At 59.5% G+C, this 41,095-nt stretch carries 34 protein-coding genes, 2 tRNA genes and 1 pseudogene; 23 read left to right on the top strand and 14 right to left on the bottom strand.

The annotated features are described in order from the left end of the window. Positions 1 to 833: 833 nt before the first annotated feature. The 23 genes and pseudogenes from E8F11_RS05610 to E8F11_RS05500 all read left to right on the top strand — a co-directional run bounded on the left by E8F11_RS05610 (position 834) and on the right by E8F11_RS05500 (position 28,267). Positions 834 to 1,610, top strand: coding sequence for a hypothetical protein (locus E8F11_RS05610; RefSeq protein WP_280287813.1), 777 nt, complete (start codon positions 834 to 836; stop codon positions 1,608 to 1,610). A gap of 110 nt (positions 1,611 to 1,720) precedes the next feature. Continuing rightward, entirely contained in the window at positions 1,721 to 2,896 is a 1,176-nt protein-coding gene (locus E8F11_RS05605) for an outer membrane beta-barrel protein (RefSeq protein WP_280287811.1), read from the top strand. 73 nt (positions 2,897 to 2,969) lie between these two features. Then, a complete protein-coding gene (locus E8F11_RS05600; protein WP_280287810.1) occupies positions 2,970 to 3,509 on the top strand; it encodes a polysaccharide biosynthesis/export family protein in 540 nt (179 codons plus the stop codon). Positions 3,510 to 3,608: 99 nt separating this feature from the next. Next, positions 3,609 to 5,849 carry a polysaccharide biosynthesis tyrosine autokinase gene (locus E8F11_RS05595; RefSeq protein WP_280287809.1) on the top strand — a complete coding sequence of 747 codons (2,241 nt, stop codon included), beginning with the start codon at positions 3,609 to 3,611 and terminating at the stop codon, positions 5,847 to 5,849. A 495-nt stretch (positions 5,850 to 6,344) separates the two neighbouring features. Continuing rightward, positions 6,345 to 7,070 (top strand): CpsB/CapC family capsule biosynthesis tyrosine phosphatase, encoded by a 726-nt coding sequence (locus E8F11_RS05590; protein ID WP_280287808.1) that lies wholly within the window; start codon positions 6,345 to 6,347, stop codon positions 7,068 to 7,070. Continuing rightward, positions 7,067 to 7,837: a hypothetical protein gene (locus E8F11_RS05585; RefSeq protein ID WP_280287807.1), complete on the top strand. Its 771-nt coding sequence runs from the start codon at positions 7,067 to 7,069 to the stop codon at positions 7,835 to 7,837. Before E8F11_RS05590 ends, E8F11_RS05585 begins: the two co-directional genes overlap by 4 nt. Before the next feature lie 149 nt (positions 7,838 to 7,986). Next, positions 7,987 to 9,378 carry an undecaprenyl-phosphate glucose phosphotransferase gene (locus E8F11_RS05580; RefSeq protein ID WP_280287805.1) on the top strand — a complete coding sequence of 464 codons (1,392 nt, stop codon included), beginning with the start codon at positions 7,987 to 7,989 and terminating at the stop codon, positions 9,376 to 9,378. A gap of 122 nt (positions 9,379 to 9,500) precedes the next feature. Then, positions 9,501 to 10,607, top strand: a pseudogene (gene wecB, locus E8F11_RS05575) (UDP-N-acetylglucosamine 2-epimerase (non-hydrolyzing)); the annotation flags it as partial. Positions 10,608 to 10,715: 108 nt separating this feature from the next. Continuing rightward, positions 10,716 to 11,984, top strand: a complete 1,269-nt coding sequence (gene wecC, locus E8F11_RS05570) for a UDP-N-acetyl-D-mannosamine dehydrogenase (RefSeq protein WP_280287816.1) — start codon at positions 10,716 to 10,718, stop codon at positions 11,982 to 11,984. A gap of 186 nt (positions 11,985 to 12,170) precedes the next feature. Beyond that, complete coding sequence (rfbA, locus tag E8F11_RS05565; protein WP_280287815.1) at positions 12,171 to 13,043, top strand: glucose-1-phosphate thymidylyltransferase RfbA; 873 nt, start codon at positions 12,171 to 12,173, stop codon at positions 13,041 to 13,043. Next, on the top strand, positions 13,040 to 14,149 hold the full coding sequence (locus E8F11_RS05560; RefSeq protein ID WP_280287803.1) for a DegT/DnrJ/EryC1/StrS family aminotransferase: 1,110 nt from the start codon (positions 13,040 to 13,042) through the stop codon (positions 14,147 to 14,149). The genes rfbA and E8F11_RS05560 overlap by 4 nt, the downstream gene beginning before the upstream one ends. Before the next feature lie 67 nt (positions 14,150 to 14,216). Continuing rightward, complete coding sequence (locus tag E8F11_RS05555; protein ID WP_280287802.1) at positions 14,217 to 15,191, top strand: hypothetical protein; 975 nt, start codon at positions 14,217 to 14,219, stop codon at positions 15,189 to 15,191. Beyond that, positions 15,184 to 15,711 carry a GNAT family protein gene (locus E8F11_RS05550; protein WP_280287801.1) on the top strand — a complete coding sequence of 176 codons (528 nt, stop codon included), beginning with the start codon at positions 15,184 to 15,186 and terminating at the stop codon, positions 15,709 to 15,711. The genes E8F11_RS05555 and E8F11_RS05550 overlap by 8 nt, the downstream gene beginning before the upstream one ends. A 57-nt stretch (positions 15,712 to 15,768) precedes the next feature. Next, positions 15,769 to 16,482, top strand: a complete 714-nt coding sequence (locus E8F11_RS05545; RefSeq protein WP_280287799.1) for a WbqC family protein — start codon at positions 15,769 to 15,771, stop codon at positions 16,480 to 16,482. A 90-nt stretch (positions 16,483 to 16,572) separates the two neighbouring features. Continuing rightward, positions 16,573 to 18,096 carry an oligosaccharide flippase family protein gene (locus E8F11_RS05540; protein WP_280287797.1) on the top strand — a complete coding sequence of 508 codons (1,524 nt, stop codon included), beginning with the start codon at positions 16,573 to 16,575 and terminating at the stop codon, positions 18,094 to 18,096. 297 nt (positions 18,097 to 18,393) lie between these two features. Further along, positions 18,394 to 19,482 carry a glycosyltransferase gene (locus E8F11_RS05535; protein WP_280287795.1) on the top strand — a complete coding sequence of 363 codons (1,089 nt, stop codon included), beginning with the start codon at positions 18,394 to 18,396 and terminating at the stop codon, positions 19,480 to 19,482. Between the two features lie 59 nt (positions 19,483 to 19,541). Continuing rightward, complete coding sequence (locus tag E8F11_RS05530; protein WP_280287792.1) at positions 19,542 to 20,648, top strand: glycosyltransferase family 4 protein; 1,107 nt, start codon at positions 19,542 to 19,544, stop codon at positions 20,646 to 20,648. Positions 20,649 to 20,839: 191 nt separating this feature from the next. Next, positions 20,840 to 22,021, top strand: coding sequence for an NAD/NADP octopine/nopaline dehydrogenase family protein (locus tag E8F11_RS05525; RefSeq protein ID WP_280287791.1), 1,182 nt, complete (start codon positions 20,840 to 20,842; stop codon positions 22,019 to 22,021). Between the two features lie 52 nt (positions 22,022 to 22,073). After that, positions 22,074 to 23,411, top strand: coding sequence for a hypothetical protein (locus E8F11_RS05520; RefSeq protein WP_280287790.1), 1,338 nt, complete (start codon positions 22,074 to 22,076; stop codon positions 23,409 to 23,411). A gap of 246 nt (positions 23,412 to 23,657) precedes the next feature. Continuing rightward, a complete protein-coding gene (locus E8F11_RS05515) occupies positions 23,658 to 25,694 on the top strand; it encodes a bi-domain-containing oxidoreductase (protein ID WP_280287789.1) in 2,037 nt (678 codons plus the stop codon). A gap of 31 nt (positions 25,695 to 25,725) precedes the next feature. Continuing rightward, positions 25,726 to 26,955 (top strand): hypothetical protein, encoded by a 1,230-nt coding sequence (locus E8F11_RS05510; RefSeq protein WP_280287788.1) that lies wholly within the window; start codon positions 25,726 to 25,728, stop codon positions 26,953 to 26,955. Beyond that, on the top strand, positions 26,894 to 27,655 hold the full coding sequence (locus E8F11_RS05505) for a WecB/TagA/CpsF family glycosyltransferase (protein WP_280287787.1): 762 nt from the start codon (positions 26,894 to 26,896) through the stop codon (positions 27,653 to 27,655). Before E8F11_RS05510 ends, E8F11_RS05505 begins: the two co-directional genes overlap by 62 nt. A gap of 201 nt (positions 27,656 to 27,856) precedes the next feature. Beyond that, positions 27,857 to 28,267, top strand: coding sequence for a VanZ family protein (locus E8F11_RS05500; RefSeq protein WP_280287786.1), 411 nt, complete (start codon positions 27,857 to 27,859; stop codon positions 28,265 to 28,267). A gap of 4 nt (positions 28,268 to 28,271) precedes the next feature. On the opposite strand, the gene E8F11_RS05495 is transcribed toward E8F11_RS05500, so the two are convergent. The 14 genes from E8F11_RS05495 to E8F11_RS05430 form a co-directional block, all read right to left on the bottom strand. Further along, positions 28,272 to 29,486, bottom strand: coding sequence for an O-antigen ligase family protein (locus E8F11_RS05495; protein ID WP_280287785.1), 1,215 nt, complete (start codon positions 29,484 to 29,486; stop codon positions 28,272 to 28,274). A 364-nt stretch (positions 29,487 to 29,850) separates the two neighbouring features. Further along, positions 29,851 to 30,081 carry a hypothetical protein gene (locus tag E8F11_RS05490; protein WP_280287784.1) on the bottom strand — a complete coding sequence of 77 codons (231 nt, stop codon included), beginning with the start codon at positions 30,079 to 30,081 and terminating at the stop codon, positions 29,851 to 29,853. Between the two features lie 163 nt (positions 30,082 to 30,244). Next, positions 30,245 to 30,320 (bottom strand) — tRNA-Thr (locus E8F11_RS05485). A 293-nt stretch (positions 30,321 to 30,613) separates the two neighbouring features. Next, positions 30,614 to 31,828, bottom strand: a complete 1,215-nt coding sequence (locus E8F11_RS05480; protein ID WP_280287783.1) for a methyltransferase — start codon at positions 31,826 to 31,828, stop codon at positions 30,614 to 30,616. An 88-nt stretch (positions 31,829 to 31,916) separates the two neighbouring features. Continuing rightward, positions 31,917 to 32,606, bottom strand: coding sequence for an ABC transporter permease (locus tag E8F11_RS05475; protein WP_280287782.1), 690 nt, complete (start codon positions 32,604 to 32,606; stop codon positions 31,917 to 31,919). Beyond that, entirely contained in the window at positions 32,603 to 33,298 is a 696-nt protein-coding gene (locus E8F11_RS05470) for an ABC transporter permease (RefSeq protein ID WP_280287781.1), read from the bottom strand. The genes E8F11_RS05475 and E8F11_RS05470 overlap by 4 nt, the downstream gene beginning before the upstream one ends. A 47-nt stretch (positions 33,299 to 33,345) precedes the next feature. Continuing rightward, on the bottom strand, positions 33,346 to 34,098 hold the full coding sequence (locus E8F11_RS05465) for an ABC transporter substrate-binding protein (RefSeq protein WP_280287780.1): 753 nt from the start codon (positions 34,096 to 34,098) through the stop codon (positions 33,346 to 33,348). An 18-nt stretch (positions 34,099 to 34,116) separates the two neighbouring features. Continuing rightward, complete coding sequence (locus tag E8F11_RS05460; protein ID WP_280287779.1) at positions 34,117 to 34,890, bottom strand: ABC transporter ATP-binding protein; 774 nt, start codon at positions 34,888 to 34,890, stop codon at positions 34,117 to 34,119. A 245-nt stretch (positions 34,891 to 35,135) separates the two neighbouring features. Then, entirely contained in the window at positions 35,136 to 37,139 is a 2,004-nt protein-coding gene (locus tag E8F11_RS05455; RefSeq protein WP_280287778.1) for an EAL domain-containing protein, read from the bottom strand. A gap of 6 nt (positions 37,140 to 37,145) precedes the next feature. Continuing rightward, entirely contained in the window at positions 37,146 to 37,697 is a 552-nt protein-coding gene (locus E8F11_RS05450) for a heme NO-binding domain-containing protein (RefSeq protein WP_280287777.1), read from the bottom strand. A 203-nt stretch (positions 37,698 to 37,900) separates the two neighbouring features. After that, positions 37,901 to 37,976: transfer RNA gene (locus tag E8F11_RS05445), tRNA-Phe, on the bottom strand. Between the two features lie 75 nt (positions 37,977 to 38,051). After that, positions 38,052 to 38,324 carry an oxidative damage protection protein gene (locus tag E8F11_RS05440; RefSeq protein ID WP_280287776.1) on the bottom strand — a complete coding sequence of 91 codons (273 nt, stop codon included), beginning with the start codon at positions 38,322 to 38,324 and terminating at the stop codon, positions 38,052 to 38,054. After that, entirely contained in the window at positions 38,321 to 39,388 is a 1,068-nt protein-coding gene (gene mutY / locus E8F11_RS05435) for an A/G-specific adenine glycosylase (RefSeq protein WP_280287775.1), read from the bottom strand. The genes E8F11_RS05440 and mutY overlap by 4 nt, the downstream gene beginning before the upstream one ends. Beyond that, on the bottom strand, positions 39,385 to 41,095 hold a 1,711-nt coding region (locus E8F11_RS05430), incomplete at its 5' end, for an AsmA family protein (RefSeq protein WP_280287774.1). The genes E8F11_RS05430 and mutY, both read right to left, overlap by 4 nt.

Below are 41,095 nucleotides of genomic sequence, written 5' to 3'. Positions count from 1 at the left end.
CGCGCGGCGCACCCTACCGGGCGGCTCCGTTGCTCGGCTTTAGGCCAGCAACGGATTCAAATCATGACTTCCGCACTCGCCTCCACCGTAGGGTGTGCTGTGCGCACCGCTTTTGAGGTCAAGCCGGGAGTGAGGTCCAACCGCTGGTGCGCGCGGCGCACCCTACCGGGCGGCTCCGTTGCTCGGCTTTAGGCCAGTAACGGATTCAAATCATGACGCCCGCACTCGTCTCCACCCTACCGGTCCGGCTCCGTCGCTCCAGGCAAACGTGTTGAGCCGGGCGGCATTTTGACGCCGAGTTTCGGGAAGGCGCCCTCGGTGGCCTCTGCTGTGAAGTCGCATGCCGTGGCTTTGACTGCGGGTCACACGCTTGCCGTCGCGGTGCCAAGCCCTTGATGTGACGCCTGATCCTGGCATTTCGCGCAATGCATTGGCATGCCCAGGGGGGCAGAGAGCGCTGTGATGAGCTGGCCATAGAGCAATAGCCTTAAAAGCAGAGTGGAATCCGACTAGCGGCTTTTGAGGTGATACAGGCAGCAGTCCGCCCGACCGCCCTCCAACTATCCTTCCAATCGTCACGGTGCGCCTGGCTTTGTTCGGCGCGCGTGCCGTCAGGCATTGCTTTTGAGAAATTTCCATCCAGCACCACCGTTGTCAGATGAAGGCCGAAAATCTGGGGCGGTAGCGTGTCCGTAGACTCAGGTTGATGAGCATGGCTCGCGGCAGGTCGCAAGGGACCGCGAGAAGCGTGGAGTGGTCGCACACGGCAGCCGCCCGAGACTCGAAGCAGAAGAGGGCCGGATCCCATGCAGTATCCAACGAGGACGTACGATATGCGTAAGGCCCTTTCCGGATTTGCCCTGGTTGCTGCGCTGGTCTCCGGCCAGAGTTTCGCCGACCCAGGCACCCTGGCCGCTTTGAAGTCCGCGGGCGTCGCCTTGACCGAAGCTCAGGCCCAAAGTGTGGCTGATGCAGAAGGTGATGCACTGGCCGACGCCATCGCCAGCCTCGTCACGGCCAATCCTGGCGCCGCTGCGACCATCGTCGGTGCCGCCGTGACCGCTTCTCCGGCCCAGGCTGCTGCCATCGTTTCCGCTGCCGTGACCGCCGCTCCGGACCAGGCCGCTGCCATTGTTGCGGCAGCCGTGTCCGTTGCTCCGAACCGAGCCACCGCTATCGTTGCCGCCGCCGTCTCTGCTGCCCCGGACCACGCTGCTGCCATTGTTTTCGCCGCCGTGTCCGCTCTTCCGGAGCAGGCCGCCGCCATAGTTGCCGCCGCCGTCGCTGCCGCCCCGGACCACGCTTCCGCCATCGTTGCGGCTGCCATAGCCGCAGCTCCGGACCAGGCCGTCGCCATCACCGCAGCTGCGACCAGTGCGGCCCCGGATCAAGCCGACGCGATCAGCGATGCAGCTCAGGATGCCGTCGCCGACAACGCGATCGTATCTACCTCGAACACCGTGGCGGGGCCCAGTCCTCGCAGCTCGGGCAGTTCGGGTAGCTCGGGCAGCTCTGGTGGCTCTGGTGGCGCGGGGAGCGAGGCCAACACCGCTGCCAATAGCAGCGCTCCAAGCGGCAGCGGTGGTGGCGGCTCCGCCAGCCCGAACTGAGACAGGGTGCTTCTGCTGAAACAGCGTCAGCTGCTACTTTATGCTTCGGCAACGTTTTGCTATTTCCGCCAGCAAAACCACAGGAAAGGATTACTGGGGTCTTTATGCGCATGAAGTTGAAAGCTAGCTCCCTGGCTGCCGCCGTATCAGCTGCCCTATGTGCCGATGCCTGGGCGGTCGACCCGCAATACATCAAGCTGTCCGAAAGCCTGACCTTCACTCCGGAGCTGAAGGTGGGTGAGCGGTACGACGATAACTTCCGGGCTGTCGAGGAGAATGAAGAGTCCTCCTGGATCACTGAAATCACTCCGACCTTCGTGCTGGGTGCCGAAGGCCGCAAGAGCGCTTACGCGCTGAAATACTCGGCCAACACTGACATTTTTCATTCGAGCCACAAGGACGACAACACGGACCACCACCTGACCGCCGATGGTGCGCTCAAGTTCGATGCGCGCAATCTGTTGAAGTTGACGGCTGGCTACCATCAGGTCGAGGACACCGCTGCTGATGACCAGAACCTCACGGATGGCCAGAGTGTGGAGAACGACAAGTACACCATCGCCAATGTCGGTGGGGTGTATACCTACGGCGCCCAGAGCGCCCGCGCTCAGATCGATCTCGGTGCTGACTACGAGGAGTTGCGCTACCAGAACAGCGACCATGTCAACGCCGAGAACGAGCGCGACACGACCGCACTGAGGACCACGTTCTACTACCGTGTCGCGCCCAAGACCCGTGCCCTGGTCGAGGCCCGCCACACCAACTTCGATTACGTCAGCAATGACCGCCTCAACAGCGACAACGTCGCCCTGCTCGGCGGTCTGACCTGGGACGCGACCGCCAAGACCAGCGGTACCGTCAAGATCGGTGGCGAGAAGAAGCGCTTCGACGACTCCAGTGTCGACGACGCCAGCGGTTCGATGTGGGAGGTGGGGGTCGAATGGAAGCCGCGCACCTACTCCACGTTCAACCTGACGACCCGTCGCGGGATCGACGAAGGTGACGATGGTGCCTCCTCCATCGAGACCCAGAGCACGACCTTGAGTTGGGGACACGAGTGGCTCGAGCGACTGCGCTCCGATGTCAGCTACTCGTACGCCGACGAGGAGTACCAGGACATCGATCGCGACGACAAGATCAAGACCGTCAACCTGGGCCTGACCTACGAAATGCGACGCTGGCTGGATGTGGGCGTCGGTTACACATACGCCGAAGACGATTCCAGTGCCATCGGCGAAAGCTACGAACGCAACATCTACTCGATCAGCGTCACCGCCAGCCTCTGACTTTGCGTCCGCAAGAAGCATAGGGGGGGCCTCGGCCCCCTTTTATGACTTCGGACTCTTCAGGAGCAAGCCTATGATCATTCGAATTCTTTCCAGACTGATCCTCGGCCTGCTGCTGATCAACGTCGGTGTCGCCCAAGCGGAAGGTAACTCCCAGTACAAGCTCGCGTCTGGCGATGTCATCCGCATCAATGTGTTTGGCGAAAAGGATCTCACCTTCGAAAAGCTCCGCCTGACCGATGCGGGTACCTTCTCCTACCCCTTCATTGGTGAGGTCCAGGCCAAAGGCAAAACCGCTGCCGAGATCGAGCAGATCATCATCGGCAAGCTCAAGGGCGACTACCTGGTCGATCCGCGTGTATCGGTCAGCGTCCTGCAATACCGTGAATTCTTCATCAGTGGCGAAGTGAAAATCCCTGGCGGCTACCCCTTCCAGCCAGGGCTGACCCTGCGGCGTGCCGTCGCTCTCGCCGGCGGCCTCACCGAACGTGCCTCGGACAAGCGCATCACCATCATCCGTGACAGCGATGCCAGCCGCACTCCCGAGCCGGCCACGCTCGACACGTTGGTCTTGCCTGGCGACACCATCACGATCGACCAGGGCTTCTTCTAAAACGCGAGCCATCGTCCCGGCAAACCAGGGAATGGGGCCGCATCACGCGGCTAGCCCCCTGGCGCCTGAGCGCCCTTAACTTTTCAGGGTGTCCGACACATGGATAGTCATACGCATATTATCGAGCGCAGTCTGCTCGGCCAGCGTCAGGAGGAGGTCGGCAACGAGATCGACCTGCTCAAGATGTGGCGCACCGTCTGGCACCGAAAGTGGAGCATTCTGACCCTGGTGGTGGTGGTCGCCATGGTCGCAATTCTTGCCGCGTTCTCCATCACACCTATCTACCGCGCGGCCGCCACCCTGCTAATCGAAGAAAAGGCTGCCAAGGTCGTTTCCATCGAGAAGGTCTACGGCCTCGAGGGAGCGGGTAGCGAATACCTGAACACCCAGTTCGAACTGCTCAAGTCGCGTGCCCTGGCCGAGCGTGTGGTGCGTCAGCTGAATCTGACCACCCACCCCGAATTCGATCCGCGGCAGCAGTCCGCACCGTTGGTCGACATTCGCGGCCTGCTGGCTCACCTGGATTTCAACAAGGTCGTGCCCGTGACCCTGCCCGGCGACCTGGAAGAAGAGGGCGACCCCACCGAAGCGCAGATCTTCGACCTGGTGACCAAGGCTTTCATGGAGCGCGTCAGCGTCGAGCCGCAGGGCAAGAGCCAGCTGGTCAAGGTACAGGTGGACATGGCGGATCCGCGCATGGCGGCCCTGGCCGCCAATGCCATGGCCAAGGGTTTTATCGAAAGCCAGCTGGAGGCGACCATGGAAATGTCCATGACCGCTACCACCTGGATGAACAATCGCCTGGGCGAATTGCGTACCAAGCTGAAGGACACGGAAGACCGCCTGCAGGCCTTCCGCGAAGCGGAGAATCTGGTAGACGTGAAGGGCGTGGCCACCATCAGCGCCGCCGAACTGACCCTTACCGGTGACCGCATGATCGATGCGCGCCGCCAGCGTGCCGAGGCCGAAAGCCAGTACCGCCAGGTGCAGGCCATGCGCAGCAGTGGTTGGGAGCGCATGGCGAGTGTCCCGGCTGTCCTGGGCCACCCATTGATTCAGCAGTTCAAGGCCGACGAGGCCAAGGCCAGGGCCAAGGTCGAAGAACTGTCGCGCCGCTACGGTGCACGCCACCCGTCCATGGAGGCCGCTCGCTCCGAACTGAGCGCCGCCTCCGCCAGCCTGCGCGGCCAGGTCGAACAGGTGGTGGCCGGGATCGAGCGCAACTACCAACTGGCCGTCGCCAACGAGGGCTCCCTCCAGACTTCGTTCAACATCAACAGAACGCAGATCCAGAACATTTCACGCAAGGAGTTCAAGTTGCGTGAGCTGCAGCGCGAGGTTGATGCCAACCGCACGCTCTACGACACTTTCCTGACCCGCCTGAAGGAAACGGCCGCCACGTCCGACCTGCAAAACGCCAATGCTCGTGTTGTGGATCAGGCTGCAGTGCCCACCTCCCCGGTCAAGCCGGAGAAAAAGCTGATTGTCGGCATCGCAACCGCGTTTGCCTTGTTCGTTGGTGTTGCGCTGACCCTGCTGCTGGACACCCTGAACAACACCGTCAAGAGCACGGAACAACTGGAGTTCCACCTGAACATTCCGGTGCTGGGTATCCTGCCGCTGATGAAGAGCAAGGAACGCGGCCTGCTCGCCCGCATGTTTTCCACGGACACGGAAAAGAGCTTCTCCGAGGCGATCCGGACCATTCGCACGGGTGTGGTGCTCTCCGGAGTCGACTATCCGCATAAGGTCATGGTTGTCACCTCGTCAATTCCCGGCGAGGGCAAGAGCACCGTTTCATCCAACCTCGCCTTCGCCCTGGGACAGGTGGAAAGGGTGCTGCTGATCGATGCCGACTTGCGTCGCCCGAGCCTGGCCAGGAGTTTCGAGTTCCCGGTGGGTACCCCGGGCCTGGCCAACCTGATTGCCGGCACCGCCTCGCTGGGCGATTGCATCAAGCGGGTGGATGGTATCGACATGATTGGCGCCGGCGCTGTGCCGCCCAACCCTCTGGAGCTGCTCTCTTCGCCGCGCTTCGCCAAGACCTTCGAAGTGCTCAAGGGCCAGTACGATCGCATCATCATCGACTCGCCACCGATCCAGGCGGTCAGCGATGCGGTGCTATTGGCCACTTTCGCCAATTCAGTGATCTACGTGGTCAAGTCCGCCTCCACCGCCATTCCGTCGGTAGAGAAGGGGATTGGCCAACTGCTGCAAAACAATGTCCAGGTGAACGGCATTGTCCTCAACCAGGTGGATATCAGGAAAGCCAAGCGATACGGCTACATCTACGGCGGTTACTACGACTACTACGGTTACAGCACGATCAAGCAGGTGTGAACACCGCGAACGGGTGGCACCTGCGAAAGCTCGGGTCGAGCGAGTTGTGGACTTCACATGTCCGCCGAGACCTGAGTGCTTCAGGGGCAAGCTTGCTTGCGATGGGATGATCTCGGAGCCTTTTCGCGAGCAAGAACCACACGCCCCCTCTGCTCCAAACAGATCGGCAGTTCAATGCATGACCTGATCGGCGCATAGCCAGCAAGGCTCTGATTCGCGTTGAGCGCATAGCCGACCGACGTGCCCAAACCCAGGAATTTCCAGCAGGAGCTTGAGCTCCCAGGTATTGCTTTGCCCGCAAAAAGCCCACCAGGGCGGCCCTCTGCAGGTTTGACAGCTCGTAGGATGGGTGGAGCGGAGCGATACCCATGCGGACAGGACTGATGGGTATCGCTTCGCTCGCGGAGCGCCGCCCGACCCATCCTACGGGGGGCCATGCGGCAGTTGGTAGCCGGCTCCAAGATGCGAATTCGAAGAAAGGTTTCGACAGCCGCCATGATTGATCTGCACAACCATTTGCTCCCTGGCATAGACGACGGGTCTCCCGACCTCGAGGCTTCGCTTGCACTGGCGCGCGTGGCCGTGCAGGACGGTATCACTCACCTGGTCTGCACGCCGCATATCCACCCGGGCCGTTACGACAACACGCCTGTCAGCATCCAGGGTGCGCGGGCTTCTTTCGCGGCGGCGCTGAAGGAGCAGGGCATTCCTCTGCGAGTGGCTGCCGCCGCGGAAGTGCGCTTCGGCATGGAACTGATGGCCGGCGTGAGTCAGGGAACCATTCCTTTCCTGGGCCAATGGCAGGGCCAGAAGGTCCTGCTGCTCGAGTTCCCCCATGGCGAAATACCTTTCTGCGCCGAGCGTCTGATCAGTTGGCTGCTGGAACGCAAGATCCTGCCGATGATCGCCCACCCCGAGCGCAACAAGGACATCATGCGCACGCCGTCCAGGCTCAAGCCCTTGCTTGAGTTGGGCTGCCTGCTGCAAGTCACGGCTGCCTCCGTGGCCGGTCGCTTCGGTCCAGCGGCCGAGGCCATCGCTCGCGCCCTGCTGGAGCAGGGCGTGGTCACCATACTTGCCAGCGATGCCCACAACCTTCAGCACCGCCCGCCCTTGCTCAGTGAGGGCGTGCAGCATGCCGCGCGCATCGTTGGCGACGACAAGGCCGAGTCTCTGGTCCTGCATACGCCTTGGGAAATCGCGCAGAGCCATTTCGCATGAACGCCAGCCAATCGCTCGACCGGCCAGGCAGCCGGAAGCGTCAGCGCTCGCATGCGGATTCAAGAAGTGAGAGCGAGATCATGCACCACTTGCCGCCCCTGGTGCTGGTGTTGTCCTTCGTGCTGCTGGTCGCGGGCGCTCACATGCTGCTGGCCGGCATTGCCAGCTTCCAGGCCGAAGCCTTCATCAGTTCGTGGGACAAGCGCGGTCAAGAGCCCAGCGCTGTCGCTTGGGAAGTTGCCCACAACGCGGCACAGCGCGCCATCAGACTCTACCCGGTCGCCGATGGCGACCGGTTGGACCGCCTCGGGCGAATCCACAGCTGGAAGCAATTCCGTCAGCCCTATGCTGACCCTGCTGCGCAGCGCTCTCGCCGTGCAGCCCTCGACGCCTACCGCGCCGCAACAGTCGCGCGGCCGACCTGGCCTTACACCTGGGCTCGCCTGGCTCACAGCAAGCTGTACCTGCAGGAATTCGATGACGAGTTCGAGCAGGCCATGGTCCAGGCATTCCAACTCGGCCCATGGCGAATCGGGGTGAACCGCGAGCTGGCCGAGATTGGTTTCAGCGCCTGGCCGCAATTGAATGAGGTCCAGCGTCAGATAACCCTCGAGTCCGCCAGGCGCAGCGTGGCCTTCGGCAATGCAGAGGCTCGGCATCTGCTCGAAATCGCCCAGCGAACCGGCAGGGTCCGGGTGCTGTGCGAAAGCCTGAGTCATGAACTCAGGAACACGCGACAGCTCGCGCAGTGCGTGAGAACTCAGTAGTAGCGGTACCACAGGAGACAGGCGCAAGGAGGCCATGATCCACGCTTTGCCATTTGCAGGTATTCGTCGTGTCACAGTCCGAAGCAACCGCTCCAGCCAGCAATGGAGCCTCGACCAGGGGCGCTCCCGAAGTTCAAACGGGACGTCGCTTGACCTTTTTGGCCGGTCGCCTGAACTTCCTCGGCCGCGGCCTGACCTTCTGGGGCCAATGGCTGGTGGCCGTCAGTTCGATGATCACGCTGCTCTGCGTGTTGGCGCTGATAGAGACCGGCGAGATCGGGCTGCACTATCGCATGCTGGCGCTGATCGTCCTGTTCGGTTCAGTGCCCGTCTACTCCTTGATGCGGGTCTACCACAAGAAGCATGGGTACCTGGTTGGCCTTTGCCGTTTGCTCGCCGGCTGGCTGATTCTGCTGGGCGGCCTCACGGTGGCTGTGGTCGTGACCAAGACCGGTGAACACTTCTCCCATGAAGTGGCCCTCGCCTGGGGGATGTTCGGCTTTGCCCTGCAGGCAGGCACCTACTTGCCGCTGCATACCTTCGCCAGGCGGTACGACCGGAAGCACCAGGCCGAGCGCACCGCGCTGATCATAGGCACCGGCGAGCAGGCCTGGAACCTGGCGGACAAGCTCGTGGAAAACAAGTACGGCCCTGTGGTCGGTCTGGTCGCCGCGGGTGAGGAGCAACTGCCGGACAGCAGCCGCTACCCGGTAATCGGCGACCTCTCGAACCTGCGTGATCTGATCGTCACCCATCACATCAGTCGCCTGTACATTGCGCTGCCGCTGACCGCAGCCAAAAAGATCGAAGAGCTGTATTTCGAGCTGCTCGACGCCAATACCGACGTGGTCTGGCTGCCTGACCTGCACAGCATCATGCCGCTCAACCACTCGGTCGGCGACATCGAAGGCATGCCGGCCATTCACCTGAACAAATGCCCGCTCTCGGCCTATCCCAGCGCGGCCCTGAGCAAGGCGCTGATGGACCGCGCCGTGGCGCTGCTGGCACTTATCGCCATCAGCCCCGTGCTGCTGGCCACGGTCATTGCCGTGAAGTGTTCATCGCCCGGACCGGTCCTGTTCAAACAGGATCGCCATGGCTGGAACGGCACCATCATCAAGGTCTGGAAGTTCCGCTCCATGCGCCTGCACGACGACCCCCGGGTCACCCAGGCGCGGCGCGACGACCCGCGGATCACTCGCGTGGGGCGCTTTATCCGCCGTACCTCCATCGATGAGCTGCCGCAGCTGTTCAACGTGCTGCTGGGGCAAATGTCCCTGGTCGGCCCGCGTCCCCATGCTGTGGCGCACAACGACTACTACACGGGCAAGATCGCCGCCTATATGGCCCGCCACCGGATCAAGCCCGGCATGACCGGCCTGGCGCAGATCAATGGCTGCCGGGGCGAAACCCAAACCATCGACAAGATGCAGAAGCGCGTGGAACTGGACCTCGCCTATATCAACAACTGGTCGCTGTGGCTGGACATCAAGATCCTGTTCCAGACGCCTTTCGCGCTGTTCTCCAGGGACATCTATTAAGCGCGCCTCGCCCTGCTGCAACCAGACAACTGCCGTTACAGGCGCGGGCTTGCCCGCGACCCGATGTGGGCGGGCCAAAGGCTCGCCGAAGTCCCGATAAAGCAAACTTGAAGGACCACAGCATGAAAACCCTCTGCGTCTTCGGCACTCGCCCCGAGGCCATCAAGATGGCCCCCCTCGTTCTCGCCCTGGCCGCAGACGAGCGCTTCGAGATCAAGGTTTGCGTCACCGGTCAGCACCGCGAAATGCTTGACCAGGTACTCGACCTGTTTGGTATCAGGCCCGACTTCGACCTGAACATCATGAAGCCCGGGCAGGACCTCACCGACGTCACCAGCAACATCCTGCAAGGGATGAAAGGCGTCTTCGGCGAGTTCAAGCCAGACGTGGTACTCGTACACGGAGACACCACTACAACCTTCGTGGCCAGTCTCGCGGCCTATTACCAGCAAATCCCGGTGGCGCACGTGGAAGCCGGGCTGCGCACCGGCAACCTCCTTTCACCCTGGCCCGAAGAGGGCAACCGCAAGCTCACTGCCGTACTTGCCGATAGGCACTTCGCGCCAACGGAGGCCTCGCAGGCCAACCTGATCGCGGAAGGAATCGGCAGGGAAAAGATCTTCGTTACCGGCAATACCGTGATCGACGCTTTGCTCGATGTGGTGGCGCGCCTCGACAAGGACCAGGAGCGGCGTGAAAGAGCTGCCGCGGTGAGCGCATTTCTTGACTCCCACCGTAAGCTGATCCTCGTCACGGGCCACCGGCGGGAAAGTTTCGGCGAAGGTTTCGAGCGCATCTGCCAGGCACTGATGGAGATCGCGCAACTGCATCCGGATGTGGATATCGTCTACCCGGTGCACCTCAATCCCAATGTGCTTGAGCCGGTCCATCGTCTGCTCTCCGGTATCGACAATATCCACCTCATCGCACCGCTGGACTATCTGCCCTTCGTCTACCTGATGAGCCGTGCGCATATCATCCTCACCGACTCCGGCGGTATCCAGGAAGAGGCCCCCTCGCTTGGCAAGCCGGTCCTGGTGATGCGGGATACCACGGAGCGGCCGGAGGCAGTACACGCCGGTACGGTCAAACTGGTGGGTACTGAAACCGCCAGTATCGTTCGTGAACTGAACTGCCTGCTGCTTGATCACGAAGCCTACAAAGCCATGAGCCATGCCCACAATCCATATGGGGATGGGAAGGCCTGTCAGCGCATCCGTGAAGCCCTGTACGACGTCCCCTGCGTTCGCAATGGCCGCTCCGGCGGGAGCGAGCCTGCACATGAAAAGCAGGCGCAAGCCGTCAATCATTCATCTAGTCATGTCAACGTACATGACATGTCATTCCAGACCATCTCCGTCATCGGCCTGGGTTACATCGGGCTGCCCACCGCGGCGGTGTTCGCCTCACGCAAGAGGCACGTGATCGGCGTCGACGTCAACCGGAGAGCCGTCGACACCATCAACCGAGGCGAAATCACCATCATCGAGCCCGACCTGGAGATGGTGGTGCATGCGGTAGTCACCGAAGGTTTCCTGCGTGCCACCACAATCCCCGAGCCTGCCGATGCTTTCCTGATTGCCGTGCCGACGCCCTTCAAGGGCGACCATGAGCCCGACCTCAGCTATATCGAAGCCGCCAGCAAGTCCATTGCCCCGGTACTGAAGAAAGGTGATCTGGTTGTCCTCGAGTCCACTTCCCCGGTTGGCGCTACCGAGCAGATGGCGGCCTGGCTGGCCGAAGCCCGCCCTGATCTGACCTTCCCGCAGACCCATGGCGAAGACTCCGATATCCGCGTGGCCTACTGTCCAGAACGCGTACTGCCGGGCCACGTGCTGCGTGAGCTGGTTCAGAACGACCGTGTCATCGGTGGGATGACTGCCAAATGTTCAGCTGCCGCAGCCAGCCTGTATGAGCTCTTCGTCGAGGGCGAGTGCGTCATTACCAACTTCCGTACAGCTGAAATGTGCAAGCTGACCGAGAACAGCTTCCGTGACCTCAATATCGCCTTCGCCAACGAGTTGTCGATGATCTGCGACAGGCTCGATATCAATGTATGGGAACTGATCCGCCTGGCTAACCGCCATCCGCGCGTCAACATCCTGCAGCCGGGCCCTGGCGTGGGCGGGCACTGCATTGCCGTCGATCCCTGGTTCATCGTCAGCAAGACACCCGAAGAGGCACGGCTGATCCGCACCGCCCGCGAAGTGAACGACAGCAAGCCGCAGTGGGTGGTCGATAAGGTCAGGCTGGCCGTTGCCGAATTTCTGCAAGCCAACCCGGAAAAATCGGCGAGCGACGTGACCATCGCCTGCTTGGGCCTTGCCTTCAAGCCGAATATCGACGACCTGCGCGAGAGCCCGGCTGTTGCGATCACTCAGCAGATCGTCGCGACCCATCCCGGCAGGGTGCTGGCAGTAGAGCCGAACATATGGGCGCTGCCGGCCAAGCTGGCCGGCAAGCTGCGCCTGACCGGCATCGGGGCGGCACTGGAAAAAGCGGATGTGGTCGTGTTGCTGGTCGATCACAAGGAGTTCAAGGCAATCCCCGCGACCATCCTCGAGAGATGCAAGACCGTCGATACACGCGGAGTCTGGACGGCATGAAAGTCCACGTCCTTGCGCACTGGGTCGGCCGTAGGGTGCGCCACGCGCACCGGATTCGAAATTGGCTACGGCGCCGCACCAAGCCACCGGTGCGCACGGCGCACCCTACCAACCCGTGCTAACCGGACGATCTGAAACGCCCCCAAACCGAGCGCCTCGGCGCCTTCGCATAAGGACTGGAACATGATGAAAGGCATTATCCTGGCCGGCGGTTCCGGGACCCGGCTGTACCCGATCACCCGGGGCGTGTCCAAGCAGCTGCTGCCGATCTATGACAAGCCGATGGTCTATTACCCGCTGTCGGCACTGATGCTGGCGGGGATTCGCGACATCCTGCTGATCAGCACTCCAGACGACATGGCGGGGTTTCAGCGGTTGCTCGGTGACGGCAGCGAGTTCGGTATCAATCTGAGCTATGCCGTGCAGCCCAGCCCCGATGGCCTGGCGCAAGCCTTCCTCATTGGCGAAGAATTCATCGGCACCGACTCGGTGTGCCTGGTGCTCGGCGACAACATTTTCTATGGCCAGGGCTTCCGGCTCATGTTGTGCGAGGCTGCCCGGCGTGAGAAGGGCGCCACCGTGTTCGGCTACCAGGTGAAGGACCCGGAGCGCTTTGGTGTGGTCGAGTTCGATGACCTGAAGCGTGCAGTCTCAATCGAGGAAAAGCCGCTCAAGCCCAAGTCCCAGTTCGCCGTCACCGGTCTGTACTTCTACGACAACAGCGTGGTGGAGATCGCCAGGCAGGTGAGGCCGTCCGCCCGGGGCGAGCTGGAAATCACCAGCATCAACCAGGTGTATCTGGAGCGCGGCGACCTCTATGTCGAACTGCTCGGCCGCGGCTTCGCCTGGCTGGACACCGGTACCCATGAAAGCCTGCAGGAAGCCGGTGTGTTCGTCGAAACCGTCGAGAAACGCCAAGGCTTCAAGATCGCTTGCCTGGAAGAAATCGCCTTCAGCAATGGCTGGCTGAATGCCAATGACCTGTACCGGGTCGGCCAGTCCCTGAGCAAGAACAGTTATGGCCAGTATCTGCTGTCCCTGGTGAGGGAGGTTGTATGAACGACAAACCGATCTACGTCACCCAACCGTATCTGCCGCCGCTGGATGAGTTCCTCCCCTATCTGCAGCACATCTGGGAAAACAAGATCCTCACCAATGGCGGGCCGATGCACAAGGAACTGGAAGCTGCTCTTTCCAACTACCTCGGTGTCGAGCACATCGCGCTCTTCAACAATGGCACCATTGCCCTGCTGACGGCGTTGCAGGCACTGCGCGTGGCGGGCGAGGTCATCACCACGCCTTACTCTTTCGTCGCGACCGCCCACTCGCTGCTGTGGAATGGCATCAAGCCGGTGTTCGTGGACATCGATCCACATACGCTCAATCTCGACCCGGCCAAGATCGAAGCCGCCATTACTCCGCAGACCACCGCCATCATGCCGGTGCATTGCTATGGCAATCCCTGTGATGTCGAAGCCATCCAGAAAATCGCCGACAACTACAACCTGCGGGTGATCTACGACGCAGCTCATACCTTTGGTGTGGAGGATGAAGGCGGCAGCATTCTCCGCCACGGCGACCTCAGCGTGCTGAGCTTCCATGCCACCAAGGTGTTCAACACCTTCGAAGGCGGCGCCATCATCTGCCCGGATGCCAAGACCAAGCAGCGCATCAACAATCTGAAGAACTTCGGCTTTGTCGATGAAGTCACAGTGGTCGCCTCGGGCATCAACGGAAAGATGAGCGAGATCAACGCGGCCTTCGGTTTGCTGCAACTCCAGCATATCGACCGCGCAATCGCCCGCCGCAAGGAGGTCGACCAGGCCTATCGCGAACAGCTGAAAGATGTCAAAGGCATCCGCGTCGTCGAGAGGGCCGGGCAAAAGGTCGCCAATTACTCCTACTTCCCGATCCTGGTCGAGGGGGATTACCCGCTGAGTCGCGACGAGCTTTACCAGAAGCTCAAAGAGAACAACGTATTTGGCCGTCGCTACTTTTATCCGCTGATAAGCGAGTTCCCGATGTACCGGGGGCTGGTCTCGGCGCAGCGCAACAACCTGCCGGTAGCGCACGCGATATCTGAAAAGGTGATCTGTCTGCCGATGTATCCGGCGCTGCAGGAAGCATCGATCGCTACCGTCGGGGCGCTCATAAGAAACACCTGATAGAGCGCGTGATGGCGTTCGGTTGCTTTGGGATCTGCAGGCTGATCATTAACCAGGGTGAGACATCATGAATGAAGCTGTTGGCGGTTATTTTGAGCTTGAATTGCCGTCAGGATTCCCAGGTCTTTATCCAGAGGCACTCCGCTTTCAATCCGCACGCGCTAGCTTCTACGCATTGCTCTGCACCGGTCGCCCACGCAAGGTCTGGATGCCGAGTTACATATGCGATTCCATGCTTGGGCCCTTGAGCAAGGCCGGTATCGAGGTTTCTTTTTATTCCATAAATGAAGATTTCTCGATCAAGGATGAAATCAACCTTCATCCTGATGAGTGGATCCTGTATGTAAATTATTTCGGTGTCTGTGCGAGCCAGCAGCGTGAGGTCCTAAGAAAATTCAACGCCGAGCAGGTCGTATTCGATCATTCGCAGGCTTTTTTTGCGCCGCCACTGGATTGTTTGGCCACTATTTATTCGCCGCGTAAATTTTTCGGTGTACCGGATGGTGGACTGCTGATTACGAAACTTCCTGTTCGTGAACCGGATGAGATAGATGATGGGTCTATCCAGCGTTCGCTTCATCTCCTGAAACGGCTGGGTGGACCACCGGAATCCGGCTATGCCGATTACCAGGCAGCAGAAAGGACACTCGAAGACTGCCAATACAGAAAAATGTCAGTGCTGACGGAGAGGCTTCTATCGAGCATCGATTATGAGTCTGCAAGATTGAAGCGAAACGAAAATTTCCGGTTTCTTCATAAGGAGTTTGGAGTTCACAACAGGTTGAAGCTGGACGTCGAGGCTATTGATGCACCGCTATGCTACCCATTCTTTAAAAACCTGATGAACCTCAGGGAGAGTCTGATTAGAGAAAGGGTGTTTACCCCGACCTACTGGGCAAGATGCCTTCCTCGTTTGAATGCGGATTCTCTTGAATACGAACTAGTCAATAATTTGTTTCCTATACCATGTGACCAGCGCTACAGCAAAGAAAACTACGGGTCAGCGATAAATATAATTGGTAGGAGTATTGATGATGAGTGAATTTTATCTGAGGGAGCTGTCGCGGGATGACATAAAAGTCATAAACAAGTGGAGAAATGACAGAGGGATCATTAGTTCGCTTGGAGCGCCCTTCAGGTATATTTCTGAGGAGGTTGATTCTGCCTGGATGGAGTCTTATCTGGCCAGCAGAAGTAATTGCGTAAGGCTTGCGATTTGCGAGAGGGCAAGTAACAAGATTGTTGGTGCCGTCTATCTTCTGTCTATAGATTGGGTGGTGAGAGACTGTGAGTTTGCCATCTGGATTGGGGAACGGGATTTCCAGGGCAGGGGAGTAGGGTCCTTCGCTACCTATAAAGCCCTTGAGCATGCCTTCCTGGACTTGAACTTGAATCGAGTCTATCTGGCTGTGATCGAGAATAACGATAGAGCCATTGCTGTTTATAAAAAGAGTGGGTTTACAGTTGAAGGGGTGCAGAGGCAGGCGGTATTCAAGGAAGGTGTTTATTTGGACGTGGTTCAAATGTCGATTTTGGCGAGCGAGTTCAAGGTCTTGGAGTAGCGCCATAAAGCGCCTATGGGGTCTCTTCGAGATGTGCCTTGGTCAAGAGGTGCGGTGATGTCTAAGACAATTGCAATGATGCAGCCCTATCTGTTCCCGTACCTTGGGTATTTTCAGTTGATAGCGGCCTCGGACCTGTTTGTGCTGGGGGATGATTTGCAGTATGTCAAGGAAGGCTGGATAAACCGTAACCGGATTCTTGTCGGCGGCGAGCCAAAATTCATAACATTTCCCCTCAAGAAAGATTGCCATACGCTGAACATAAATCAGCGCCATATGTGCGATAACATTCAGGATGAATTGTCCAGGATTATCAGGACAATCTCACTAAGCTATTCGCGTGCGCCATTCGCCAAGGCTGTACTCCCCTGGTTGGAGCAGGTGTTGCGCTACCCGCAAAGCAATTTGGCCAGATATGCTGAAAATGCCATCCGTGAAACCTGTGCTTACTTGCATATCACTACACCGGTAATCCGTGCCTCTGACTTGACGCTGCCACCGCCGATCGATCATCAGGATCGAGTCATCCAGACCATGAAGTTGTTAGGAGGAAAGACCTACGTAAATCCGATTGGTGGGCGAAGTTTGTATTGCTTTGATTATTTCATGAGCCATGGCATGCAGTTGCGCTTTCATCGTATCGACACGATTGAATATAAACAATTGAAACAGCCCTTTGTGGCCAATCTGTCGATCATCGATGTGCTGATGCTCAATAGTGTCGAGCAAATTCGCCAGATGTTGAGCAGATTTTCATTGCTGGAAAATTGAAGATACCTGCAGTTTGGGTGTGGAGTCTGAGTTTGAAAGTTTAGTTTGACGGGCTTTCGAATAATGGCGGTGAATCCATGATATTCCACGGTGAAACATAAATTGTCTCTAAATCACAATATCCTGGCGAATTACGCGAGCCAGATTTATGTCACCGCCGTGGGCATCCTGATCCTGCCCCTGTATATCAAATATATGGGGGCAGAAGCCTACGGCTTGGTGGGCTTCTTCACCATGCTTCAAGCCTGGTTTGCCTTGCTGGATCTCGGCCTGACCCCAACCATTGGCCGCGAAACCGCTCGCTACCATGGCGGGGCCATGTCCGCGCAGGCCTATCGGCAGCTGTTCCGCGCCCTCAGCCTGATATTTGCGGGCATTGCCGTGATCGGTGGCGGAGGTTTGTGGTTGCTATCCGAGGCGATTGCAACCCGCTGGCTCAATGCCACGGAGTTGCCTGTGGATGAAGTAGTGCTGGCGGTGCAGATCATGGCCATCAGCGTTGCCTTGCGCTGGATGGGCGGTTTATACCGTGGCGTGATCACTGGCACCGAACGCCTGGTCTGGCTCAGTGGCTTCAACGCTTTGGTTGCCACGCTGCGCTTTATCGGTGTTTTTGCCAGCATGTGGCTGTTCGGCTTCACGCCGTTTGTGTTCTTCATTCATCAGCTGGCCGTTGCGCTGGTGGAAATACTGGGCCTGTTTTTGATGAGCCAGCGTCTGCTGCCGGCGCGTAGCGGCGTGGATCGGTCGGTCGGCTGGTCGTTGCGTCCCGTAAAGCCCCTGCTGAAATTCGCGCTGACCATCGCTTTTACCTCATCGCTCTGGGTGCTGGTCACGCAAATCGACAAGTTGGTGCTCTCCGGTGTTCTGCCACTCGCGGAATACGGCTACTTCACTCTCGCTGTCCTGGTCGCCAGCGGCATCATGGTTGTCAGCGGCCCGATAAGCAATGCCATCATGCCGCGTATGGCCAGGCTACATGCCGAGGGCAAGCACGACGAGATGATCAAGGTCTATCGTGATGCAACCCAACTGGTCAGCATTCTCTGTGGCTCCGCGGCTATTACCCTGGTTACCTGCGCCGAACCACTTTTGTTCGCCTGGACAGGAGATGCGCAACTTGCGGCCAAAGCCGCACCTATCATGCGCCTGTACGCCATTGGTAATGGACTTCTGGCTATCTCTGCCTTTCCGTACTACCTGCAATACGCCATGGGGAATCTGCGCTACCACTTGATCGGTAGTGCAGGTATGGGCGCTGTACTGATCCCTAGCATCACATTAGCCGCCGTGAACTACGGAGGCATTGGAGCTGGCTACGCCTGGCTTGCAAATAACGCTATTTCCCTACTGATCTGGGTTGCGTACGTTCATCACAAATTCGAGCCCGGCCTGCACATCTCCTGGATCGTCAACGATGTTGCCCGGATCATTCTATTAGCAATGGCTCTGCCATTGGCTTTACTCAGTTTGAGCATCCCGCCGGAAACCAGGATCCAAAGTCTGATACTGGTCATGGGGATTGCCGCCACCGCAACAGCGGTCTCCCTGCTGCTCTCGAGCACCGGAAAACGTTGGATAACTCGACATATCGCGGCTATCTCGGGATCTTGACCACGTCCGGGGAAGTCCTGAATCAGCCGCCCCCCCCTGGAAGGGGGCAGTACCAACCTTCGCGCTTGGCGTATGACCTCTGCGCCTGGCTCACCGCGAAACTCCGACTTCATCTTGCTAATCGGAGTACGTCCTAAGGACGTGGATTCCCAAATTCGAATGAACTTTCGCCCTGGCGCTTGGCCGGGTATAGCGCGAAGCGTATGTCCTGCGTCGTTTCGGTACTGCACCAGAGGGCAATTTGCCAAATGACTTGGCGCCCTTGGGCAACCAATTGATTACGCCAAGGAGGCTGTCATGAAAGAATTCAATTTGAATGATTTCAGAAATATAAAGATCCCATCAGAAGCCGAGATAATGTCAACGTGGCAAGGACGTGTTGAAAACCCTGTCGTCAGCATTATTTGCTTGGCATACAACCAGGAGAGATACATTGAAGATGCAATTCGTGGCTTTTTGATTCAAAGAACGGACTTTCCATTTGAGATTGTTTTGAACGATGACGCATCGACCGATTCAACTGCAGAAATAATCAGGAAATATGCGAAACAATTTCCGAAAATTGTAAAGCCAATGATTCAGAAGGAGAACCAATATTCAATATCGCCATACGGTTTGCTTTCCAAGGTGGTGCGGGAATCCAAAGGAGACTTCATAGCGATTTGTGAAGGTGACGATTTCTGGATAGCCAGCGATAAGTTGCAGCGCCAAGCGAATGCGATGCGAAACAATCCTAAAGTGCGGATCTGTTTCCATAGATACTTTCAAGGCAGTACGGATGGTGGCGAAGAGAGATTCTTCGAAACGCAGAAGAGCAGATTTCTATACCCGAATCAACAATCGATCTTATCTACGAAGATTATCATTCTTGGCGATGGTGATTACATGCACACCGCCTCCATAATGATGACCAAAAACGCCATGCTTAACTTTCCTGACTGGCTCGGTGACTGTCCTTTGGGTGATTATTTCATCCAGGTTATTGGCTCGGCTGACGGTGGCGCATTGTATGTCCCTGAGCTTATGAGCTTCTATCGAATGAATGCAGTGGGGTCATGGAGCACTCGAAAGATAACGCCAGAAACCCAGCACAGTTTTATCTGCAAAATGCACCATTCTCTAGGAAGGTTGAATAATGAGCTGGAAGGAGATTACGAAACTGAAATCTCTATAATGCTTGACAAGCTAAAGCATTGCTATCTGAGTGAGATAAGTAACGTTCTGTTTTTGAAGAGTTCGTCTGATAGCCCAATTAAGAAATTCATGCCGAGATTGGCGGATTTTTTTACCCGGTACATTCCGATCCTCTCGAGGATCAAGATGAAGTATACGAAGCTCAAAAGATATCTGATCATCAAGCATTCGATTCTAATACTACGGCAATAATCCTTACGTCGCGTCAGTCTCTGCAAGGTTTCTACAAAGTATGCGCGTGGAGAATCCAATTGAAAAAGAAGTTCCTTTTCCTTGGGCAGCTCCCACCACCAACGCATGGCGCATCAGTGATGAATGTGAAAGCGCATAATGCGATTCTGGAGGCCTACCCCGCCACTCTGTCTATAAATCTATCCAATGCCAACGATCTGAAGGATGTAGGGGAGGTGTCGTTTAACAAACTGGTTAAAATCTTTTTTCTCCTCTGCAGAATTATTCGTGTTCTCTTGGTTAATCGACCAACTGCTTGCTATTTTGCACTATGCCCCAGTGGTGTCGCATTTTATCGAGACGCTATCATTGTCGCGATCTTGAAAGTCTTTCGAGTAAAGAGAATTTTCCATCTGCATGGTCGCGGTATTGATGTTGACAAGTCAAAGATAAAGAGGGCCATCTATAAATTTGCTTTTTCTGGGGCGGATGTAATTCATTTGTCTTCCTTGTTTTGGGGTGAAGTGGCTGGGCTTGTAGAACGAAAGCGATTCTGGGTTGTGCCTAATTGTGCGGATGACCTCGTTGATTGCATGGGAGCGAGAATCGATAAGCGGCCTATTAATTTTTTTTACTTCTCCAATTTCATCAGAGGGAAGGGGGCGCTCTACCTCTTGCAGGCGGCCAAGGTATTGTATGAGCAAAAAATAAACTGCCGAATTTCTTTGGCTGGAAATTGGCCTGATCTGGCATTGAAAGAGGAAGTGGAGCAGTGGAAGACTGATAATCCCGAACTGATTGAAAATGGTTTTGTCAGTTTTTCCGGTGCGCTATACGACCAAAGTAAGATCGACTTTATTGCGCAGGGCGATGTTCTGGTTTTTCCGTCATATATTGACACGTTCCCATTGGTGGTTGTTGAGGCGCTTTCTGCAGGGAAGGCTGTAATTGCATCGTCGACTGGAGCAGTTCCTGAAATACTTTCGGGAGGCGAATGCGGGCTTCTATTTCCTGAGCATGATGTTGCTGGACTCGTTAAATGCATATCAACCTTGGCAACTGATAAGGACCTGGTTGGAAAGCTAGGAGATGTAGGGCGTCGCCGCTATGTGGATATGTACCAGGAAAGTGCTTTTAGACGATCGCTGTTGACGACAATAGGAACAATTTCACCGGGGCTTTCCTAGCAACGCCCTGAAGTGGTGCCCAAGGGCATTAAAATCTCTGGTCACTTTATACCTCCGACACATTCGGAGAAGATCTTTTACTGCTCCGAATAGCTTAATAAATAGCTGAGTTGCGAAGGGCTAGCTCAAGCGGCAGTTCTGACATCTACAGTCTCCCCCGTCAGCAAGCTATATAATTCGAGCCATTTTCCATGGACAACCAACGTAAAGTCATAACGATCGTGGGTGGTGGTAATAGTGCGCATGTATTAATACCTTTATTGTCAAGGACAAACCACTTCATACAGTTGTTGACATCCCGCCCAAATCGCTGGAGCCGTAATCCAGAATTAATTATTCAGAGTCCAGTCAACGGAGTGAGTTCCGTGGTTGGGCGTATTCATGGTTTGTCCGGCGATCCAGCCGAGGTTATTCCAATGTCTGACATAATCATACTCAGTATGCCTGTGTCAGAATATTATTCGGCCCTGAAAGATGTCGCGAAATACATTCTGCCTGATAGAAAGTACGTTATCGGTACATTGTATGGGCAGGGCGGATTCGACTGGATGGTCAGGTCAGCCTTCAACCAGCACGACCTGAGTCTCATTACCTACTTCGCCATCGGGGCATTACCTTGGGTCTGCAGGGCCCGTGATTATGGAAGAACGGGGGCACTTTTATCCGCGAACAAACGGAACCTGGTCGCCATGTCCAGGCCATCGGAGTTTCGCGAACTCAATGAGAACCTGTTCAGACATCTCGGTGAGTTCTGGTTCGGTTTTGGCGCGTTTGCGCTCGCCGATAATTTCATTTCAGTAACGCTAACGGTGGATAACCAGATAATCCACCCAAGTCGGCTATTCGGGTTGTACCAGTCCTGTGATGGGGTATGGGATTTGGCGGAGGATGTGCCTTATTTTTATAAGGACTTTGATGATTTTTCAGCGGAGCTCGTTTCAAGAATTGATGAAGAATACAGCTCGATAAGGAGTTCCCTGAGGAAGCGGTATTCCGAAATGAAGTTTGGCTTCATGATGAGTTATTTGGAGCTTGAGGAGTTTTCGAATGACTATCGTCCGGCGGCAGTAATAGATACTTTTATCCATTCTCAGTCACTATCCTCTATCAAAACCCCGACCAGATTCCACGGCGGTAAATTCCATATCGACACCAGTCACCGATTCTTTCGAGATGATGTGATCTACGGGGTCTTGATCGCAAAGTGGATTGCAGAGCAGATGGATCTGCAAACACCAACAATTGATAAGCTGATTTCCTGGTACAAAAAAAGACTGGCTATTGCTGATGACAAGAAAGAAGTGGACGTTTACCTGACCTCAGGATGCCCCGAAAGCTATGGTCTTTATCATATGGACCAGGTCATCAGCTAGGCCCAACCTAATCCAGATAATCTTCCCCGGGTGACTCGCCATGAATATGAACATGAACCTGAACATGAACATTTACATGACCCTGAACATGAAGAAGAAGCTTGAAGAGTTTTACCAGCACTCCAAGCATCTGATTCCCCCAAGGCTTCTTTACTCCCCTAAATATTTCGAAGCCAAGCGAGCTCTTGAGTGTAGGGACAGTACCCAGCAGGATGCGGTAAGGCGTGAGCAACTCAGAAAGATTCTTCTCGTCGCAAAACAACATGTGCCGTATTACAAGAGTCTCGCGCCGGCAGTAAATACAATCACGCACGAAGATCCATTCGAGCTCCTCAGTGAGTTTCCTTATGTGGAGAAGGAACTGATCATGGACTCTCCACAGATGTTCATCAATGAGCGCGCGAAGCTTTGGTTTGCCAAGTACGCGACGACCGGAGGCTCTACAGGGAGGGGAATTGGAATGTGGAGATCCAAATCCTCCTCCGATATCGAAAGACTTTTCTTCAATACGCGCTGGGGAGAGGTTGGTTACAAGGGTGATAGATCGGCTGTGCTTCGTGTTGGCGCCGAGGGCATTAGAAGGCTACATGAGCACCCCGTTTTCAAAGTTGGCAAGACAACCATGCTTTCCCCTTACCACATAAGCAGGGAAAACATTTCTTCAATTGCCAGGTCACTCGCGGGCTCTGACTTCGAATTTATCCACGCATATGCGGCTGTCTTTCTTGAGCTGACCTACTTGCTCAAGCAAAACAATCCGACCCCGCCACGGAACGTCAAAGCAATTTTTCTTGGATCGGAGCCTGTGACAATCGAGCAGCTGAATATAATGCACGACTACTGGAAGTGCCCAATTGTCTGTCATTACGGTCTTACGGAGCGGACTATCCTTGGTTTTTACCGGTATCAACCGGGGGATCAGTCAATTTCCTACAAACTCGAAAGGCTTTACTCGATTTTCGAGAATTCGGCAGGTAGCGCCGAAGTCGTAGGTACCGGCCTATGGAACGAGGTCATGCCATTGATCCGATACAGGACGAAGGATCACGGTCTGATAGTCGACGACACGATCTCGAGCCTTCAAGGACGGGAACAGGATTTTCTTATCGATAGGCACGGCGCAAAGATATCCGGCATGTCGATAGTCATCAACGAACCAACATGGTCGAGGGTTCGACAGTACCAGATCAGGCAACGTACTCCCGGGAAAATCGAACTTTGCATCGTTCCGCGGCATGGAATTCTGGACGAAAGCTTCAAGAAATATGTGCTGGATCAGCAGATTGGTCGGTGGGGGGATTTCTTCGACATCATCCTGACCGTTTGCGACTCCATACCGCTAAGTCCCTCGGGTAAAAGCAAGATGATTGACGTCAGGATATCGGACTGATCGCCCAGGCGTCTTTTGCTCGCTCCGAGTTCGACGAGTACCTGATTGGCTGGAGAGTCAGGGGCCAGTTCAGACATTTCTTGATAAATCGCAGGCTAGTAACTTATGAAACAAGTCACCCAAACCCTGCGCACCGGAATCGTTGAAACCAACGATGTTCCGGTCCCGACACTAAACGATAAATTCATCCTGGTACAAAACAGCACTTCGGTGATCAGTGCCGGTACTGAAAAAACCAAGATCGACATGGGCAAGAAAAGCCTGCTGCAGAAGGCCAAGGCGCGGCCGGATCTGGTCAAACAGGTGATCGGCAAGATCAGGACCGAGGGGTTGAAGAAAACCCTGCAAACCGTCAATTCGCGCCTCGATTCCCCTTCTCCACTGGGTTACAGCTGCGCCGGCACTGTCGTTGCGGTGGGTGGCCTGGTCGAAGGTATCCAGCCGGGTGACCGGGTAGCCTGTGGTGGCGCCGACTATGCCAACCATGCCGAGTTCGTGGCCGTGCCGAAGAACCTGGTGGTGAAGATTCCGGCCAATGTGTCGGATGAGGAAGCCGCCTTTACCACCGTGGGGGCGATTGCCCTGCAAGGTGTGCGGCTGGCTGGGCCGCTGCTGGGGGAAACCTTCCTGGTGGTGGGGCTGGGTCTGCTCGGGCAGATTGCCGTGCAGTTGCTGAAGGCAAACGGCTGCAATGTGATCGGTACTGATCTCGATCCTTCCCTGGTTGGCCGAGCCGAAGGCTATGGCGCCGTGGGTGTGCCACCTGCTGGGGATGTGGCGCGCATCTGCAATGCCTTGACGGCTGGGCACGGCGTCGATGGCGTGCTGGTCTGTGCGGGTACGTCGAGCAATACCGTCATTCAACTGTGCGGCGCGGTGACCCGTGAGAAAGGCCGAGTGGTGGTAGTCGGCGCGGTGCGGATGGATATCCCGCGCGAGGACTACTTCAAGAAGGAAGTCAGCGTTGTCATCTCCCGCTCTTACGGCCCCGGCCGCTATGACCCCTTCTACGAGGAGAGCGGCAACGATTACCCCTATGGCTATGTGCGCTTCACCGAGCAGCGCAACATGGAAACCTTCCTGTCCCTGGTTTCCCAGGGGAAGCTGGATATCAAGGGCCTTATCACTCACCGCTTTTCGGTGGATGAGGCGGCCAGCGCCTACCGGTTGATCGAAGGCAACAAGACCGAGCCGTACCTGGGCATATTGCTGCGGTACAACTCTGCGCCGTTCAGGGCGAGCGCATCGTCCCGCATCAGCGTCAAGCCGGCTGTCGTCACCGGTAAGAAGGTCAAGCTGTCCTTCTTTGGCGCCGGCAACTACGCCACTGCCAGTCTGTTGCCGCCCATGCAGGCCAGTAATCAGGTGGCTCTCAATGGGCTGGTAACCGCCAGCGGCCGCTCTGCCCAGGGCGTGGCCAGGCAATTCGGCTTTGCCTTCTGCGCCGGCAGTTATGCCGAACTGCTGCAGGGCGACACCGACGCCATCGTGGTCACCACCCGCCACGATACCCATGGTGCGGCCGTGCGCGATGCGCTGAATGCTGGCAAGCATGTGTATGTGGAAAAGCCTCTGGCCCTGTCAGTGGCCGAGCTGGGGGACATCCACCTGGCCTACGGCCGCTGCGGCAAAGCCCAGGTGATGGTCGGCTTCAATCGCCGCTTTGCTCCGGCAACCCGCCTGGTGATCGAGCACTTCGCCTCGGTGAAAAGCCCGCTGGTGGTGAACATCCGTGTTAACGCCGGCGTCATTCCAGCCAATCACTGGATCCAGGATCCGCGGGTGGGCGGCGGTCGGATGATTGGTGAGGGTTGTCACTTCATCGACCTGGCTGCGGCACTGGTCGGCAGTCACGTAAAAACCGTGTACGCCGTGGGCAGCAGCAAAGCGGAAAAGTCGGCATTGCTGAACGACAACCTGTGCCTGTCGCTTACTTTCGAGAATGGCAGCGTGGCCAACATCACCTACACCGCCGAAGGCTCCAAGGCGATGGCCAAGGAGTACATCGAGGTTTTTGGTGGTGGGCGCTCGGCGCAGATCCATGACTTCAAGGAAGTGGCGCTGTTCAACGGCGACAGCGACGCCAGGCGCAACAAGCTGGGCGTTCAGGACAAGGGCCAGACAAACATGATCAGCGCCTGGCTCAAGGGCCTGCAAGCGGGCCAGCCCTGTGTGGATTATGACTGCCTGATGGCGACCAGCCTGGCTACCGTGATGGCGGTCGAGTCGCTTGCCCTGGGTATGCCCCTGACAGTTGATACCGCTGTACTGGCGGCCGATTAACCTAAGGACGTGGCCAGGGAGCACCGCTCGCATGGGCAACCTGATCAATCTCAACTCGCAACTTCTCGACTCTATTCGTGCCGAGCAGTTTGCCGGTTACGACCCCTTCGACTCGCTGAACAGTAAGCTGCTTCAGGCCACACCGCTGTACCGCAGCGAGTGGGTGCGTCTGGCCTGGCTGCAGTTGGGCAAACGCTCACCGATCAATTTCCGCCCTCTGTTGCGCGTGCCGAAGAGACGCAATCCAAAAGGGATTGGTCTGTTCATCTCCGGTCTATTGCAGGATTACCGGCGTACCGGCGAAGCCGGCTACCTGCAGGAGGCCCGCGAACTGGCCGACTGGCTGCTGACCCAGCGCAGCGATCCGCGCGAGTGGACCCACAGCTGCTGGGGTTACCACTTCGACTGGCAGGCGCGAGCGTTCTACGTACCGGCGGGCAAGCCGAACATCATTACCACCTGTTATGTGGCGCGTGCCCTTCACGAATTGGGGCAGCTCAGCGCCGACCAGGCCTTGATCGACATCGCCCTGGATTGCGCACGTTTTATCTCCATCCACCTGTTTACCGACGCTGATGGGCGCAGCTTCTATGCGTACATCCCCGGTGAGCGGGCCTTCGTGCACAACGCCAGCCTGTGGGGCGCGGCCTGGTGCGCGTTTGCCGGCAAGCAGATGGGCGATGACGCGCTCGTATCGCAGGCGCTGCGGGTCGCTCGCCAGTCAGTGCGGGAACAGGCGGCCGATGGCTCCTGGGTCTACGGCGCGCGCCACCATCACCAGTTCATCGACGGCTTTCACACCGGTTTCAACCTGGAGGCGCTGTGCATGCTGCGCGATGCCACAGGCATCGACGAGTTCGATGCCTGTATTCGCCAAGGCTACGCCTACTACGTGAATACCTTGTTTGAAGAAGACGGTACGGCCCGGTACTACGACAACTCGGTGTATCCGATCGACATGCACAGCTTTGCCCAGGCGGCATTCACTTTGCTCAAGGTGGGCGGTGGCGCTGCCGATCTGCAGCTCTGCGACAAGGTGGTACAGCGTGCCATCGAGTTGCTGTATCAGCCAGCCAACGGCCAGTTCATCTACCAGAAGACCCGCTGGCTGACCAATCGCATCAATTACACCCGCTGGACCCAGGCCTGGGCCTATTACTCGCTTGCTTTCTACAACCGTTACCGCGCGGAGTTGAATCATGCAGAGAATCGAAGTGTTGGGCTGTCCGATGGACGTCGCCAGTATGGGCGAAACCGTTGACGTTATTCGTAGTGCAGTAGCCACCGGCCACTTTACCCAGCATGTGGTGGTGAATGTCGCCAAGCTGGTGCATATGCGCAGTGATGCTCAGCTGAACGAGTCCGTGCATTCCTGCGACATTATCAATATCGACGGCATGGGCGTGGTGCTCGGCGCGCGCTTTCTCGGCTATCCCGTGCCGGAGCGGGTGGCCGGTGTCGATCTGTTCTACGAGTTGCTGGCGATGAGTGCAGCCAACGGCTTTTCAGTCTATTTGCTGGGCGCGAAAGAAGATGTCGTTGCCGCTACGGCCGCGAAGGTTCAGGCGCTGTACCCCGGCCTCAGGATCGCGGGTTACCACTCCGGCTACTTCTGGGATGACGAAGCCGCCATGGTCGAGAAAATCCGCGCTTCCGGCGCCCAATTGTTGTTCGTCGCCATCACTTCGCCCAAGAAAGAGAACTTCATCAACCACTGGCGTGATCAGTTGGGCGTAGCCTTCGTGATGGGTGTGGGCGGCACTTTTGACGTGGTCGCCGGGAGAGTCAGACGCGCCCCGAAGTGGGTACAGAACCATGGGCTGGAATGGCTCTACCGGGTGATCCAGGAGCCGGGGCGGATGTGGAAGCGCTATCTGACCACCAACAGCCAGTTCGCCTGGCTGTTGCTCAAGGAAAAGATCGCTCAGCTTTTGGGGAAGCACAGGCGCATTGATTTGTGACTGAAAAAATCCTGGGAAGCGGCGGCGCCGGTTTTGAGGTTGTGGTGCTGGACAGCCACTGCAGCAGGTCGCCGGAGTCGCGTCGCTTGCCATGCTGTCGGCTCTCCCGTCGCCTTGATCATGGTTACGGGCATTGTTTGTGCCCGCGCCGTCTGGTTCATTTCAGGCGACAGCTGTCTGAAAACATCGAGAGCTTCTAGCATGCGTTACCTGCGTGTTCTGCCCTTTCTTGCCGTGCTGGCGATCATTCTGTTCGCCGGCTTGAAGCCAGAGCCCTTGCCCGAGGCCGTTGACCAGCAGGACAAGTTGCACCACCTGCTCGGTTTTGCGGCCTTGATGGTGACCTCGCGGCTGGCGTTTCCCCGCTCGCCTTTCATCTGGCTCCTGGCCTTCAGCCTGGGGACTGGGCTGTTGATCGAGCTCGGTCAGGGCTTGCAGCCCAGTCGCACGCCATCGGTTAGTGACATGCTTGCCAACACCCTGGGCGTATTGCTGGGATGGATCTGCGCGCTGCGGTTGCAAAGTGGGGTGCGTGGTCGCTTCGCCGGTGCGGCCAGGCCGGAAGGGCAGGCGAATAAGCGCCCGGTTGGGCCGGAAGGCTCGCAGCGTTGATGGGCTAAGCCAGAGGGGCGGGGCAGGCTTGTTGCGATTGTTCGGCGTGCTTGCGCGGGGCGACTTGGTTTCCGGCGAGCACGGCAATCGCACAGACAACGACCAGGGTTGCGGCATTGGCTGGGATCTGCAGGTTGAAGTCAGTGGTGGAGTGGATCAGCAGGGCGATGATGCCCATTGCCGCACCGAAACCTACCCCCCTGCGGTAAACCGATTCGCGCCGCCAAAGCGCCTTGAACGCATGCCACAGGGCCAGCAGGACGAAGGCGGCCAGCGGGAGGCTGCCCAGCAGGCCGAGCTCGACGGCGAACTGGATATAGTCGTTGTGCGCATGGTCGAAGTGAATGCGGATGTCTTCGCCCGGGTACTTGGGGAACACCGCTTCGAAGCTGCCGGCGCCTTGGCCAAGTAGCGGTCGCTCCTGTAGAAGCTGCAGGGCGTAGCTGAACACATCATCGCGAACTTCGTTGGCCTGCTGGACCACTTCACCATTCACCACCACATCGTCCAGGCGGGTATCGAGCACTCGGTCCTTGAGCCGCTCCAGGCCGAAATACTGGCTGACCACCAGGACGTCTATGAGGATGATGCTGGCCAGGACCAGGCCGTTGCGCAGGCGGTGCTCCTTTTCCAGCAGTATGAACAGGCCGCCCACCAGCAACAGGCTGGCGAAGAAGGCGGTATTGCCCATGCGCGAGTGGGTCATGACCAGCGCGATGACCATGACAACCAGTGCCAGGCGCAGGCGTGCCTTGGGGCCCAGAAGCAGCTCCATCAGATTGACCCAGCTGAAGGGGCGACCATCGCGCAGGGCCAGTAGCAGACCGATGCCGCAGGCCAGGGTCATTTCCAGGTAACCGGCCAGATGGTTACGGTTTACAAAGGTGCCGGTGGCGTCGCCGAGATGGCTGCTTTTGGGAACGGCCAACAGCCACTCCACGTTGGAAAGGGTCATGAAGGCGCCGAAGAAGGCCTGCAAGGTGCCACTCACCACCAGCGTGCCGAGCACCAGACTCAGTCGCTTTCGGGTGTGGAACAGGCTGACCACCAGGAAGAACAGCAGGCAGTAGGCCAGGCCGAGCATCAGGTACTGGAAGGTCGATCCCTCATCCACAGTCAGCCCGGCCAGCCATTGCACCGCCACCCAGGCCTGCGTGAACAGAAGCAGCGCGAGTGGGAGCAGGGCGGTCTTGATGGCATTGTTCCGAGCGCCCCGCACGACACCTCTGCGTAACTGTCCGATCGCCCAGATGCAGCCCAGGCCACCCATCAAAAGGATGAGAAGCCCAACCGCCCAATCACGATTGCTGCCCAAGGGAAGTGGCAACCACACCAATACGACAAGGATCGCAGCGATCAGAAAGCCCTCAAGGCGGCTGGTGGGCTGAGACATAGGCAGACTGCTCCGTTGGCTGGCAGGCAGGCGCGGCACCTAGCGAATGGCGTAAGTGTAGGAGCGGATGTTGCGACGAATCGTGCGCACCGCCGCGGGATGGAAGCCTGCGCTAACGTCTCAATCGTCGCGTGTGGCACACCCTATCGTGACCGGCAGGGTGGATTTCCTGGTTCAAATGGAAGGCGGTTCAGAGGTTGATCCCATTATCCCAGGGATTGGTACTGGCACGGCGATCGCCTTTTCGCCGGTCCTCCTCGAAACGGATCATCTGACGCCGGTCGGCGGACTGGCGCCGGTCGACCCGCCCACGGGTATCGATCTGGAACTTGGCTGGAGCCGCCTTGGGGCGGGGGCTTTCGTCCGGTTTGGTGGGCTGCAGGCCCAGCTCCTGGAGCTCGGGAGAATCTTCAGAATTCATCTTGTGTCGCTCCAGTCGCCGGGCACTGCGCCTCGATTTGAAGGTTAGATCGGTACGGTAGTGCAGTGTGCGGCAATGGAATGAACGGGCGATTGTGCTTACCGAAAGACAGGGGAGCCCAAAAACAAAAGGCCTCGCATCGCTGCGAGGCCTTTTCTTTATATGGTGCCGGCACCAGGAATCGAACCCGGGACCTACTGATTACAAGTCAGTTGCTCTACCAGCTGAGCTATACCGGCGAAGAAGGGTCGCCATTATAGCGATTGGGCGTGGCGAGTAAACCATTACGCAACAGGAACGCATTGGTTTTCGAATCAGAGGCAGGGTGCTTATGCACAATGGCGATTCACCTGATACGGCCGTTCCGAGATTTTGTGCGGCAATTCTCGGATTTTTTCAACCTGCTGTTTTCATTGGCTTTTTGTAGGTTGTCCAAAAAACGTCCAGCTGTCGCTGGCCGCACAGGGGAAGGGCTGGCGGCAGGTTGCCCAGATTTCATCAACAAAGTTATCCACAGATTCTGTGGGTAAGCTCAGCGTTCGGCCAGCAGCAGGATATTGCGCGGGGTCAGCTGGGTTGGGCAGAAGCTGCCGAGGCTGACCTGGTAACCCTGTTCTTCGAGAAACAGGGCGCGGTCCAGCAGCAGCCAGATTTCCAGTGGGCGGCGGAACAGGCTGCGGGGCAGCTCCAGGTTGCGCACCGCGGCCAGGCGCTGCCAGCCCAGCGCTTCCAGGGCGTCCCAGTCGCGCTCTGTTGGGCGGGGCAGCTCCTTCAGTTCGCAGAGGTCGCGGCAGTACTGCGCGAAGGGTTTGTCCAGCCAACTGGTGGGCAGGGACGGGACCGGCAGGTACTGGTCGCAGCCGCGCAGTTCCCGTTGCAGCAGATCGAAAGCCAACCGTCGAGCCATGGACTGGTCGCGCTGGCGGCGGACGCGGGCGCCGGCGGTGACGGTTTCGCTGAGCGACAGGCGCAGGTCGGCCTGGCTCAGGTGCAGCGAAGAAGCTCGGGCCGTCGCGGACAGTGGCCGGTAGTCCGGGGTGCGGATGCGGTTGTAGCAGCAGGGAGCCACGGCCAGTTGGCGGCAACCGGCGGCGCTGGCCAATTGCAGCAGGCGCACATGGAGATCGCCGCAGGCATGCAGGGCGACCGGCGTATGGGCGGCCGAGAGGTGGTGGGCGGCGCTGTCGGCCAGCGCGTCCTGCTCCCGGTGCTCGGCGGCAAGGCCGAGGCGACGGCTGAGTTGTTGCCCGTCGCTGACCAATTCGGGGTCCAGTTCGATGCAGGTCAGTGCAGTACCGTCATGGGCCAGGCGGCGGCCCAGATGCCCCTTGCCGGCGCACCAGTCCAGCCAGTGGCCGGGTGCCTGGCGGAATCCGAGGCGGCTGGCGAAGGCCTCGATCTGCTGCCATTTGCGCCCGGGCACGTCGACTGTGAAGGCGGTCGGGACGGTTCCGAGGTGGGCGGCCGGCAGTTCGCCCACCCAGCTGAGGGTCGCGGATTGGGCGGCGAGCTGTGGGTACGGCGCCGGAGCCTGGAGCTGCTCGGGGTGGTTGTGAATGGCGTCCGCCTCGGCCAGGGTGCGCTGACGCAGCCAGCCGGCCAGCTCGGGATACCGTTTTTCCCAAGGCAAATGCAGTTCGGTGAAGGGTACCGGACGCCAGAGATCCTGGTGCGCACGCAGGAAGTTGTCCAGGGCGGTGAAGCGTTCCCGCAGGAGCGGGCCTTGGAGGTGCGCGGGAGTGGTCATGCTGGCGTAGCGGAAAGGAATCGGGGGCGGCGATTATAACGCCGCCGCCACCGCTCCTCATCCCGTGGACGAGGAGCGGTAACCGGCCTCAGCGGCCTTGCAGGGCATCCACTCGCAGCTTGCGTTCGAGCACGCGGAAGGCTCGCACGAGCACGTAGGCGATCAACAGGTAGAAGAGGCCGGCGGCGAAGAAGATCTCCACCGGCAGGTAGGTGCGGGCGATGATGGTGCGCGCCATGCCGGTGAGTTCCAGCAGGGTGACGGTACTGGCCAGGGCGCTGGCCTTGACCATCAGGATCACTTCGTTGCTGTAGGCCGGCAGGCCGATGCGCGCCGCGCGCGGCAGGATGATGAAGAACAGCGCCTGGAACCGCGACATGCCCAGCGCCCGCGCCGCTTCGATCTCGCCCGGCGGCACCGCCTGGATGGCGCCGCGCAGGATCTCGGCGATATAGGCCGCAGTGTGCAGGGTCATGGTGATCACGGCGCACCAGAAGGGGTCGCGCAGATAGGGCCAGAAAGGCCCCTTGCGCACCGCTTCGAACTGCGCCAGCCCGTAGTAGACCAGGAACAGCTGCACCAGCAGTGGCGTGCCACGGAAGAAGAAGATGTAGCCGTAGGGCAGGGCGCGCACGTACCAGTGGCGGGAGGCGCGGGCGATGCCCAGGGGGAGCGCGACGATCAGGCCGGCGAGCACCGCGATGGCTACCAGTTCCAGGGTAAGGATCGCGCCCTGGGCCAGCTGCGGCAGGTATTTGAGTATGACGTCCCAGTTCATGCTGCGCTCCGCTTGAAGCCACGGCCGGCGCGCTTCTCCAGCCAATGCATGCCGATCATCGCGAGGATGGTCAGGCCCAGGTAGATGAAGGCGGCGACCATGAAGAAGGTGAAGGGCTGCTTACTGGCAGTCACGGCGATCTGCGAGCGGCGCATGATTTCCTCGAGGCCGATCACGGATACCAGGGCGGTGTCCTTCATCAGGATCATGAACAGGTTGCCCAGGCCCGGCAGGGCGATGCGCCACATCTGCGGCAGGATCAGCCGCCAGAGGATGCGTCCCTTGGACAGGCCCAGGGCCATGCCGGCTTCGGTGTGCCCCTTGGGAATGGCCAGGATGGCACCGCGGAACACCTCGGTGGCGTAGGAGCCGAAGCACAGACCGAGGGCGATGGTGCCGGCGGCGAAGGCATTCAGTTCCAGATCGGGGTAGCCGAGCCATTCGCCCAATGCACGCATCAGGTTGACCGTGCCGAAGTAGATCAGCAGGACCCAGAGCAACTCGGGGATCCCGCGCACAAGTGTGGAGTAAGTGCCACCCAGCCACTGTAGCGGCTTGATGGATGATGTCCTGGCCAATGCGCCGAGCAGGCCGAGCACCAGGCCCACCGAGAGCGCGGAAAGCGCCAGCTTGATGGTCATGAGGGTGCCCGCGGCCAGGGCCGGGCCGAATCCGTATAGGTCTAGGGTCATGGGGGTTCAAGTGCCGGTGCCGCGGTCAGGCGGCACCGGCAGGCAGGTCAATAGATGCTGAAGGGGAAGTATTTGTCGTTGATCTTCTTGTAGGTGCCGTCGGCAACGATCTCCTTCAGCGCTGCGTTCAGCTTCTCGCGCAGCGGGTCGCCCTTGCGCACGGCAATGGCGATCTTGTCGTTGTCGAACACCGGGTCGCCCTTGAACTCGAAGTCCTTGCCGGCGTCGCTCTTCAGCCATTCCCAGTTGACGAACTTGTCGGCCAGCACGCCGTCGACACGGCCGGAGGACAGGTCGAGGTAGGCGTTTTCCTGGGTGTCGTACAGCTTGATGTCGACCACGTCGGCCATGTTGTCTTCCAGCCAGGTGCCGGCGATGGTGGCGCGCTGGGCACCGATGACCTTGCCTTTCAGGCTGGCCTTGTCGGTCTTGAAGTCAGAGCCTTTCGGGGCAATGAACTGCAGCTTGTTGGTGTAGTAGGGATCGGTGAAGTCGACGGCCTGCTTGCGCTCTTCGGTAACCGACATGGAGGCGGCGAGGAAGTCGAACTTCTTGGCGTTGAGGGCGGGAATGATGCCGTCCCAGTCGGAAGTGACCACTTCGCACTCGGCCTTCATCTTGGCGCAGAGGGCCTGGGCGATCTCGACGTCGAAGCCGCCGGCCTGGCCGCTGGCATCGATCAGGTTGAAGGGCGGGTAGGCGCCTTCGGTGCCGATCTTCAGCTTGTCGGCGGCGACGGCGCTGGTGCCGAAAGCGAGAGTGGCGGCCGCAGCCAGCAGAATCTTCTTGTAGTTCTTCATGCGATCTTGCTCCGTGTTTTAGCGATTGCTGGACATGAATTGTTTACAGCGCGCCGATAGCGGGTTGTCAAATACCTGCTGTGGCGGTCCCTGCTCTTCTACCAACCCCTGGTGAAGGAAAACCACTTCGCTGGAAACGTTGCGCGCGAAGTTCATTTCATGGGTGACCAGCAGCATGGTGCGGCCTTCCTCGGCCAGCGCGCGGATCACGTTAAGCACTTCTTGTACCATCTCGGGGTCGAGGGCCGAGGTGGGCTCGTCGAACAGGATTACCTTCGGCTGCATGGCCAGGGTACGGGCGATGGCCGCACGCTGCTGCTGGCCGCCGGAAAGCTGGGTCGGGTAGACGTGGCGCTTGTCGGCGATGCCGACCTTGGCCAGCAGGGCCTCGGCAATCTCGGTTGCCTCGGCCTTGCTCTGGCCGAGCACGCGGCGCGGCGCTTCGGTGATGTTGTCGAGCACCGTCATGTGCGGCCAGAGATTGAAGTTCTGGAAGACGAAGCCGATCTCGCTGCGCATGCGGTTGATCTGCTTGTTGTCGGCGGCGACCAGCTCACCGCTGCGGCTCTGCTTGAGCTTGAGTTCTTCGCCGGCTACCAGGATCTGGCCCTCGTGCGGGTTCTCCAGCAGGTTGATGCAGCGCAGGAAGGTCGACTTGCCGGAACCGGACGAGCCGAGGATGGAGATCACATCACCGTCGTTGGCGGTGAGCGATATGCCCTTGAGCACTTCGAGATCGCCGTAGCGTTTGTGCAGGTTGCGGATTTCAAGCGCTGGCGTGGCTTGGGCCATGGGGGGTCCTCTTATTGTTCGGGGGCACTCGGGCGGTGGGGCGGCCTTCCTGGCGACGGCCAACCTAGCATAGCGCTTTGCCAGGCGAAAGCCGGCGGGGAGCCCTGCAATGGCTCTGCAAGCGAGGTTGTCGCATCGCTGCAGTTGCTTGTCGCGGTAGCTAAAAAGCCCCGGCATCGGGCTGAAATGCCCGACTGGCGCGTTTTAGCCCCATCCATATACGTTTTTCTTTCAGAATCAATCGCTTACTTGAGTGGCGCGGCGCGGGTGCCGGGTTCGGTCGATTCATGCCCGGCCGGCAGCGATTTATCGTTCAGCAACCCGGCGAAGGCGGTGGCGGACAATGGTCGGGCGAAGAGGTAGCCCTGGCCGAAGTCGCAGTCCAGGGACTGGAGAATCGCCAGGTGGCGTTCGGTTTCGACGCCCTCGGCGACGGCCTCGATGCCCAGGTTGCGGGCCAGGCTGAGGATGGTCTGCACTATCTGCCGGCCTTCCGGGCACTGGTCGAGCTGGGTCACGAAGGTGCGGTCGATCTTCAGCACATCCAGGTGGAAGCGGTGCAGGTAGCTCAGGGAGGAATAGCCGGTACCGAAGTCGTCGATGCTGATGCGTACGCCCAGGTCGTGGAGCTGCTCAAGCACCGCGGTGGTCCGCTCGGAGTCGGCCATGGACACGCTTTCGGTGATCTCCAGGCGAACGCACTCCGGGCGGATGCCGGTTTCGGCAATGATGCTGCCGACTTGTTGTACCAGGTCATGCTGGGCGAATTGGCGGGCCGACAGGTTGATGCTCACGGTAAGGGGCGCGGGGCGGGGATGTTCCCGGTGCCAGCGTGCCATGTTGCTGCAGGCTTCGCGCAGTACCCAGAGGCCGAGCGGCAGGATCAGGCCTGTGTCCTCGGCCGCCTGGATGAAGTCGCCGGGGTAGACCAGTTCGCCGGTCGGCTTCTGCCAGCGCACCAGCGCTTCCACGCCCACTATCCCCTCGCCGCTCAGCCGGACTATGGGCTGGTAGTGCAGGATGAACTCGCCATCGCGCAGGGCCTGGCGCAATTGGGTCTCCAGCGTCAGCCGGCCGACGGCGAGGTCGTGCATGCTGTGGTCGAAGAGCTCGAAGCGGTGCTTGCCCAGGGTCTTGGCCCGGTACATGGCCAGGTCCGCATGACGGAGGATTTCTTCCGCCGACTCGTAGCCCAGGTCGCTGGGGGCGATGCCGATGCTGGCGCTGATGTAGAGCTGCTCGCCATGGATGAGGAAGGGCGGTTCCAGGGCGCTCATCAGGCGCTCGGCGACCAGCACCGGGGCGTCGGGCGTGTCGATGCAGTCCAGCAGGATGGTGAACTCGTCGCCGCCCATCCGCGCCAGGGTATCGCTCTGCCGCAGGCAGCCGCCGAGGCGTGCGGCGACCTGGATGATGAGCAGGTCGCCGGCCAGGTGGCCCAGGCTGTCGTTGACCAGCTTGAAGCGGTCGAGATCGATGAACAGCACCGCGAAGGCCGCCTCCCGATGGCGGCTGCAACGGGCCACGGCGCGTGACAGGCGATCGGCGAAAAGCGCGCGGTTGGGCAGGCCGGTGAGCGGGTCGTGGAAGGCGTCGATCAGTTGCTCTTCGGCGCGCTTGCGTTCCACCACCCGACCCATCTGCACGCCGATCTGCGCCATCAGGTGCAGCAACGTATCGTCCGGCGCCAGTACGCTGTTGGCGAAGAACTCCAGAACACCGACCACTTCGCTGCCCACCAGTACGGGGAAAGCGGCTGCAGCCTTGAGGCCGGCCTGTTCCGCGGCGGCGATGCGGCAGAACTCCGGAGTCTGGGCGATATCGGTGATCCAGGCTGGAGCGGCGCTGGCGAGCACGCGGCCGGGCAGCCCTATGCCGGGGCGGAACTCCATGACTTCGGTCACCTGGCGGAAGTCCGTGAAGGGCGCCTCGTCGGCACTGTGCCAGATGGCAGTCGAGCGCAGGCGCGGTTCGCCTTCGACATTGACCGTCAGGTAGGCGTGGCCGATCCGCCAGCCGGTGAACTGACAGATGCTGCGCACGGTGAAGCTGAGCCCGTCGGCGACCGAGGCGGCGCCATTGGCGGCGTCGGCGATGGACTCCAGCAACTGCAGCTGCTGCTGCTTTTCATAGAGCTCGCGCAAGCCGCGCTCGGCGATCAGCTCTGCCTCCAGGCGTGCCTGGCGCTCACGCTGCAGGCGGCGCCGCAGCTTGTCCGCTTCAGTGTCTTGCGCGGGTGAGTGGTCCATGGCCGCTCAATCCGGACGCTTGCCGTGGAAGGTGATGCGGCAGCGGCACTCGGGATCCCCTCGATGCATGCAGTCGAGGTGGTCGACGTCCAGGGATTCGCCGAAGTGCGCCGCGGCGCCTTCGATGAAGCCGTGGGCCAGCGCACAGAGGCGACGCGGGGAGCGGTAGGTCATCAGCAGCGTGCCGTCGGCGTCGTCGTGGAAGCCGAAGGAGGGCACGTCGGCTCCCGGATAGATCTTGCGGACTTCGGGATGAATGATGGCGTTGACGCTGAGGATGAAGGGGCGGGTCGAAGCGTGGGGAGTGAAGTAGGCCGGGTAGCGGCTGGCCAACGCCGGCATGGCTTCCCGGCCGAACCAGCGCAGCACGTCGAAGGGCGGCATGCCCAGCGCCACCGAAGCGGCCCCTACCAGCCGGTAGATATGTTCGTCCGGGTAACTGCCGAGGGAGGTGTACGCACCGTCGAGGTCCGCTCCTTCCAGCAGGGCGTCCCAGGCATCCGCGCCTCGGTGCCGGGTGACCACTTCTTCCAGCAGGTTGAAGACTATTCCCTTCATGCAATCCCCCATTTCCCTCAGGACTGGCCCTCTCCGGGCCAAGGCCGGCCTGGCGCTCACAGCAGGGTGCAGCGTACGCAGTGAGGTTAGCAGCGCTGTCCGGGTGCCTCCACTTCGTGATGGGGAGGGCAGGGGGAGTAAAGTGCGGGGGCCGGAAAGCAAAAAGCCCCAGCACATGGCTGAGACTTTTTGTTCGGTATTAGTGGTGCCCAGGGACGGAATCGAACCGCCGACACGGGGATTTTCAATCCCCTGCTCTACCGACTGAGCTACCTGGGCAACGGGGCGCTATTAAACGGATTTGCCGGCCCCTCGTCAACACCCTTCTGAAAAAAATTTAGTTATTACGGGTGCTTACGCGCTCGGGGGCACATAACCCTCGGCCTGGGCGTAGTCTTCGCCCGAGAAGAACTTGTCCATTTCGGCCTGGAGGAACTTGCGGTCCTCGGCGCTCATCATGTTCAGACGACGCTCGTTGATCAGCATGGTCTGGTGGGCTTGCCACTCGTCCCAGGCCTTCTTCGACACGTTGTTGAAGATGTCCTCGCCCTTGGCGCCCGGGTACGGCGGACGCTCCAGGCCCGGCAGTTCCTCTTTGAATTTGCGGCACATCACGGTGCGGGTCATCTCATCTCTCCTGCATTCAATACATCGGCCGCTCGCTTGAGCAGCTTCTTCACCGGGGCGGCTAGCCCTAAGCGCGGCGGGGTGGCGAGGTTATACCAGAGCCAGTCGCCCTCGGCCACGGCGGGGGCGCTGCCTTCCACCTGCACCAGCCAGGGTTCGATGGCCAGCTGGAAATGGCTGAACGTGTGGGTCAGTCCAGGCAGTTCACGGCGCTCGCCAAGGTGCAGCGCGTGCTGGCTGGCCAACGGGGAGAGGGCGTCGAGGTCGTCCAGCTCCGGCAGGCTCCAGAGCCCGCCCCAGAGTCCGGTCGACGGCCGGCGATAGAGCAGGATGGCTCCATCGCGGCTGGCCAGCAGCGGCATCAGGGTGCGCTTCTGCGGCAGGGCCTTGCGCGGTTTCGCGACGGGGTAGGCGCTCTCCCGGCCCAACTGGTGTGCGCGGCAGCCGCTTTGCAGCGGGCAGAGCAGGCAGCTGGGCTTGCTGCGGGTGCAGAGGGTGGCGCCGAGGTCCATCATCGCCTGGGTGTAGTTGTTCACCCGCTCGCGCGGGGTAAAGCGTTCGGCCACTTCCCAGAGCTGCTTCGCCACCTTGGGCTCGCCCGGATAGCCGTCCTGGGCGACGTAGCGGGCCAGGACGCGCTTGACGTTGCCGTCGAGGATCGGCGCACGCAGGCCCATGGACAGGCTGGCGATGGCGCCGGCGGTGGAGCGGCCGATACCCGGCAGCTCGGCCAGCTGTTCGACGTCGCGAGGGAATTCGCCGCCGTGCTCGGCAACGATCTTCTTCGCGGTCTTCTGCAGGTTGCGTGCGCGGGTGTAGTAGCCGAGGCCGGTCCAGAGGTGCAGCACTTCATCTTCCGGGGCCGCCGCCAAGGCCTGAACCGTGGGCAGCGCCTCCATGAAGCGGTCGAAGTAGCCGAGCACGGTGCTGACCTGGGTCTGCTGCAGCATGATTTCGGAAACCCAGACGCGGTAGGGGGTGATGCCCTGTTGCCAGGGCAGATCCTTGCGTCCGTGGCGGTCGTACCAATCGAGCACGGCGCCGGAGAACTGTTCGGGAGTCATCGCTTGAACAGCCCCTTGAGCGCGTCCTTCAGTTCCGGGCTGACCTTGTCGCCGAGCTTTTCCTCGAGCTTCTCGGAGAGCTTCTCGCCGGCCAGCTTGCCGGCGATCTTGCCCATGCCGTCCTTGTCCAGGCGGCAGGCCTTGGCCCCCAGTTCCAGCGGGCCGCGGCAGCGCAGCGGCCATTCGATGCCGACGTAGCGTTCGTTGACCTGGCAGGCCGGGTCCGGCATCTCGCTCTTGTCGCCTTCGATGATCACGCCCACGCGGTAGTCCAGGCCCAGTACGCGCAGGTCCACGGCGCCGTCGCCCTTGACCTTGAGGCCGGGGATGCTGGCGCGCAGGTCGGGGTTGCTGGCCACGCCATTGACGAAGTTGAGTGAGCCCTTGAGTTCCTCGAAGGGGGTTTCCTTGCCGTCGCGGGTGCTGCTCAGCTCCTTGCGGTTGAGGGTGGCGATGCCCTGGCAGAGCTGCTGTTCGAGGTTGGCGTCAAGCAGCGCGCCGTCGTTCAGGACGAAGCTCGAGGTGCCATTGAGGCCGTCGATCCAGGCCTTCTGGCTGTTGCCGCTGGTGGTGATGTCGGCGTTCATGTCCAGCAGGCCGCGGACCGGGGGCTTCTGTTCCAGAGCCTTGAGCAACTGCTCCACCGGCACCTTGCTGACGCGCTTCTGCGCCTTCAGCAGCGGTACCGCCGGGCGGGCGTCGATCTGGGCGCTGGCCTGGTAGCTGCCGCCGAACAGGCCGCCGCGCAGGTCCTCCAGGGTCAGCAGGCCGCCCTTGCCGTTGGCCTTGAGGCTGAAGTCGGTCATCGGCAGTTTGTCGACGGTGAACTGGCCAATGTTCAGGGCGGCTTCCAGGTCCACCTTGCGCAGCTGGTCCACCGGCAGCACGGGGGCTTCGCTCCAGGCCGCCTGGGTGGGCGCGTTGGGCAGCGGGGTGTTGCCCTGGCTGGCGGCGGCCACAGTGGTCTTCACTTCGGCCTGGCGGGCGCTCTTGGCTTCCTGCTTGGCCTTGGTCTTGGGCGGCAGGTAGCGGTCCAGGTCGAGCTTGTCGCCCTTGAGCTGCAGGCGCACGGCCTTCTGCGCGAAGTCGGCCACCGCCACGCGGCCGCTGAAGCTGCTGTCGTCGAGTTTGAGGCTGAGGCCCTCGAAAGCCAGGCTGTTGGTGCTGCCGTTGAGCTTGGTCACCAGCTCGAACTTCTGCAGGGTGTTGGCGTCGCTCATGGGCGGCAGCTCGACGCCGACGCCGGTGAGGAACTCGCGCAGGTTGAACGGCGCGATGGACAGGCCACCTTCCAGGCGCGGGCCCTTGTCCAGGTCATGCACCTTGATATCGCCAAGGGCGCGCAGCTGGTTGCCGGAGAACTTCAGGCTGTTCCATTCGGCGATGTTGGCGGCGAGGTCCGCCAGCACCTGGCCCTGGGCATTGAAGGCCAGGGTCTTGCCCTTCAGCGGTTCGCCCGAGGCTTCGCCGCTGAGCTTGAGGTCTTCCAGCTGGTAGCGCTTGAGGGCACGCTCGAAGCGCAGGTTGGTGGTGAGCTCGGTCTTGGCCCGCAGGACCGGCTGGTTGGTGCCGAAGAAGGCGCTGAGCTTGACCGGGATGCTGGCGCCTTCGCGGATCGCGCCAGTGGTCAGTTCGATGCCTTCGGCGCTGAACTGCTTGCCGCTCTTGGCATCGCTGTAGTCGACGCGGGCGTTGTGCACGGTGAGG

The organism is Pseudomonas sp. BN417 (assembly GCF_029871205.1).
GTDB lineage: Bacteria > Pseudomonadota > Gammaproteobacteria > Pseudomonadales > Pseudomonadaceae > Metapseudomonas.
This window is presented reverse-complemented; position numbering and strand designations above follow the sequence as displayed.

Coding starts and splice junctions, on each gene's coding strand:
- E8F11_RS05480 (WP_280287783.1), bottom strand. CDS start 31,828: ATGACCACTCCCGCGCACCTCCAAGGCCCGCTCCTGCGGGAACGCTTC.
- E8F11_RS05600 (WP_280287810.1), top strand. CDS start 2,970: ATGATCATTCGAATTCTTTCCAGACTGATCCTCGGCCTGCTGCTGATC.
- E8F11_RS05590 (WP_280287808.1), top strand. CDS start 6,345: ATGATTGATCTGCACAACCATTTGCTCCCTGGCATAGACGACGGGTCT.
- E8F11_RS05465 (WP_280287780.1), bottom strand. CDS start 34,098: ATGAAGAACTACAAGAAGATTCTGCTGGCTGCGGCCGCCACTCTCGCT.
- E8F11_RS05610 (WP_280287813.1), top strand. CDS start 834: ATGCGTAAGGCCCTTTCCGGATTTGCCCTGGTTGCTGCGCTGGTCTCC.
- E8F11_RS05440 (WP_280287776.1), bottom strand. CDS start 38,324: ATGACCCGCACCGTGATGTGCCGCAAATTCAAAGAGGAACTGCCGGGC.
- rfbA (WP_280287815.1), top strand. CDS start 12,171: ATGAAAGGCATTATCCTGGCCGGCGGTTCCGGGACCCGGCTGTACCCG.
- E8F11_RS05490 (WP_280287784.1), bottom strand. CDS start 30,081: ATGAATTCTGAAGATTCTCCCGAGCTCCAGGAGCTGGGCCTGCAGCCC.
- E8F11_RS05550 (WP_280287801.1), top strand. CDS start 15,184: ATGAGTGAATTTTATCTGAGGGAGCTGTCGCGGGATGACATAAAAGTC.
- E8F11_RS05525 (WP_280287791.1), top strand. CDS start 20,840: ATGGACAACCAACGTAAAGTCATAACGATCGTGGGTGGTGGTAATAGT.
- E8F11_RS05560 (WP_280287803.1), top strand. CDS start 13,040: ATGAACGACAAACCGATCTACGTCACCCAACCGTATCTGCCGCCGCTG.
- E8F11_RS05585 (WP_280287807.1), top strand. CDS start 7,067: ATGAACGCCAGCCAATCGCTCGACCGGCCAGGCAGCCGGAAGCGTCAG.
- E8F11_RS05555 (WP_280287802.1), top strand. CDS start 14,217: ATGAATGAAGCTGTTGGCGGTTATTTTGAGCTTGAATTGCCGTCAGGA.
- E8F11_RS05500 (WP_280287786.1), top strand. CDS start 27,857: ATGCGTTACCTGCGTGTTCTGCCCTTTCTTGCCGTGCTGGCGATCATT.
- E8F11_RS05545 (WP_280287799.1), top strand. CDS start 15,769: ATGTCTAAGACAATTGCAATGATGCAGCCCTATCTGTTCCCGTACCTT.
- E8F11_RS05605 (WP_280287811.1), top strand. CDS start 1,721: ATGAAGTTGAAAGCTAGCTCCCTGGCTGCCGCCGTATCAGCTGCCCTA.
- E8F11_RS05460 (WP_280287779.1), bottom strand. CDS start 34,890: ATGGCCCAAGCCACGCCAGCGCTTGAAATCCGCAACCTGCACAAACGC.
- E8F11_RS05595 (WP_280287809.1), top strand. CDS start 3,609: ATGGATAGTCATACGCATATTATCGAGCGCAGTCTGCTCGGCCAGCGT.
- E8F11_RS05450 (WP_280287777.1), bottom strand. CDS start 37,697: ATGAAGGGAATAGTCTTCAACCTGCTGGAAGAAGTGGTCACCCGGCAC.
- mutY (WP_280287775.1), bottom strand. CDS start 39,388: ATGACTCCCGAACAGTTCTCCGGCGCCGTGCTCGATTGGTACGACCGC.
- E8F11_RS05455 (WP_280287778.1), bottom strand. CDS start 37,139: ATGGACCACTCACCCGCGCAAGACACTGAAGCGGACAAGCTGCGGCGC.
- E8F11_RS05470 (WP_280287781.1), bottom strand. CDS start 33,298: ATGACCCTAGACCTATACGGATTCGGCCCGGCCCTGGCCGCGGGCACC.
- E8F11_RS05510 (WP_280287788.1), top strand. CDS start 25,726: ATGGGCAACCTGATCAATCTCAACTCGCAACTTCTCGACTCTATTCGT.
- wecC (WP_280287816.1), top strand. CDS start 10,716: ATGTCATTCCAGACCATCTCCGTCATCGGCCTGGGTTACATCGGGCTG.
- E8F11_RS05520 (WP_280287790.1), top strand. CDS start 22,074: ATGAACCTGAACATGAACATTTACATGACCCTGAACATGAAGAAGAAG.
- E8F11_RS05505 (WP_280287787.1), top strand. CDS start 26,894: ATGCAGAGAATCGAAGTGTTGGGCTGTCCGATGGACGTCGCCAGTATG.
- E8F11_RS05535 (WP_280287795.1), top strand. CDS start 18,394: ATGAAAGAATTCAATTTGAATGATTTCAGAAATATAAAGATCCCATCA.
- E8F11_RS05475 (WP_280287782.1), bottom strand. CDS start 32,606: ATGAACTGGGACGTCATACTCAAATACCTGCCGCAGCTGGCCCAGGGC.
- E8F11_RS05515 (WP_280287789.1), top strand. CDS start 23,658: ATGGGCAAGAAAAGCCTGCTGCAGAAGGCCAAGGCGCGGCCGGATCTG.